55 protein-coding genes, 2 tRNA genes and 1 pseudogene (2 of these 58 running past the window's edge) are annotated in these 56105 nt (G+C 62.5%); 30 read left to right on the forward strand and 28 right to left on the reverse strand.

The genetic code is table 11. The annotated features are described in order from the left end of the window. Positions 1 to 364 carry the 3' portion of a hypothetical protein gene (locus F0Q04_RS19860; RefSeq protein ID WP_182343086.1) on the forward strand. The gene continues 125 nt to the left of window position 1, outside the view, so only the last 364 of its 489 coding nucleotides appear in the window; its start codon lies off the left edge, out of view; it ends in the stop codon at positions 362 to 364. Between the two features lie 84 nt (positions 365 to 448). Next, entirely contained in the window at positions 449 to 1453 is a 1005-nt protein-coding gene (locus F0Q04_RS19865; protein ID WP_182343088.1) for an IPTL-CTERM sorting domain-containing protein, read from the forward strand. Between the two features lie 16 nt (positions 1454 to 1469). Here the strand turns inward: F0Q04_RS19865 and F0Q04_RS19870 are convergent, their stop codons facing one another. Continuing rightward, positions 1470 to 2087: a LysE family translocator gene (locus F0Q04_RS19870; RefSeq protein WP_182343090.1), complete on the reverse strand. Its 618-nt coding sequence runs from the start codon at positions 2085 to 2087 to the stop codon at positions 1470 to 1472. Between the two features lie 65 nt (positions 2088 to 2152). Here F0Q04_RS19870 and F0Q04_RS19875 point away from each other — a divergent pair, with 65 nt between their 5' ends. From F0Q04_RS19875 to F0Q04_RS24360, 8 genes and pseudogenes are all read left to right on the forward strand, one after another. Beyond that, positions 2153 to 3076 (forward strand): LysR family transcriptional regulator, encoded by a 924-nt coding sequence (locus tag F0Q04_RS19875; protein WP_182343092.1) that lies wholly within the window; start codon positions 2153 to 2155, stop codon positions 3074 to 3076. Positions 3077 to 3277: 201 nt separating this feature from the next. Next, on the forward strand, positions 3278 to 4054 hold the full coding sequence (locus F0Q04_RS19880; protein ID WP_116927160.1) for an SDR family oxidoreductase: 777 nt from the start codon (positions 3278 to 3280) through the stop codon (positions 4052 to 4054). A 238-nt stretch (positions 4055 to 4292) separates the two neighbouring features. Continuing rightward, positions 4293 to 4562 carry a hypothetical protein gene (locus tag F0Q04_RS19885; protein ID WP_116927159.1) on the forward strand — a complete coding sequence of 90 codons (270 nt, stop codon included), beginning with the start codon at positions 4293 to 4295 and terminating at the stop codon, positions 4560 to 4562. A 27-nt stretch (positions 4563 to 4589) separates the two neighbouring features. Further along, complete coding sequence (locus F0Q04_RS19890; protein ID WP_182343094.1) at positions 4590 to 5795, forward strand: low temperature requirement protein A; 1206 nt, start codon at positions 4590 to 4592, stop codon at positions 5793 to 5795. Between the two features lie 62 nt (positions 5796 to 5857). Beyond that, positions 5858 to 6022, forward strand: a complete 165-nt coding sequence (locus F0Q04_RS19895) for a hypothetical protein (protein WP_182343096.1) — start codon at positions 5858 to 5860, stop codon at positions 6020 to 6022. Positions 6023 to 6524: 502 nt separating this feature from the next. Continuing rightward, positions 6525 to 7361 (forward strand): response regulator, encoded by an 837-nt coding sequence (locus F0Q04_RS19900; RefSeq protein ID WP_116927157.1) that lies wholly within the window; start codon positions 6525 to 6527, stop codon positions 7359 to 7361. 151 nt (positions 7362 to 7512) lie between these two features. Then, a pseudogene (locus F0Q04_RS24355) lies at positions 7513 to 8820 on the forward strand (histidine kinase dimerization/phospho-acceptor domain-containing protein); the annotation flags it as partial. A 27-nt stretch (positions 8821 to 8847) separates the two neighbouring features. After that, entirely contained in the window at positions 8848 to 9606 is a 759-nt protein-coding gene (locus tag F0Q04_RS24360) for an ATP-binding protein (protein WP_420093989.1), read from the forward strand. 37 nt (positions 9607 to 9643) lie between these two features. Here F0Q04_RS24360 and F0Q04_RS19910 read toward each other — a convergent pair whose 3' ends face one another. The 12 genes from F0Q04_RS19910 to F0Q04_RS19965 all read right to left on the reverse strand — a co-directional run bounded on the left by F0Q04_RS19910 (position 9644) and on the right by F0Q04_RS19965 (position 23742). Then, the gene (locus F0Q04_RS19910; protein WP_232539415.1) at positions 9644 to 10423 is read right to left on the reverse strand and encodes an ABC transporter permease; all 780 of its coding nucleotides are present in this window, start codon (positions 10421 to 10423) and stop codon (positions 9644 to 9646) included. Then, on the reverse strand, positions 10420 to 11640 hold the full coding sequence (locus tag F0Q04_RS19915) for an ABC transporter substrate-binding protein (protein ID WP_182343100.1): 1221 nt from the start codon (positions 11638 to 11640) through the stop codon (positions 10420 to 10422). Before F0Q04_RS19915 ends, F0Q04_RS19910 begins: the two co-directional genes overlap by 4 nt. A gap of 39 nt (positions 11641 to 11679) precedes the next feature. After that, positions 11680 to 12486 carry an ABC transporter ATP-binding protein gene (locus F0Q04_RS19920; protein ID WP_116927154.1) on the reverse strand — a complete coding sequence of 269 codons (807 nt, stop codon included), beginning with the start codon at positions 12484 to 12486 and terminating at the stop codon, positions 11680 to 11682. Continuing rightward, positions 12483 to 13568, reverse strand: coding sequence for an acyl-CoA dehydrogenase family protein (locus F0Q04_RS19925; RefSeq protein ID WP_182343102.1), 1086 nt, complete (start codon positions 13566 to 13568; stop codon positions 12483 to 12485). The genes F0Q04_RS19920 and F0Q04_RS19925 overlap by 4 nt, the downstream gene beginning before the upstream one ends. Positions 13569 to 13773: 205 nt before the next feature. Next, positions 13774 to 15918, reverse strand: coding sequence for a tripartite tricarboxylate transporter substrate-binding protein (locus F0Q04_RS19930; protein ID WP_182343104.1), 2145 nt, complete (start codon positions 15916 to 15918; stop codon positions 13774 to 13776). A gap of 215 nt (positions 15919 to 16133) precedes the next feature. After that, a complete protein-coding gene (locus F0Q04_RS19935; protein ID WP_409935172.1) occupies positions 16134 to 16745 on the reverse strand; it encodes an alkylhydroperoxidase domain protein in 612 nt (203 codons plus the stop codon). Further along, positions 16742 to 17410 carry a CMD domain protein gene (locus F0Q04_RS19940; RefSeq protein WP_182343106.1) on the reverse strand — a complete coding sequence of 223 codons (669 nt, stop codon included), beginning with the start codon at positions 17408 to 17410 and terminating at the stop codon, positions 16742 to 16744. Before F0Q04_RS19940 ends, F0Q04_RS19935 begins: the two co-directional genes overlap by 4 nt. A gap of 20 nt (positions 17411 to 17430) precedes the next feature. Further along, positions 17431 to 18537, reverse strand: coding sequence for a putative FMN-dependent luciferase-like monooxygenase (locus F0Q04_RS19945; protein WP_232539416.1), 1107 nt, complete (start codon positions 18535 to 18537; stop codon positions 17431 to 17433). Continuing rightward, positions 18497 to 20140, reverse strand: coding sequence for a dipeptide ABC transporter ATP-binding protein (locus F0Q04_RS19950; protein ID WP_182343108.1), 1644 nt, complete (start codon positions 20138 to 20140; stop codon positions 18497 to 18499). The genes F0Q04_RS19945 and F0Q04_RS19950 overlap by 41 nt, the downstream gene beginning before the upstream one ends. Further along, a complete protein-coding gene (locus F0Q04_RS19955) occupies positions 20137 to 21096 on the reverse strand; it encodes an ABC transporter permease (RefSeq protein WP_182343110.1) in 960 nt (319 codons plus the stop codon). Before F0Q04_RS19955 ends, F0Q04_RS19950 begins: the two co-directional genes overlap by 4 nt. 2 nt (positions 21097 to 21098) lie before the next feature. After that, positions 21099 to 22043, reverse strand: a complete 945-nt coding sequence (locus F0Q04_RS19960; protein ID WP_182343112.1) for an ABC transporter permease — start codon at positions 22041 to 22043, stop codon at positions 21099 to 21101. Between the two features lie 34 nt (positions 22044 to 22077). Continuing rightward, on the reverse strand, positions 22078 to 23742 hold the full coding sequence (locus tag F0Q04_RS19965) for a TIGR04028 family ABC transporter substrate-binding protein (protein ID WP_198424336.1): 1665 nt from the start codon (positions 23740 to 23742) through the stop codon (positions 22078 to 22080). A 347-nt stretch (positions 23743 to 24089) separates the two neighbouring features. Between F0Q04_RS19965 and F0Q04_RS19970 the strand changes: the two genes are divergently transcribed. Both F0Q04_RS19970 and F0Q04_RS19975 read left to right on the forward strand, forming a co-directional pair. Further along, on the forward strand, positions 24090 to 24656 hold the full coding sequence (locus tag F0Q04_RS19970) for an OsmC family protein (RefSeq protein WP_182343116.1): 567 nt from the start codon (positions 24090 to 24092) through the stop codon (positions 24654 to 24656). Between the two features lie 31 nt (positions 24657 to 24687). Next, positions 24688 to 25479: a VOC family protein gene (locus tag F0Q04_RS19975; protein ID WP_116927145.1), complete on the forward strand. Its 792-nt coding sequence runs from the start codon at positions 24688 to 24690 to the stop codon at positions 25477 to 25479. A gap of 21 nt (positions 25480 to 25500) precedes the next feature. Here F0Q04_RS19975 and F0Q04_RS19980 read toward each other — a convergent pair whose 3' ends face one another. From F0Q04_RS19980 to F0Q04_RS20010, 7 genes are all read right to left on the reverse strand, one after another. Next, a complete protein-coding gene (locus F0Q04_RS19980) occupies positions 25501 to 26889 on the reverse strand; it encodes a sulfite reductase subunit alpha (RefSeq protein WP_116927144.1) in 1389 nt (462 codons plus the stop codon). Continuing rightward, entirely contained in the window at positions 26886 to 27872 is a 987-nt protein-coding gene (locus F0Q04_RS19985; RefSeq protein WP_116927219.1) for an FAD:protein FMN transferase, read from the reverse strand. The genes F0Q04_RS19980 and F0Q04_RS19985 overlap by 4 nt, the downstream gene beginning before the upstream one ends. Before the next feature lie 201 nt (positions 27873 to 28073). After that, complete coding sequence (locus tag F0Q04_RS19990) at positions 28074 to 28874, reverse strand: DUF4198 domain-containing protein (RefSeq protein WP_116927143.1); 801 nt, start codon at positions 28872 to 28874, stop codon at positions 28074 to 28076. A gap of 33 nt (positions 28875 to 28907) precedes the next feature. Further along, positions 28908 to 29429, reverse strand: coding sequence for a DUF2271 domain-containing protein (locus tag F0Q04_RS19995; RefSeq protein ID WP_116927142.1), 522 nt, complete (start codon positions 29427 to 29429; stop codon positions 28908 to 28910). Positions 29430 to 29463: 34 nt separating this feature from the next. Beyond that, a complete protein-coding gene (locus tag F0Q04_RS20000; protein WP_116927141.1) occupies positions 29464 to 30111 on the reverse strand; it encodes a PepSY-associated TM helix domain-containing protein in 648 nt (215 codons plus the stop codon). 131 nt (positions 30112 to 30242) lie between these two features. Then, entirely contained in the window at positions 30243 to 30923 is a 681-nt protein-coding gene (locus F0Q04_RS20005) for a Fe2+-dependent dioxygenase (RefSeq protein WP_182343118.1), read from the reverse strand. Positions 30924 to 30986: 63 nt separating this feature from the next. Continuing rightward, positions 30987 to 33347: a catecholate siderophore receptor Fiu gene (locus tag F0Q04_RS20010; RefSeq protein ID WP_116927139.1), complete on the reverse strand. Its 2361-nt coding sequence runs from the start codon at positions 33345 to 33347 to the stop codon at positions 30987 to 30989. 305 nt (positions 33348 to 33652) lie between these two features. Here F0Q04_RS20010 and F0Q04_RS20015 point away from each other — a divergent pair, with 305 nt between their 5' ends. The 8 genes from F0Q04_RS20015 (at position 33653) to F0Q04_RS20050 (ending at position 41169) form a co-directional block, all read left to right on the forward strand. Beyond that, positions 33653 to 34489, forward strand: a complete 837-nt coding sequence (locus F0Q04_RS20015) for a helix-turn-helix transcriptional regulator (RefSeq protein WP_182343120.1) — start codon at positions 33653 to 33655, stop codon at positions 34487 to 34489. Between the two features lie 92 nt (positions 34490 to 34581). Beyond that, positions 34582 to 35214 (forward strand): LysE family translocator, encoded by a 633-nt coding sequence (locus F0Q04_RS20020; RefSeq protein WP_182343122.1) that lies wholly within the window; start codon positions 34582 to 34584, stop codon positions 35212 to 35214. Between the two features lie 403 nt (positions 35215 to 35617). Further along, positions 35618 to 36463, forward strand: coding sequence for an STAS domain-containing protein (locus tag F0Q04_RS20025; protein WP_182343124.1), 846 nt, complete (start codon positions 35618 to 35620; stop codon positions 36461 to 36463). Positions 36464 to 36465: 2 nt separating this feature from the next. Beyond that, positions 36466 to 36840, forward strand: coding sequence for an STAS domain-containing protein (locus F0Q04_RS20030; RefSeq protein ID WP_116927135.1), 375 nt, complete (start codon positions 36466 to 36468; stop codon positions 36838 to 36840). Continuing rightward, entirely contained in the window at positions 36830 to 37234 is a 405-nt protein-coding gene (locus tag F0Q04_RS20035) for an anti-sigma regulatory factor (RefSeq protein WP_198424337.1), read from the forward strand. The genes F0Q04_RS20030 and F0Q04_RS20035 overlap by 11 nt, the downstream gene beginning before the upstream one ends. Further along, a complete protein-coding gene (locus F0Q04_RS20040; RefSeq protein WP_182343128.1) occupies positions 37225 to 38241 on the forward strand; it encodes an ATP-binding protein in 1017 nt (338 codons plus the stop codon). Before F0Q04_RS20035 ends, F0Q04_RS20040 begins: the two co-directional genes overlap by 10 nt. Before the next feature lie 94 nt (positions 38242 to 38335). Further along, on the forward strand, positions 38336 to 39184 hold the full coding sequence (locus F0Q04_RS20045) for a sensor histidine kinase (protein ID WP_232539699.1): 849 nt from the start codon (positions 38336 to 38338) through the stop codon (positions 39182 to 39184). Positions 39185 to 39189: 5 nt separating this feature from the next. Next, positions 39190 to 41169: a response regulator gene (locus F0Q04_RS20050; RefSeq protein WP_182343132.1), complete on the forward strand. Its 1980-nt coding sequence runs from the start codon at positions 39190 to 39192 to the stop codon at positions 41167 to 41169. Between the two features lie 3 nt (positions 41170 to 41172). On the opposite strand, the gene F0Q04_RS20055 is transcribed toward F0Q04_RS20050, so the two are convergent. The 4 genes from F0Q04_RS20055 to F0Q04_RS20070 all read right to left on the reverse strand — a co-directional run bounded on the left by F0Q04_RS20055 (position 41173) and on the right by F0Q04_RS20070 (position 42265). Further along, the gene (locus F0Q04_RS20055; protein ID WP_182343134.1) at positions 41173 to 41544 is read right to left on the reverse strand and encodes a response regulator; all 372 of its coding nucleotides are present in this window, start codon (positions 41542 to 41544) and stop codon (positions 41173 to 41175) included. A 336-nt stretch (positions 41545 to 41880) separates the two neighbouring features. Next, a tRNA-Arg gene (locus F0Q04_RS20060) sits at positions 41881 to 41957 on the reverse strand. Between the two features lie 16 nt (positions 41958 to 41973). Next, positions 41974 to 42063: transfer RNA gene (locus F0Q04_RS20065), tRNA-Ser, on the reverse strand. Continuing rightward, on the reverse strand, positions 42032 to 42265 hold the full coding sequence (locus tag F0Q04_RS20070) for a hypothetical protein (RefSeq protein WP_182343136.1): 234 nt from the start codon (positions 42263 to 42265) through the stop codon (positions 42032 to 42034). Before F0Q04_RS20070 ends, F0Q04_RS20065 begins: the two co-directional genes overlap by 32 nt. Positions 42266 to 42335: 70 nt before the next feature. Between F0Q04_RS20070 and F0Q04_RS20075 the strand changes: the two genes are divergently transcribed. Next, a complete protein-coding gene (locus F0Q04_RS20075; protein ID WP_182343138.1) occupies positions 42336 to 42938 on the forward strand; it encodes a DUF3300 domain-containing protein in 603 nt (200 codons plus the stop codon). Here the strand turns inward: F0Q04_RS20075 and F0Q04_RS20080 are convergent. Further along, on the reverse strand, positions 42841 to 44301 hold the full coding sequence (locus tag F0Q04_RS20080; RefSeq protein WP_182343140.1) for a hypothetical protein: 1461 nt from the start codon (positions 44299 to 44301) through the stop codon (positions 42841 to 42843). The genes F0Q04_RS20075 and F0Q04_RS20080 overlap by 98 nt on opposite strands. 445 nt (positions 44302 to 44746) lie before the next feature. Next, positions 44747 to 45595 carry a GIY-YIG nuclease family protein gene (locus F0Q04_RS20085; RefSeq protein WP_182343142.1) on the reverse strand — a complete coding sequence of 283 codons (849 nt, stop codon included), beginning with the start codon at positions 45593 to 45595 and terminating at the stop codon, positions 44747 to 44749. A 584-nt stretch (positions 45596 to 46179) separates the two neighbouring features. Between F0Q04_RS20085 and F0Q04_RS20090 the strand changes: the two genes are divergently transcribed. The 5 genes from F0Q04_RS20090 to F0Q04_RS20110 all read left to right on the forward strand — a co-directional run bounded on the left by F0Q04_RS20090 (position 46180) and on the right by F0Q04_RS20110 (position 50118). After that, on the forward strand, positions 46180 to 46989 hold the full coding sequence (locus F0Q04_RS20090; protein WP_182343144.1) for a hypothetical protein: 810 nt from the start codon (positions 46180 to 46182) through the stop codon (positions 46987 to 46989). Between the two features lie 74 nt (positions 46990 to 47063). After that, complete coding sequence (locus tag F0Q04_RS20095; protein WP_182343146.1) at positions 47064 to 47459, forward strand: hypothetical protein; 396 nt, start codon at positions 47064 to 47066, stop codon at positions 47457 to 47459. 91 nt (positions 47460 to 47550) lie between these two features. After that, complete coding sequence (locus tag F0Q04_RS20100; RefSeq protein ID WP_182343148.1) at positions 47551 to 47805, forward strand: hypothetical protein; 255 nt, start codon at positions 47551 to 47553, stop codon at positions 47803 to 47805. Positions 47806 to 48093: 288 nt separating this feature from the next. Beyond that, positions 48094 to 48429 (forward strand): hypothetical protein, encoded by a 336-nt coding sequence (locus F0Q04_RS20105; RefSeq protein WP_182343150.1) that lies wholly within the window; start codon positions 48094 to 48096, stop codon positions 48427 to 48429. A gap of 123 nt (positions 48430 to 48552) precedes the next feature. Beyond that, positions 48553 to 50118, forward strand: coding sequence for an AAA family ATPase (locus F0Q04_RS20110; protein ID WP_182343151.1), 1566 nt, complete (start codon positions 48553 to 48555; stop codon positions 50116 to 50118). Positions 50119 to 50646: 528 nt separating this feature from the next. On the opposite strand, the gene F0Q04_RS20115 is transcribed toward F0Q04_RS20110, so the two are convergent. Continuing rightward, positions 50647 to 50955 (reverse strand): FHA domain-containing protein, encoded by a 309-nt coding sequence (locus F0Q04_RS20115; RefSeq protein WP_182343153.1) that lies wholly within the window; start codon positions 50953 to 50955, stop codon positions 50647 to 50649. A gap of 1560 nt (positions 50956 to 52515) precedes the next feature. Then, on the reverse strand, positions 52516 to 52806 hold the full coding sequence (locus F0Q04_RS20120; RefSeq protein ID WP_182343155.1) for a helix-turn-helix domain-containing protein: 291 nt from the start codon (positions 52804 to 52806) through the stop codon (positions 52516 to 52518). Between the two features lie 87 nt (positions 52807 to 52893). Between F0Q04_RS20120 and F0Q04_RS20125 the strand changes: the two genes are divergently transcribed. From F0Q04_RS20125 to F0Q04_RS20140, 4 genes are all read left to right on the forward strand, one after another. Next, complete coding sequence (locus F0Q04_RS20125) at positions 52894 to 53409, forward strand: DUF1643 domain-containing protein (protein ID WP_182343157.1); 516 nt, start codon at positions 52894 to 52896, stop codon at positions 53407 to 53409. A gap of 267 nt (positions 53410 to 53676) precedes the next feature. Then, positions 53677 to 54972, forward strand: coding sequence for a tyrosine-type recombinase/integrase (locus F0Q04_RS20130; protein WP_182343159.1), 1296 nt, complete (start codon positions 53677 to 53679; stop codon positions 54970 to 54972). Between the two features lie 18 nt (positions 54973 to 54990). After that, the gene (locus F0Q04_RS20135) at positions 54991 to 55509 is read left to right on the forward strand and encodes a hypothetical protein (RefSeq protein WP_182343161.1); all 519 of its coding nucleotides are present in this window, start codon (positions 54991 to 54993) and stop codon (positions 55507 to 55509) included. Between the two features lie 409 nt (positions 55510 to 55918). Further along, a protein-coding gene (locus tag F0Q04_RS20140; RefSeq protein ID WP_182343163.1) for a hypothetical protein crosses the window boundary here: on the forward strand, positions 55919 to 56105 show its 5' portion. 134 nt of this gene lie beyond the right edge of the window; the window shows 187 of its 321 coding nt (coding positions 1-187); the start codon lies at positions 55919 to 55921; its stop codon lies off the right edge, out of view.

A 56105-nucleotide genomic window follows, 5' to 3' on the forward strand; every position in this document is an offset into this window, starting at 1 on the left:
CATCGACAGCGGGGACGCAGGCTGGACGAGCAATCGCCCGCCAGGCACGCTGACCCAGGACTGGTATCCAGGTTCGGCAGAAGGCAGTACGGGCGCCACGCCGGTTTCGGGCCCCACGCATGACAGCACATTCCTGTCGAGCACGGGCCCGCAGCGCTTTGGCGCAGGCTTGAGCGCCAGCCCCGACACCATCTACCCCGATTTTCAGGTCAACTCCGGCCTTGCGAACAATACGGCCGCTGCGGCAATAGCCGCCCAGCAGTACATCGAGTTCCCGTTCACCACCGGCCCGATGCAGTATGCGGATGCGACAGCATCTGCGGCGTTGTTTTATGTCAATACGGTCGTCACGGCCAAGCGCTGAAACCTGAACAACAACGCACATCCGCGCGCCTTTGGCTATGCCGCTTACGTCGTCGACGCTGGCGGCAGTCCGGTCGGCACGCTGGTGCAGCAGATAGACGATGTCAGCACGGTGTCCGGTGGTGATTTCCAACTGGTCCCCCCCCCGGACGGCCCTGGCCCCGGCATCACGCTGCAACCCGGCACCCCCTACGCCTTGCGCTTTTACCTGTACCGCACGTCAGCCAATACCGATGGGCGCGCATCCTGGGACGACACCTTGTTCACGATGAGCCGCCAGACCTTGGCAGAAATCATCGTCAGTGCCAGCGCCGTCGCCGCCGTGCCCGCGGGCGCCCAGAACAACTACGGCTACAGCTTCAACGTCTACAACAACGGCCCCGACGCGACCCGCGCCGTCGTGTCGGACCCCTTGCCAACGACGGCCAATGGCGCAACCGCGAACTGGTCCTGCACATTGCAGCCTTCTGGCGCGCCTTGCACCACTGCTTCAGGCAGTGGTCCCATCAGCGCCGTGGTTCAAGCTTTGAATTCTGGCGACACCGCCGTCTATACCGTGACCTGGACTGGCCCGGGCAGCACGGCAGCCAGCACGCATACCGTGAACGCACAGCCCCAAGCAGGCAGCCCTGCCGATCCGATCAGCACCAACAACACGGCAGATCTCTCGCTGGTCCCCCCTTCCATCACAGCGCAGGACGATGGGGTGACCTTGACCAGCAACACCGCCAGCGCTGCAACGCCGGTGGCCACCAACGACAGCAGCACCGGTGGGGTGGTGGACCCGGCCTCCGTCACCCTCGTCACGCCACCCACGGCGGGCACCGTCAGCTGCACAGCCGGCGTTTGCACCTATGTGCCGCCTGCGGGTGGGCTGACCAGCCCGGTGAGCTACCAGTACAACATCTGCCTGGCAGCGCCCAACCAGGCGGTCTGCGCGACGGCCACCGTGCGCGTGTCCGCGCCGCCCAATGCCGTGGCGGCAACGCCCACACCAGTACCAACGCTGGGCGCATACAGTCTCTCGTTGCTGGCAGTGCTGCTGGGATGGTTCGGAATACGCCAGCGCCGCCACCGCTACACGCGTTGATGGCAAGGTCGCGTGCTCAGCGCGTGCCGCGCGACAGCGCCAGCAACACGCCAAAGCCGACCAGCAATCCACCAAACGCGCGGTCGATCCAGTGGCGCGTCGCCAATAGGCGGCTGCGCACAGCGCCCGCCGAGAAGCACAGCGCCACCAGGCTGAACCAGGCCATGTGCGCGACCGAAATAAAGAGGCCATAGCCCAGCTGCAGCGCCAGTGGCGTCTGGGGCTGCACCACCTGCAAAAACAGGCTAACCATGAAAACGGTGGTCTTGGGATTGAGCGCGTTGGTGAGAAAACCTGTGCGCAGCGCCGCCCTATCGGACAGCGGCGCGAGGGCCTCCTCGGCCGAAGCATTCGCAGGCTGGCTGCGCAGCATCTTTACCCCTAGGTAGACCAGATAGGCCGCGCCAAGCAGCTTGATCGCGTTGAAGAGCCACAGCGACTGCTGGATCAGCAGGCCCAGACCCAGCAAGGTGTAGGCCACATGGACCAGCACGCCCAAGCCAATGCCCACAGCGGTCAGCACGCCGGCGCGGCGCGACAGCAGCAGGCTGTTGCGCGTGACCATCGCAAAATCGGGCCCCGGGCTGATGACAGCGAGCAAGGTGATGGTGATAACAGCTAACAATTCGGTCATCGCGTATCCTGTGCAACAGTAACAACTACACGCATGGTGCCTGCAATACTGCGCCATGAAAAACGATGATTTCTGACAGCCATGGTGAGCCAGACTCACCATTCACTGACAGCCGCCTGCCCTCCTTGCTGGCGCTGCGCTGCTTTGAAGCCGCCGCCCGGCTGGAGAACTTCAGCCGCGCTGCAGACGAGCTGCACCTCACCCATGGCGCCGTCAGCCGCGCCGTGCGGCTGCTCGAAGACGAACTGGGCCTGGCGCTGTTCGAGCGGCGCAGCCGGCGCGTCTTTCTCACGGCGGAGGGCCGGGCACTGGCCCAGGCCGTGAGCCAGGGGCTGGATCTGATGCGCCAGGGCATTGCCGGTCTGCGCGCCCGCGCGCGCCAGCAGCGGCGCTGGGTGCTGTCCTGCGAGCCCACCTTGCTGATGCGCTGGCTGATTCCGCGCTGGCCGGATTTCCAGGCGCGCCATCCCAGGCTGGAGCTGCACCTGGTCGCCGGTGGCGGCCCCTTCTCCTTTGCCAGCGGTATCGACCTCGCTATTCGCCGGGATGACTTTGCCTGGCCCCCAGGCTGCCATGCCGAGCCCCTGTTTGCAGAACGTATCGGCCCGGTTTGCCGCCCGGACAAGCAAGCGGCCTGGTTCCGTACGGGCCCGCGCAGCGCGGCACTCCAAGCCAAGGCCGTGCCCTTGCATACCCGCACACGCCCTGGCGCCTGGCGGGACTGGTGCGCGGCCACGGGCCGGCCGCTGCCCGCAGCCACTGGGCAAAGCTTGGAGCATTTCTACTTCAGCCTGCAAGCGGCCATTGCCGGGCTCGGGGTCGCCATTGGCCCCTGGCATCTGGTGCAGGACGACATTAACCACGGTCTGCTCGTCGCCCCGCTGGGCTTTGTCGAGGACGGCTCGCAGTATTGCCTGCTCTCGCCCCATGCCTTGCTGCCAGGCAGTGTGCAGCACCACCTGCTGGCGTGGCTGCGATCCATGGCCTAGCCCGTTCGGGCCATGGCCATTCAGCGCGCATTGCCGGCAAGCCCCGGATGAACGCCATGGTCCTTGCATACAAAAAATCAATGACCAATCGCTGTTTTAGCAAAAGCTTCATCCGTTTTGCAAATTCAGACGATTGAATAAGGCAATAAAAATCTCCACTGTGATACCCATCGATTCCCATCACTCATTTGGAGATGCAGCATGCGCAAAGCCCACACCGTTAAAGACAAAGTCGTTCTGATTGCAGGGGGAGGCAAAAACCTCGGTGGCCTGATTGCCCGCGATCTGGCCGGCCAAGGCGCCAAAGCTGTAGCCATCCACTACAACAGCGCCGCCAGCCGTGATGAAGCACTGGCCACCGTGGCAGCGGTGGAGAAGCTGGGCGCCAAGGCCATCGCACTGCAAGGCAACCTGAACAGTGCAGCTGCCGTACAAAAGCTGTTTGCAGACACGGTGGCGGCACTGGGCCGCCCCGATATCGCCATCAACACCGTCGGCAAGGTGCTCAAAAAGCCGATGGTCGATATCTCCGAGGCCGAGTTCGACGAGATGTCCAATGCCAACAGCAAGGCGGCGTTTTTCTTTTTGAAGGAAGCGGGCCTGCACCTCAATGACAACGGCAAGATCGTCACGCTGGTGACCTCGCTGCTGGGGGCCTTCACCCCGTTCTACTCGTCCTATGCCGGCACCAAGGCACCTGTCGAGCACTACACCCGTGCAGCGGCCAAGGAGTTTGGCGCACGCGGCATCTCGGTCACTGCCGTCGGCCCCGGCCCCATGGACACCAACTTCTTCTACCCCGCAGAAGGGGCCGATGCGGTGGCCTACCACAAGACAGCCGCTGCGCTGTCGGGCTTCAGCAATACGGGCCTCACGGATATCGAGGATGTCGTGCCCTTCATCCGCCATCTGGTCACCGATGGCTGGTGGATCACCGGCCAGACGATCCTGATCAACGGCGGCTACACCACCAAGTAAAAGACGCTGGCTGGGGGCCTGCCGCGCGCTGCATGGCAGGCGCCCGGGAGCAGCGCTGGCGCCGGCCTGGGTCGCAACGCGGGCTTGGTCTTGCGGGGCTGAGGCTAGGGCTATGGCCCGCCACAAAACGCGGTGTCGCTGATGCCTATCCCTGTCCCTCCACGGGCAATGGGTTTGCAGCGCCAGTCTTGCTGTGCACCAGCGCCGCCATGATTCCTAAATCTTTGAGAGCTTCTATATGCATGTACTGATGGTCACGGGCGGGGGCCTGCTGCTGCTCGCCGTGTTTGTGCTGTTTGGCTGGCTGTGGTCGGCCAGCACGGCAGGCATGGTGGTGGCGGCCAAGCTGTTCATGCCGGTGTGGCTGCTCATTGCCTGCACCAATATGTGGGTCGGCGTCACCCAGGCGGGCTACAGCGTACGCGACGAAGCGCTGATCCTGCTCATCGTGCTGATGGTGCCAGTGCTGCTGGCCGCCTTTGTCACCCGCATCCTCTCGCAGGCCTGAGGGCCTGCCAGCCACTGCAGAACTGCCATGCCGATAACTCCCGCCTTCTCCCATCCCTTGCTGCGCCAGCGTGACGGTCACCACGCCCGCGTGACCTATGAAGAGCTCTTCTTTGACCTGGTCTATGTGTTTGCCGTCACCCAGCTGAGCCATGAGCTGCTGCACCATCTGGGCTTCATGGGCGTGGCACAGACCTTGGTGCTCTGGTTTGCCGTCTGGCTGGGCTGGCAGTACACCTGCTGGGTCACCAACTGGTTCGACCCGCAGACACCCCGTATCCGCGGCATGCTGTTTTCCACCATGCTGCTGGGCTTGCTGATGGCCTCCAGCATTCCCGAAGCCTTCGCCGAGCGCGGGCTGGTCTTTGCGCTGGCCTATGTGGCCATGCAGGTGGGACGCACCGCGTTCATCTGGTCGCAGCTGCCGGCCTGGCACCCGCTGGCACACAACTTCCGCCGCATGCTCGGCTGGGTCTGTATTTCTGCTGTGTTCTGGATTGCGGGAGGGCTGGCGGACCCGCAACTGCGCCTGCTTTTGTGGTTGGTGGCCGTGCTGTGCGAGTATGTGTCACCGATGTTCGGCTTTGCGCTGCCGGGCCTGGGCCGCAGCCAGACGCAGGACTGGACCATCGAGGGCGGCCACATGGCCGAGCGCTGCCAGCTGTTCGTGATCGTGGCACTGGGCGAGACGCTGCTGGCCAGCGGCGCCACGCTGGCCGATACCAAGACCTGGCAGTGGGATGTGCTGATGGCGCTGGGCGCCACCTTTATCGGCACCTTGGCGATGTGGTGGCTGTACTTTGGCACCTCCAGCCAGGATGCCACCGAGGCCATCACCCGCGCCGCTGATCCGGGCCGCATTGGCGCCTACTTCCACTATGTGCACGCCATTTTGATCGCCGGGGTGATTGCCTCTGCGGTGGGCAACGACCTGGTGCTGGCACACCCCCATGCGCTGGCTGCGGCGCCGCAGATCGCCATCTTGCTCGCCGGTCCCGCCATCTACTTGCTGGGCAGTGCGATCTACAAGAAGACGGTCTATGGCGCGCTGCCCGCATCGCACTGGCTGGGCGCATTGATGCTGCTGGTGCTGGTGCCTCTGGGCCAGGTCTGCAATCTGTTAGTGCTGGGCTGGTTGACGACCCTGCTCATCCTGGGTGTGGCGCTGTGGGACACCCATGCGGCCAAGCGTCGCCAGCGCCTTGGTACGGTCACCGAGCATGGCCACCACTAGGCAGTGCCATCTATAAGAAGACGGTCTATAGCGCGCCCCCCGCGTCGCACTGGCGGGGCGCCTTGATGCTGCTGGTGCTGGTGCTGGTGACTCTAGGCCAGGTCTGCAATCTGTTGGTGCTGGGCTGGCTGACGACACTGCTCATCCTGGGCGTGGCGCTGCGGGACACCCATGCGGCCAAGCGTCGCCAGCGCCTTGGTACGGTCGCCGAGCATGGCCACCACTAGGGGCCCTGTGCAAAAGCCCCCGCATTGACCTGGGCACGGGAGCGGGCGACAGTGGCATGCGCCCGATCGTGCAAGCCCTCGCTGGGCCAAGCACACAGGCTCGCCAGCAAAGGATGCGTTGGGGGTGGGATGCCGCCCCCTGCCCAACTGCTCGTCAGCGGTTTTGCAGCGTCTGCCCCGTTGCAAGCAGCCCACCCGCGCCTCGGCCAGCGCTGAGATCGGCACGGCCCCCTCAGGACTGGAAATAGGTAACATTTTTTGTTATCCAATTGCTCTATAAAGCTCAAGAAATTTAAAACATACCAAAGACATTTAAAAAAAACCAGCGAAAAGCGACCAAAACAGGCGTACTTATAGAGCCAAACCCCGTTTTCGCAGGCGTTGTGAAGCTCCTATCATGGATGCTGGAGTTAACATTGATTTAAAACAAACAAGCAAGACACCAGACCCCATGTGTGACAATTGACAACCGTTAAAGGTGTATCAAGGTTCTACAGAAGCTATGAGCAATGCAGATATCCAGTCTCCACATGTGTTGATCGTGGACGATGATCCAGACCAGCTACGTTTGCTGGTCGCCGCATTGCGCAATACCTCCTACCGGGTCAGCGTCGCGCTCAATGGCGACCAAGGCTATGCGCGGGCTGCGGTGCTGCTGCCCGATTTGATCTTGCTCGATGTGCGCATGCCTGGGCGCAACGGCATCACGATCGCGCGCCTGCTCAAGACCAACCCGGCGACCCAGCACATTCCGATCATTTTTCTGTCGGCCCTCATCGAGCAGGACGACCGGCTCTCGGGCCTGCGCGCCGGTGGCGTGGACTACATCACCAAGCCCTTTTTCGTCGAAGAGATCCAGGAGCGCGTGCGCATCCACCTGATGCTGGCCCGGCACAACCTGCCGCCAGGCCAGGATGGGCCGGACGGGCAGGCAGACGGAGCCGCCGCGCCGCCAAGCCAGTCTCCGGCCAACCTCACGCTCAAGCAGGTGGCGACCGAATACATTTTGGGCAATATCCAGAATCCCGAGTTGAAAAGCTCGGACGTCGCCGCCAGCCTGGGCCTGTCCATGCGGCGCCTGAACATGGTGTTCGAGTCCAGCGACGGCCTGTCGGCCTTTGAATTCATCCGCCAGGAACGCATGCGCCGAGCCGCGCTGATGCTGGCCCAAAGCACCTTGAGCATTGCCGATGTGGCGCTGGAAGTGGGCTATCTGAACTCGGCCAACTTCTCCACCGAGTTCAAGAAGTTCTGGCAAAAATCGCCCACCCAATTGCGCAGCGAATGCCAGGCCGATCCCCAGGTGCTGCAAAACCTGGTCGCTTCCAAGTTCCGTTGAGGCCTGGGCCCTACCCACCTCGGCATCGGTGACCTGCACCCGTGGCCTGTGCTACCTGACTCTGCGCATCATCAAAACCATGGACATACCTGCTCCGCCTTCGCCATTCGCTGACCCAAGCAGCGCTACTGCCAGCAATCCACCCGCTGCGATGAAACGCGGCCGGGAGATGCTGCCCCTGGTGCGCCGCGCCACCGTTGCGCTCGTGCTTTTCTGGCTCTGCCTGGTGGCAGGTCTGGGCTGGTGGCTATCGCAGCGCGTGGCCACGCAGTGGACCCAGAGCCAGGCCTCCAGCGCCGCCTACGAAGCCGAGACCACGGCGCGCGTGGTCGACCGGCTTTTTACCCAGATGGTGAGCGTGGCCAATATGGTGGCCAGCCAAAGCCAGGTGATTGAGCTGGCCACGCGCTACCGCGAGGACCCGCCAGGCCTCGAAGCGCTGACCCGCCAGCAGCGCGCGGCCCAGTTCACCACCGACCCGCTGGTGCGCAAGGTAGGCGACTTCATGGACGCGCTGGGGGCCGACCTGCGCTATGCCCGCATCTACCAGAACAACCTGTCCGACGACACGATCACGGCCAGCAACTGGGCTGCACCCGACAGCATCGTCGGCATGATCTACTCGGGCCGCATCTACCTGAACAATGCCTTGCGCGATGGCAGCGGCCATTCCTTTGGTATTGCGCGCATCAACAAGACCCCATCCTACTTTGTCGCCAGCCGCATCGACGATGCCCAGGATGTCGTGCAGGGCTCCGTCACCGTCAAGTTCGATGCGCCCGATATGGCGCACTACCTGACCGGCCGGCATATTGCGCTGATCGTCAACCGCCAGGGGCGCGTGACCACCAGCTCGTCCGAGCCCTTCATGCTGCGCAATGTGGCGGCCATGCTGCCCGCCGGCGTGCTGCACCCCTCGGACGATGAGGACGGCGAAGAACTCGGTGATGCCATGGACATCCAGCCCATCGCGGCCAAAGGCATGGAGGGTCAATGGCTGATCGACGGCACGCCTTATGTGATGAAGCGCCAGCCGCTGAACAACCGGCAATACCAGCTGCTGACCCTGGCGTCGCTGGAGCCCCTGGCGGCCATCCGCGAGCAGCACCTGTGGACCGCCATTTTGGTCGCCGCTGTCGGTACGGTATTGATCCTGCTGTCCTGCCATATCCTGGGCCAGATGGTGGTGCGCCGCCAGGATGAGAAGTACGCGGCCATGGTCACGTCGGCCCTGAATGCCGACCTGAGCACGGCGCTGAGCGATGCCCAAACCAAGGAGCGCCAGAAGGTGGAAGTGCTGGGCTATATCGGCCATGATCTGCGCGCGCCGCTCGCAACGATCAAGGGCTATTCGGATCTGCTACTGACAGAGGCCCCGGACAAGCAGCAGGGCCTGGTCAAGACCATCCAGCGCAGCGTCAAGTACCAGTTGGACCTGATCGACGAGCTGCTGGAATATGCCAAGTCCGAGCTGCAACCGCTGGCGGTGCGCCCCGCGCCCCTCGATCTGCAGGCGCTGTTGGACGACATCTCCGACTACGCCGTCTCACTGTGCTCGCAGCAGAACAACCACTTCCACAGCCATGTCAGCGGCGCCCTGCCCCGGCGCATGGCGATGGACGGCAAGCGCCTGCAGCAGGTGCTGCTGAACCTGGTGTCCAACGCCGCCAAGTTCACCCGCGATGGCGTCGTGACCTTGTCGGTCAACGCCCGCCAGGACGGCGAGTTCTGCGTGCTCCATGTGGCCGTGGCCGACACCGGCATCGGCATCGACCTGGCCCAAAAGCCCGATATCTTTGATGCCTTCCAGCAAATCCAGGCCGAGGGCGGCAGCACGGGCCTGGGCCTGTTCATCTCGCAGCGCATTCTGATGGCGATGGGCGGCAGCCTGGAGGTGAGCAGCGCCGCCGGCCAGGGCACCACATTTTCCTTTGAGCTGTCCGTGCCGATCATCGACGGCGGCGGCACAGCGGCCCCTGCGCTGGCGGGGCAGCCCGCACGCGCAGCGCTGGCGCCCGTCACTGCGATAGCCACCCCCGGCGATGCCGCACTCGATGAGCTCGCCGAGCTGGCCCTGCATGGGCGCCTCACCGATATCGAAGGCTGGATCAACCGCCACACCGAGCACAGCGTCCATGCGCTGTTCACCGCCCAGCTGCTGGACCGGCTCGAGCAATTTGACTTTGCCGGCATCCACCAACTGGCGCTGCGCAGCAAGCGCGGCGCCAGCAGCGCGCCGCACTGATTAGGAGCAGCGGGGCTGGCAGCGGCTGGGCAGGCGCTCAGCCCTGCTGGCCGCGCTGCGTCCAGCGGCTGCTGAGGGCCCGGGCCAGCCAGTCGAGCACAAAGCCGAGGCAGCCGATGACAACGATGCCGGCCATCAGCTCGTCATAGGCCAGGCGGTCGCGCGTGTCCAGCACAAAATAGCCCATGCCGCTGGAGACGCCCAGCATCTCGGCGGGCACCAGCACAATCCAGCCAATGCCCACCGCCAGCCGAAAACCGGTGAGGATATGGCTGATGCAGCCGGGCAGCACCACGCGGGCAATGGTCTCCCAGCGCGTGGCCGACAGGCTGTGCGCCAGCCGCATCCAGGCCGGGTCGAGCGCAGCCACACCAGCGGCGGTGTTGAGCATGATGGGCCAGACGGTGGCAAAGCTGAGCAAGAAAATCACCGGTGCCTCGCCCACGCCCAGCGCCATCACCGCCAGCGGCATCCACGACAGCGGCGAGACCATGCGCAAGAACTGAAAAGTGGGCCCGCTGATGCGCGCAAAGAGCGGCGACAGCCCCAGACACAGCCCCAGCGGCACACCGATGGCCAGCGCCAGGGCCAGCGCAATGGCAATGCGCTCCAGGCTCATGCGGATATGCGGCCACAGCTCGCCACTGCCCAGCAGATGCACCAGCGCCTGGAGCCCGGCCTGCGGCGCAAAGGCGGCGCGGATGGCCTCAACATCGGACAGATGCCGGGCCGCCACCGCCCACAGCGCCAGCGTGATGGCCATGCCCAGCAGCGGCCAGGCCAGGCGCGCCGCCCAGCGTTTGCCAGCCTGCATCATGCGGCGATCACTTCCTTGCGGCTGAAGTCATCGGCATGGCCAAAGGCCTTCAGCCCACCCACCTGGCTGAGCGCCTGCTTCACAAAGCGGTCATCGACCAGGTCCTTGGCAGCAAAGGCCGGGTCCAGCTCGCGGATAAAGTCCACATTGCCTTCCATCAAGGTGCCCTGCATGGCCTTGACCAGCTCCTGCGTATAGCTGGGGAAGGGATAGGGCTGGAAATCGATGCGGCGCTGGTTCCACTCGGGGTGCTGCAGCACGCCCTTGGCGCGGTACTGCTCGAAGTCCTTCAAGTCAAACACCTTTTGCAGCACCGGCAGCGGGTGCGGCGTGTACTTGTTGGCGCCGTCCTTGGACATCAGCTCGGCCGTCTCGCCCATGTGGTCGCGCGTCCACAGCTGCGCCTTGACGATGGCCGTGGTCACGCGCTGGGCCCATTCGGGGCGCTCGGCAATGTCGCGCTCGGACAAGGTCACCAGGCAGCAGGCATGGTCCTTCCAGATATCGCCCAAAAAGCGCGCCACCTTGCCCACGCCCATGGTCTCGGCCACCGCATTGAACGGGTCGGCCACGATAAAGCCGGACACCGATTTGGAGGCCAGCGCAGCGACCATCTCGGCGGGCGGCACGATCACCAGGTTCACCTCCTTGGCGCCCAGCGCCGTGCCCTTGGGCTTGCTGACCGGCGTGAGCCCGTTCTTGCGCAGCACCTGCTGAATGAGGATGTTGTGGATCGAGTACCAGAACGGAATCGCAAACGTGGTGCCCGCCAGATCGGCCACGCTGTTGATGTGGGGGGCCACCGTGATGGCCGAGCCGCTCATATGGTTCCAGGCCACCACCTTGGCACCGAACTTGGAGCCATAGCGCACCGACAAGGTGGTGGGCGAGAGCAGGTGCACCACGTTCACCTGGCCGGCAATAAAGGCCTCGATCAGCTGCGCCCAGCTGCGAAACAGGCGCGGCTTTTCCGCCTGCAGGCCCTCGGCCTCAAACAGCTTGCGGCTGTGCGCCACAAAGAACGGGGTGGCATCGGTAATGGCCAGGTAGCCGATGCGCACCGGCACATCGTCGCCCTTGAACTTTTGTGCGAAGGCATCGCCCGCGCGCAGCCAAGGCGTGGCCGCTGCGCCGCTGATGGCGGCAATGCGCAGCCAGTCGCGCCGGCTGATGCCGCAGTCGCAGTGGCTGGAGGCGCAAATGTGTTGGTAAGTCATGGTTCTCTCTCCTCGTCGTTGGGGGGTGTCTCAGGTCTGTCAGACGGCCGTGGCCTGCCCGCGCAGGCTTTGCAATGCATGCAAGATCTCCAGCCGCATCGCAGCGACGCGCTCGTCGTCCATGCGCCGTGGGTGCGGAATGTCGATGCGCCAGCTCTGCACAATGCGGCCAGCGCCGGCTTGCACATCGGGTGTGCTGCCCATCAGCAGCACCCGGTCTGCCACCAGCAGGGCCTCGTCGATATCGTGGGTGACCAGGAGCGCGGCGGTATGCCAGCGGTGCACGACCTCCACCAAGAGAGCCTGCATGTCGCTGCGGGTGAGCACATCGAGCGCCGAGAAAGGCTCATCGGCCAGCAGCAGGCGCGGCTCGCGCGCCAGCGCCCGGGCCAGCGCCGCCCGCTGGGCCATGCCGCCCGAGAGCTGGGCTGGAAAAAGCTTTTCCTTGCCGCGCAGGCCCACGGCCTCGATGCTGGCCTGCACGCGCTGCGCAATCACCGGTTGCGTGGCCTGGGGCTGGTGCTTGAAGTCCAGGCCAAAGGCCACGTTGTCCTGCACATTCAGCCAGGGCAGCAGGCTGGCCTGCTGGAACACCACGGCCGCGCGCGGGTGCGGCGCCCGCAAAGGCGCATCGAGAAACTGCAGGGTTCCCGCATCGGGCGGCTGCAGCCCCGCCAGCGTGCGCAGCAAGGTCGATTTGCCGCAGCCACTGCCGCCCAGCAGCGCCACAATCTCCTGGCTGTCGATATCGATATCGATACCGGCAAACACCGGCTGACCGGCCCGGTAGCCATAGGCCAGGCCCCGGCCCTGCAAGGCCTGGCGGGGTGCAAGGGCTGCCGTCATGCCGACACCTGCGCGGCATGCTGGGCCAGCTCGCCCTCCAGCTGCGTCAGGCTGGGCGTGACGATCGGGATAAAGGCCGACTCGCGCCAGCGGCGGCCAAAATCGGGCTGCTGGTCCTGCAGATAGGCGCGGCCGCCGGTGGCTTGCAGCTCCAGCTGCAGCGCTTGTTGCACCAGGCCCGCCAGGCGCATGCGCAATGCAAACAAGGGACTGACATCAGCAACCCAGCGGTCACCCAGCACACCGTCCAGCAGCTCGGCCTCGATTTGGCTCAGCAGCGTCTGCGCCTCCACCACCCGTCCGTGCAAGGGGCCACGCGCGCCACCCCCCTGGGCAGCGGCCTGCAGCGCGGCCCGCGCCAGGCCGATCGACAGCGCGCATTGCATGCCCAAGAAACCTGGGCGCGCGGCCTTCAGGTAGGGCGGCCCGGCCTGGGCCAGCAGCGCATGCGCTGGCACCGCCACCTGGTTCAGCTGCAGCGCAGCGGTATTGCTGGCGCGCATGCCCAGCAGGTCCAGATCGGGCGAGCGCACCAGGCCAGGCAGCCCGCTCTCCAGCGCCATCACCATCGGCAGACCGCCGCCTTCGGGCTGCACGGCCGCAGCCACGACAAAACCCTGGCTGCGCACGTTGGAGACCCAAGGCAGCACGCCATCGAGGCTCCAGCCTTGCGCCTGTGGCTTGGCCTGCACCTGCAAGGCCTCGATGCGCGAGAGGAACTTGATCACATTGGAGAGGCCCACTGCGCCCGCGATCTCACCGCGCAGCAAGGCATCCCAACAGCGCTCGCGCGCGGCCTCATTGCCGCTGGCTTGCAGGTAGTGGATAAAGGCGCGCTGGCTCCAGAACACAAAGGCCGTCGTCAGCGACAGGCTGGCGACCTCCGCGATTGCTGCAATCGCATCGCGCACATCACCGCCATGGCCGCCTTGCGCGACCGGCAGGCCAGTGCGCAGCAGGTCATGGTGGGCCAGCATCGGCAGCACGGTGCTGGCCAGCTCGGCCTGGGTATCGAGCACATAGGCGCGCTGTGCGATATCGGTTCTTGCGCTGTCGGTCAGCAAGGGAGAGGAAGTGCTCATCGTGTTGGGAGGCCCGCATGGTCGTCTCAGACACACCGGCTGCCGCAGCCCGCCCAGGAGAGCGGTTGGAGAGCACCCGTCGCATGGTCAGTCGCCGGACCGGCAAAAAGTCATGGTGGGAGCGCGGGCAGGCCCCGCGCGAGGATGCTGCAGTCTAACGCAACTGCCTTATAGGCTTATTTGACCAATCGCAGCTGCATCACACTCACGGCGCCGTCAAGGCCTGGGCGCGCAGCCATTGCTCGCGCATCTGCGCCTCCAGCGCCAGCAGGCTCTCGGGCGAGCCGCCGCCGCCCACGGCCTGGATCTCTTGCAGCTGCTGCTGAACCTCGGGCTTGGCCAGCAGCTGGGCGATGGCCTGCTGCAGTTCGCGGTTGGCGGCGGGATCAGAGTTGGCAGCGGCCCAGAGGATGAAGTGGTCGTAGACCGCCAAACCGGCCAGCAAGGCGTGGGCGCCCAGCGTGGGCCAGGTAATGCCATCGAGGCTTTGCGGATGGGCCGGGTCGGCCGTGGTGCCCAGCACCCGCAGCTGGCCGCGCCGCACTGCGGTGGCTACGCCATTCACAGGCGCCAACACCAGCTCCACCGCATGCGCCTTCGTCACCACATCGGAGTCGGAGTACCTGCCGGGGAAGACCACGCGCTGCAGGTCCACGCCGCTGCGCGCCAGCAGCTGGGCCAACGCCAGCTGCCCGATCCAGCCATCCTCACCCGTGCCCACCCGCAACCGGCCCGGGTGGGCACGGGCGTAGGCCAGCAGATCATCGGTGCTATGGATGCCCAGCGCATCGGCCTGGGTGCTGTCGATGGCCAGCACCATGGGCTGCGACGCGACCAAGGTCACCGGCTGCAGCGATCGCAGCGCCGTATCGATGGGAGGCCCCTGGTGCAGGCCCGGGATGCCGCCGCGCGGAAGGGTCATGGCCGTAAACAGCAGCTGGCGGTTGCCGCCTTGGGCAGCCAGCCGTTCGTAGTCGGCCACGCTGGCATCGGGCAGATGTGTCACCTCGACCTGGCGGCCCAGCAGCGCCGGCAAATGGGCGGCCAGCATCTGGGCATAGTGGCCATTGCGGCCACCGGCGGGCGATGGCACGGTGATCTGCAGCGGCAGTTGCGCCTGCGGCGCGAGCCATTGGCCGGCATCGTTCATCAGGCCATAGCGGATGGCCCACTGCCCGGCAGTCGATGGATTGCGCACCAGTGCCTCAGCCACCCAGTAGCGGCCCATGCGCCAGTACTGCCGGACCATCGGCCACGCGTCTTGCCAGCCGGGCGGCCGCCAGTCATTGGCAAACGGCGCCGCCACCACCGCATAGCCATGGCGAAACCGGCGCGCCTCGTGGAACTGCGGCGCAATCGCCCACTGGCCGCGCGCATTCTGGTAGCCCCAGCGACCGCTCGCAGCATCCAACACGGGGCGCAGCGCCTCGCCGCCCTGGCTGCGCTGCAGGCGCTGCCAGCGGCACACCCGGGGCGTTCGGGCGTCGCGCAGCAGGCGCAGCCCGGCGTTGCTGCACAGTTGGATGCGGCGCTGCGCCGTCGCATCGGGCAGGTCGCCAAAGATGAACGGAATCACCATGCGCCCTTGCGGATCGATCAGGCCTGAGCCGCCCGAGCCGGGCGTGATGATCTGCTTTTTGTAGTCCATCCAATGCGCGGTCGTTATATCGCTGGGCGGCACCGGCGCCAGCCAGCGGCCCCGGGCATCGCGCAGGCCCGGCTGCGCATACACCAGGTCCAGCTGGAGGTCCGAGGGCAAGGGCTGGGCATTGTCCGGCCTCAGATAGGCGAGCGCATCGGCGGAGAACACCACATTGGTGGTGCTGCCGTCGCAGGTGAGCGGCGGCACGGCCCAATGGCCCTGCGCATCCAGGCGCCCATAGGCGGTGGTGGCCTCCAGTGTGCCCCCTGGCTTGTGCTGCACCAGCCAGACCTTGGTAGCGGGCTGCAGCACCTTGTTGACGCTGGAGTTGCTGATGGATTCGACCCGCACCACCTGCCAGCGGCCATCGCACAGGCTGCGCGCGGACGGTGCCAGAAACAGCGTGCGGCCATCCAGGGCATCGAACAAAGCGGGGGCCAGTGCCGTGTCGGGGTCGGGGTTCAGGCTGAGCCAGCGCAGGCGATCGACCAGGCGGGGATCAAAGCGGATCTGGAACATGAAGATCTCTGCCCAGGGTGGCGCAGACGACGACACCGGCTGCATCTGCCAGTGCTGCTGCATCGGCATGGCGCGCTCGGGGTGGGCATACAGATCCTGGTAGTCGGGCGGCGCAGCCTGGGCGCAAGCGAGGCCCAGGCTGAGTGCCAGCAATCCCAACCAGGCACGCAAGACTTGCAAGGCGCTCATACCGAGCCCCTGGCCCGCCGCCTGGGCACGGGTCGCTGCTGCGGTATGCCGCCGCTGGAAGGATGCAGAGGAAAGAGCATGGCAGCCATGGACTAAAAGGGATACAGCGCCAAAGTATCCGCTTTTTCTTCTGCCGCCCGGCGGCAACCGTCCCAAGAAAAAACCCTGGGTGGCGCTGCGCCTCCTCCCAGGGCTTTTCAAGCTGCTTGGCCGCTCTAGGCCGGCGCCGTCTCCAGCGCTGGCTCGCCCAGGCTCAGCATCAGCCGGTTGGCCCAGTTGAAGAAGGCGGCGCCTTGCAAGGCATCGGCAATCGCATAGTCATCCAGCCCGGCCTGGCGCAGGCCATCGATATGCGAAGCATCCAGCGCCAGCGGCGTCTCGGTCAACGCAACCGAGGCGGCAACAATCGCGTTCCAGCGCGGCCCCAGATCGGCCTGTACGCCGTCATCCAGCAGCTTTTGCACATCGTCTTCGCGGCGCGAGAAATGCGAGGCAAAGCGTGCATGCACCGATGCGCAGTAAATGCAGCCGTTGAGGCGAGAGGTGGCGGCAGCGGCCAGCTCGCGCTCGGCGCGGGGCAAGCCTGCCTCGGGGTTGTAGAAGATGTCCTTGTCGGTGCGGGTGCGCGCGCCCAGGGTGTCGGGATCGCGCGCCAGCAGCCGAAAGTACGGCGATTTGGCGCGCGATGCATCGACCAGGCCTTCGATATGGCGTGGGGTCAGCTCGGCTTCGGGCAGCGGCTCGATCCAGGGCAGCCAGTCCAGTTGGGCCTGGGTAAAGACCTGGGGCGCGGTGCTGTTCGGGTAGTTCAATGTGTGCTTGCTCATACCGCGCTCTCCTCGGCGGTGGGTTGTTGGGCAGATGCCGCTGGAGCAGGATGCGCCTGCAACAGGCGCAGGCCCGCCACCACGCGGATCTGAAAGGCCAGGAACGACACCAGCTGCGACAGCACCACGAGGTCGGTCTCGCTCCAGCCGGCATCGAGCAAGGCCTGCAGATGCGCGGGCTGGGCATCACGGGGGTGGAAGACCAGCAGATGTGCATGCGCCAAGCCAGCGGACAGACGCTCGCCCAGCACGGCACGGCTCTGCGCGCCCACGGCGTAGACCGGGCCGGCCTGGTCTTCGGCGCTCAAAGGGCCTTGCGGGTACTGGCCATAGGGCCCCCGGGCCAGGCCTTGCGCCACTTCGGCGTCAATGGCTTTGCCCAGCGCCAGGCTGGCCTGGGCCGCCAGCGCATCGCGGTAAAAGCGCTGCACCTGCGGCTGCTGGTGCAGGCCGGCCACAAAGGCGGCGACGGCCAGGCGCTCTGCCAGCGGCCAATCGCTGCTGAGCGGCGCGCGCGGCGCCAACAGCGCCAGAAAGCTTTGCTGGGCCTGCTCGCGCGCCTGCAGGCGGTGGCGGCGCACGGCATCCAGATGGCTGCCCGGCGCTATGCCGGCGAGCTGGTCAATCACATCATCGCCAGGCGATGGGTTCCATGCAGAAGTCATAACGTCTTCACTCCAAAAAATCAGGCCAGCGCCGGTACTGGCAGGGGATAAGAGGCGGCCGCCGGTGGCACCAGTGCATCCTCGCGCTGCCAGCCCAGCGCCGGCGCCACGTACTGCGCGGTCAGCGCAATCGAGCGCAGGATGTCGGCATGCGGCGGGTCGATCGAATGCACCTGGAAGGAGATATCGGTCGCCCGCGCCAGCGCCGTGTCAGCGCGCAGCGAGGCAATCACCTCATCGGGCTTGCCCACATGTACGTCGTAGGCGGCCAGCAGCTGCGCCAGCGGTGCATCCGGTCCCCACTGGCTGGCCGGGCCGCCCGGGTTGGCAGCGGCTGCACGCGCCAGGCTGCGGCGCAGGCCCAGCTCGGCCAGCTGCAAGGCACGCTGGCGGTCCTCGGCCACAAACAGGGTGCGCGATCCCAGGATGCGCGGCGCAGCACCTGCCGGCAATGCCGCCAGGTAGGTGTCGATCAAGGGGTTCTGGATATCGGCCAGGCTGGCATGCGGTGCCTCGGCGCTGCGCGGCTGGGTGCGTGACAGCATCAGCCCGTCGCCAGCCAGGCCGGCGCGCTCGGCGCCGGCGGCCGAGAACGTGGCCTGCCAGATGCGCGACAACAGCTGCGGCCCTGCTGGGTAGAGACGATCGCCGCCGGGCAGCGGCAGCCCCGCCCAGGCATTGCGCAGCACGGCCAGGTGCTGCGCATAGATGCGGGCGCGGTCGTCGCTGCGCAGGCCAAAGGCGCTAAAGGATTCGGGCGTGCCACCGGTGCCCACGCCAAATTCCAGCCGGCCGCCCGAGAGCAGATCGAGCACCACCGCGTCTTCGGCAACGCGGATCGGGTTTTCCATCGGCAAGGTGACAATGCCGGTGCCCAGGCGGATGCGCTGGGTGCGCGCGGCCACATGGCTCAGAAACACCAGCGGTGCTGGCAGGCCGCCTTCGGCTTCATGAAAGTGGTGCTGCGCGACCCAGGCGGTGTCAAAGCCATGGGCCTCGGCATGCTGGATCTGCGCGGTCACCAGGCGGTAGCGCTCGGCGGCGCTGGCCTGGTCCAGCAGGCGGCTGAAAAAGCCCAGGCGTTTTCTAGGCGGCGAGTGCGGGGAGAGGCTCTGGTTCATAGGCATGCTTTTTTCCGGGGATGGCGGCGATCAACTCGCGCGTATAGGCACTGCCGGGGCGCGAGAACACCTCGTCCACCGGCCCGGCATCGACCTGGCGGCCGCCCTGCAGCACCGAGACGGTGTCGGCAATCTGGCGCACCACGGCCAGGTCGTGCGAGATAAAGAGATAGGTCAGTTGCAGCTCGCGCTGGAGCTGGTCGAGCAAGGCCAGAATCTGCGCCTGCACCGTCACATCGAGGGCGGACACGGCCTCGTCGAGCACCAGCACGCGGGGCTGCAGAATCAGCGCCCGGGCAATGGCCACGCGCTGGCGCTGGCCGCCCGAGAGCGCACGCGGCCGGCGTGTCAGCACCGCTTGCGGCAGGCCTACGCGCGCCAGCATGTCGTGCACGCGGCGCTCGCGCTCGGCAGCCGCCAGGCGCTCAAAGTTCAACAGCGGCTCTTCGATGATCGCGTAGATGCTCTGGCGCGGATCGAGCGAGCTGAACGGGTTCTGGTAGACCAGCTGCACGGTTTTGCGGAACTGGCGCAAGGCCTCTCCGCGCAAGGCCGTCACATCCACGCCCTCCACCATGATGCTGCCCGATGTGGGCTTGCCAAAGCCGACCACGTCGCGGATGGTCGTGGTCTTGCCCGAGCCGGACTCGCCAACGATCGCATGCGTGCTGCCCCGTGGCACGTCAAACGAGATGCCATCGACCGCGCGGAACAGGCCGCGCTGGCCGGCCACCGCAAAGTCATGCACAAGGCCCTGCACCACAATCGCCGGCTCGGCATCCACGATCCGTGGCGCGCGTACCGGCATATGGCCCAGCGATGGCGCATCGGCCAGCAACTGGCGCGTGTAGCCGCTTTGCGGATTGCGCAGCACATCGGCCGTGGGCCCCTGCTCCTGGATGCGGCCGGCCTGCAGAACGACCAGGCGGTTGGCGCGGTCGGCGGCCACACCCAGGTCGTGCGTCACCAGCAGCACGGCGGTGCCAAACTCGCGGCGCAGGTCGTCGATCAGATCGAGAATGCGGCGCTGCACGGTCACATCGAGTGCGCTGGTCGGTTCATCGGCAATGATCAGCGCTGGCTGGAGCGCAATCGCAATGGCGATCAGCACGCGCTGCTTCATGCCGCCCGAGAGCTCATGCGGAAACTGGCGCGCGCGCAGCTCGGGCTGCGACAGCCCTACCTTGTGCAGCAGCTCCAGCACGCGCTGGGCAATCTGCTTTTTGTCGCGCCAGCCATGCAGGCGCAGCATCTCGCCCACCTGGTCGCCCACGGTGCGCACCGGGTTCAGCGAAGTGGTCGGGTCCTGCGGAATCAAGCTAACCACCTTGCCACGCAGCGCCTGCAGCTGGCGCTGCGACCAGCCTGCCACGTCCTGGCCGTTGATGCGGATGCTGCCGGCCTGCAGCCGGCCGTTGTCGGCCAGCAGGCCCATGATGGACTGGGCGGTGGTCGTCTTGCCCGAGCCGGACTCGCCCACCAGGGCCAGCACCTCACCGGCGGCGATGGAGAACGAGACCTCGTGCACGGTGCGCTGCTCGGCCTGGCCATCGTGGTAGGCGATCGACAGGTTCTCCACCTGCAAAACGGGAATGGCAGTGTCCATCATGCGCGCCTCCGGGTCAGATCGGCGCTGATATGGTTGGCCGCCAGCACCACCGCTGCCACCAGCAGGCCGGGCGCTGCCGTCAGCCACCAGGCGGTGGAGATATAGTTGCGGCCTTCGGCAATCAGCAAGCCCCATTCGGGCGTGGGCGGTGGCGCGCCATAGCCGAGAAAGCCCAGGGTGGAGATGGCCAGAATGGCCGAGCCAAACTGCAGCGCCGCCAGCGCGATCACCGAGGTCAGTGAATTGGGCAGCACATGGCGCCAGAGCACAGCCGCAAAGCGCCCGCCACTGCCCAGCGCTGCCTCCACGTAGTCTGAGCGGCGCACCCGCACCACTTCCGAGCGCAGCAGGCGCGCAAAGCTGGCCACCGATACGACCCCCACGGCCAGCGCCGCGTTCACCGTGCCAAAGCCCAGGATGATGATCACCGACAGCGACAACAGCAGCGAGGGCACCGACAGCAGCACATCGACGATGCGCATCACCACATCCTCCACCCAGCCGCCCGTAGCGCCTGCGACCAGGCCCAGCAAGCTGCCCAGCACCAGGCCCACGCTGACGGCCACAAAGGCGCCTCTGAGCGAATGCACCGCGCCATAGACCAGGCGGGCATAGCTGTCGCGCCCCAGCGCATCCGTCCCCAGCCAGTGGGCGGCACTGGGCGCCTGCAGCTGCTGGCCGGCCATGCCCAGCACCGGGTTGTGGCTGGTAAACAGGCCCGGTGCGATGGCCCACAAGGCCACCAGCGCCAGCACGCCCCAGGCCAGCAACAGGCCCAGCGGTGCGGCGCGCAGGCGCTGCAAGGCGGCAGCAAAGATCGCAGCGCGGCGCGGCGCGGCAAGCCGCTGCGGCGGCGCCTGCACCGCCGCACTGGCAGCGCCACGGGCTGCGCCCAACAGGGCCGGCTCGGCGGCCAGGGCCCCCAGGCCGGCGGGTGATGAAGTGCTTGCAGACATGGTCAAACTCCCAAACGGTTGCGCAAACGCGGATCGAACAGCGGGTAGAGCAAGTCCACCACCAGATTGATCAAAACAAAGGCGGTGGCCGAGATGACCACGACCGCCTGCAGCACGGCGCTGTCCTGGTTGCCGACAGCCTGCTGCGTGAGGCTCCCCAGGCCATTGAGCCCAAAGACGGCCTCGGTCACGACGGCGCCGCCCAGCAGCTCGCCAAACAGCACGCCGGCCATCGTCAGCATCGGCAGTGCAGCGTTGCCGGCCACATGGCGCAGCAACACCCACAGGCGCGGCGCGCCCTTGGCGCGGGTCACGGCCACAAAGGGCTGGGTCAGCACCTCGTCCACATTGCGCAGCAGGATCTGCGCCAGCGGCGCGGCAATGGGGATCGCCAAGGTCAAGGTCGGCAGCGCCAGGCCCTGCCATTTACCGGGGTTGATCACGGGGATCCAGCCCAGGCGGAACGAGACCAGCTGGATCAGCACAATGCCCAGCCAGAACACGGGCACCGAGACAAACACCGAAGGCAGCGCATAGAGCGCGCCGCGCAGCCAGCGCCAGGGTGCCAACTGGGCCAGCAGCGCCAGCACCAGGGCCAGCACCAGCGCCAAGGCAAAGCCCAGGCCCGCCAGCCGCAAGGTGGGCGGCAGGCTGGTGGCCAGCCCCTGGCTGACCGGCACGCCCGCCTGCAGCGAGTAGCCAAAGTTGCCGCTGACAAAGCCCGTCAGGCTGTGCCAGTACTGCTGCCACGCGGGCTGGTCCGCGCCATAGGCGGCGCGGATGTCGGCCACCTCCTGCGGGCCCAGGCCCAGCTCGGGGCTCAAGAACTTGATCAGCAGCGCATCGCCCGGCAGCAGCTGCAGCAGCACGAAGGACGCGGTGAACGCCGCCCACAGCACCAAGAGCGCCTGGGCACTGCGCCGGGCCAGGTAGGGATAGAAGGACATCGGGATGCTCCTTGCCGCTCAGCGGGGCTGCGCCTTAGCGCTTGGCCAGCCAGGTGCTGTAAAAGCTCGGGCGCCCCACCGCCTCAAAGCCCACCTCGCGCACCCAGGGGGCTGCGGCAAAGGCCTGCGGCTCTTCAAAAATGGGGATCACATAGGCCTGGTCGATCAGGTAGTTCTGCACCTCGGCCGTCAGCGCCAGGCGCTTTTGCGTATCGGTCTGCGCGGCAATCGCCTCCAGCAAGCCATTGAGCTGCGGATCGACAAAGCCCTTGACCTTCTGGCTCACGCCGCCTTGCTGCAGCAGCACGTTGCGGTTGGTCGGGTAGTAGTTGCTCTTGATCACATCGGGATCGGCGCGGCCCACCATGCCGGGGGCGACCGGGGTTTTTTCCGGGTCCAGGTTGTCGACAACGCGCACGCCGGCATCGCCACTCAGCACCTGCAGTTTGACCCCCACCTTGCCCCACTGCTGGGCCACCAGTTGCAGGGTTTCCTTGTTCTGCGGCTGGGGCAGCGAGTCATAGGCAGCCAGCACCAGCGCGCGGCCGTCCTTTTGGCGGATGCCATCGGGCCCGGGCGTCCAGCCCGCGCTGTCAAGCAGCTGCTGGGCCTTTTGCGGGTCGTAGGCCAGCTTGCCCGCCAGGTTGACATAGCCCTGCGCGCTGGCCGCGATCACCGAGGTGGCCTGCGGGTAGTTGTGCGAGAACAGGGTCTGCACGACCTCCTGGGTATTGGTGGCGTGCAGCAGCGCCTGGCGCACTTTCAGATCTGCCACCAGCGCGTTGTCGGGGCGGAAAACAATGCTGTTGTTCACGCCACGTGTGGACGGCGCGTAGATGACGAACTTCTGCTCCTCCACCCGCTTTTCGTCATAGGCCTGCACCTGGCGGATCACACCGGCCTGGCCCGACAGCAGCGCGCCAATGCGCACGCTGTCCTCCGGTGTCACGATAAAGCGCACTTCATCGAGCCACGCGCGGCCCTGGTGCGCCAGCTGCGCAGGGCCCCAGTTGTAGTCCTTGCGGGCCGACAGCAGCAGCTCCTTGCCCAGCGTTTCGCTCGCCACCACAAAGGGGCCCGAGCCAATGATCTTGGTCGCGTCACCCAGTTCGTCAAACGGGCGCTCCAGCGTCTGCAGTGCCACCAGGCCCGAGCCGATCACCGAGGTGCCCTGCAGGAAGCCCGGCGAGGGCTTGCTGAAGTAGAACTTCACCGTCAGCGGGCCCAGCACCTCGCTGCGTTCGTAGTTGTTGATGACTTCGGACACCGGCAGCTTGAGCGCCTTGTTGCCGCGCCCATAGGTGTCAAAGTTCTTGGCCACCGCTGCTGCATCCAGCGGCGTGCCGTCGGAGAAAGTCACGCTCGGGCGCAGCTCGAAGGTGAACTCGGTGGCCGTGTCGTTGATGGTCCAGCTCTTGGCAATCCAGGGCTGGATCTCCAGCGTCTTGGGGTCCTGGTAGGTGAGCTTGTCGGTTATCTGGTTGAGCACGCCGCCGTTGGGGTAGAAGCCACCGGCTGGCGGGTAGAGGTTGGTATGCGCCTGCTGCTCCAGGTACACCAGCGCGCCACCGCTGGCGGGGCCGTTATCGGCTTTGGCGTCCGCCACACTCTCGGTCTTGGAGCAGGCCGACAGCAGCCCACCCAGCGCCAACCATGCCGCAGTCCATACCGTCAGTTTCTTGAATTTATTTGCTTTCACCACCACACACCACCCTCGCTAACCATCGGGCAACCTTGCCTGCACCGGCGCGCCAACCGCGGCCACCGGCCAGCAGCACCTTTGTTGAAAATGCCGCCATCTGGGTTTGTCATGCTAGGCATTTGGCGCGTGGCGAGAAGGTATTTTTCGGAGCATCGATATGCGCAAACCAAGGAAGCGCGCGGCCACCAGGCCCGCTGCCGCATAGAGGGTTTGCGCATAAGCACATGCGCAGCGGCTGCATATGCACATGCGATCTGCGCAGTTCACGCGCAGGCTCTCAACACCAACAATGGTCTTCGGCATGCATCACCTCCCGCCGATGCAGCACATTTCCAAGAGACTCCATGAGTGCAAGCCCTGCTACCTTGAATGACTACCTGGCTGAAAAGCGCGGCGCCGTGTTGGCCCGCGATGCCCAGATCGATGCCGGCACGGCCCAGGCCACGGCCCTGCGCGCCAGCGTGAGCGCCGAAGGGCGCAGCGGCGTGCGCCGCATCCGTATCCGCGAGCACCAGGTCATCAGCGACAGCCCGCCGAGCTTTGCCGGCTACAACCTGGGGCCCAGTTCGCCCGAGCTGCAGCTGGGTGTGCTGGGCAGCTGCGTCACCCATATCTTTCTGATCCAGGCATCGGCGCAGCAGGTGCCGCTGACCAGCCTGGAGGTGGAGGTGAGCGGCGTGATCGACCCGCGCGCGGGCAAGCCCGGCCACGAGGCCACGCCGGTATGGCCCCACGACATTGCCTACACCGTGCATATCGACTCGCCCGCGCCGCGCGCCGACATCGATGCGCTGTTTGCCGCCGTCGAGCAGACCTGCCCAATCCTGAACCTGCTGCGCCAGCCGCAGACCATCCGCGCCACCGTCGAGCACAGCGATTCGCTGGCCCAGACACACAAGCAAGCGGCCTGATTCCCCTCCTCCCCTTTTACGGATATCTCCCATGGCACTGACACTTGACCACATCGTGATCGCGGTCCACGACCTCGACAAAACCATTGACGACTACGCGGCCCTTGGCTTTACCGTTGTGCGCGGCGGTGAACACCCCGGCCGCCCCACCCACAATGCGCTGGTGGTGTTTGAGGACGGCGCCTATTTCGAGCTGATCGCCTGGCGCAGCCCCGCGCCGCAGGACCGCTGGTGGCAGCTGCTGGACCAGCATGGCGAAGGCATCATCGACTTTGCGCTGCTGCCCACCAGCACCGCCGAGGTGATTATTGCGGCCAAGGCGCGCGGCCTGGAGTTGCAAGGCCCGCTGGATGGCGGCCGCCTGCGCCCCGATGGCGAAAAGCTGCAATGGCAGACCGGCCGCCCGCACACGCATGACCTGCCCTTCCTCTGCGGCGACATCACACCACGCAAGCTGCGCGTGCCCGAAGGTGAAGTGCGCCAGCATGCCAACGGCGCCACCGGTGTGGCGCGCCTGACCGTCGCCGTCAGCGACCTGCTGCAAAGCCTGGAGCGCTACCGCGCCTTGCTGGGCGATGGCGCGCACATCCACGCGGCTGACGGCGGCAGCAGCGCCACGATTGCGCTGGGCAACAGCGTGCTGGAGCTGACGCAGACGGCGCCGCAACTGCAGAGCAAGGGCGAAGGGCCGTTCGTGATTGCGCTCAAGGGTGGCACGGGCAGCTGGGACCAGGCTGCTGCCAAGCTGGCGCATGGGGCAGCCATTGCGTTTGAGAAAACGGAGCCGGCGAGCAAGGCCAACAGCAGCCTGGCCACCGCCTAAGCTGTCAAGCCAGACGAGCTCTCAATACACATCACGCCGGTAGCGCCCGGCCAGCGCCAGCGCATCCACCTCCGCGGCACCCAGAACCTGGCGCAGCACCGCATCCACGCCCTGCGCCATGCCCTGCTGGCTGCCGCAGACATAGATCGCAGCGCCGCACGCGACCCAGTCGCGCAGGCGCTGCGCTTGGCGCTCCAGCAACTGCTGCACATAGCAAGGGTCGGTGGCATCGCGGGACCAGGCGCGGTCCAGGCGCTCCAGCTGGCCAGCGGCCAGCCACTGCTGCAGTTGTGCGTCCAGCAGCGCATCCTCATCAGCACGGCGCTCGCCAAACACCAGCCACTGGTCAGAGCGCCCTTGCACCATGCGCGCGCGGATATGGCTGCACAGCCCTGCCAAGCCGGTGCCATTGCCGATCAGCAGCAAAGGGCGCTCGGCGTTGTCACCCAACCTGAATCCACTGTGCGCACGCAGCCGCATCGGCAGCACATCACCCACGGCCATGCCCTCGCACAACCAGCCCGATGCCAGGCCCGGTGTGCCATCGGCACGCCTGCTTTGGCGCACCAGCAATTGCAGGCAGCCATCTTCGGGCACCGAGGCGATGGAGTAATCGCGGCTGCGCTGCGGATCGGCCGGCACCGCCAGCGATACCAGGTCGCCGGATTCCCAAAGCGGCAACGAGCCCGACTGCGGCTGCCAGTCGAGCAGGTACACCGGGCCGCCCTGGCTGCCGGGGTTGAGCAACTGGCGGCGGCGCAGCACCCAGGGCTGGGCGGCTTCCGGCTGGCTCCAGCCATCGCCGGCCTGGCCGGTCAGCGACTGCAGCAACTCGGCCGTCTGGCCCTGCCAGGCCATCAAGCTGGCCTCATCCCCGTTGTCCATGCACAGCACATCGGCCTTGGCGCCTTGCTGCTGCAGCCACTGCTGCACGCGCAGGCCAAAGGCGCAGAAGGCGGCGTATTCGCTGTCGCCCAGCGCCAGCACATGGGCGTTGTGCCCGGGCAGCGGCAGCGCCTGCTCCAGCACCTGGCGCACAAATGGCAGCGCGTCGTCGGGCGCATCGCCCTCGCCGGTGGTGGACAGCAGCCACAGGCTCTGCGCGCAGGCCTGCAGGTCGGCCAGGCGCAGCGCCTGCACCGGCCGCAGTTGCACCGCGCAGCCGCCGGCATGCAGCACGCGCGCGGTCTCATGCGCCAGGGCCTCGGCCCGGCCGGTCTGGCTGGCATAGGCCACCAGCACCGGCGCGCCCTGCTGCGTACCCGCTTGCAGCGCGAGCTGCTCCTGGCGCTCGGCCCGGCGCTGGCGCCACAAGCGCCCGGCCACAGCGGCGCACAAGAGCGTATATCCAGCCACCAAGGCGGCGGCACCTGCCACCCGCGCAGGGCTTGCTATCCAATCGATCATCACTGCATGCTGCCTGCAAAACGCTGCTGCCAGGCCGGCGTCATCCGGCGCAGGCCTTGCGGCTGCCCGGCATCGGGATGGCTGTGAAAGACGGCCGCCAGCTGCTGCTGCAGCGCAAACTGCCAGCCGTCCTCGGGCCCCAGCACCGTGAGCACGGTGGCCAGCGCATCGGCATGCATGCATTCGTCGTGGTAGACGGTCACGCTGGTCAGTGCATGGGCCACTGCTTGGCCGGTGCGCGGATCCAAGCTGTGCGAAAAGCGCCGGCCCCCATGCATGAACACATGCCAGTGGTCGCCCGAGCTGGCCAGCGCGCCATCGACCAGCGGCACCGCCAGCGGCTCATCGCCGGCCACACCCGCCACGGCCACGCGCCAAGGCTGTCCGCCGGGCTTGTGCCCCCAGGTCCGAATCTCTCCGCCAATCTCCAGCAGCGCATGCTGCCAGCCCGCGGCGCGCAAGCGCTCGGCGACCCAGTCGACGGCATAGCCCTTGGCGATGCCGCTCAGGTCCAGCTGCAGGCCACCGGGCTGCAGCAATCGCCGCAGCTGCGGCTGCCACTGCAGGCGCTGGTGGCCGCAGACCTGCAGCGCGCGGTCAATAGCGGCCTGCGCAGGTGGCTGGCCGCTGTGCGGCGCGTGCGGGTCTGCACGCGGGCCAAAGCCCCAGAGCGACACCAGCGCGCCGACGGTCGGGTCATAGGCGCCATCGCAGGCGCGGGCCCAGTAAAGGGCCGCATCCAGCACCTGTGCCAACTCGAGGGGCAGCGCGTGCCAGGTATCTGCAGCGGCGCCATTGAAGCGCGAGAGGCAGGAGTCCGCCTCCCAGTTGCTCATCTGCGCGATGACGGCCTCCAGCGTTTGCTGCACAAGCGCCTGTACCGGCGCCAGCGGGGCGTAGTCGGGGTTGGCCAGGCGCAGCGACCAGGTGGTGCCCATCGTCGCGCCCTGCAGGCGGTGCAGGCTGGCATCCTGCGCATGGTGCATCGCAGGCGCCCTCCAGGCGGGGGATGCAAAGGAGTGGCCGGCCAGCGCAGGGCTTGCCGGGGCCAGCTGGCCTTCCCCCCTGGCCTGGGCCTGGGGGATCTGCCAGATGCCGGCGCCATAGTGGATGCGCGGTGCCGTGCTCACAGCGGCTCCGCGTTCAGCCTGGCGCATGTCCGTTGTGCAGTCACCGGCCACTGCGCCTTAAGGCAGCACTTCCAAGGTCGCGACATAGGCCAGGCGGCGTTCCTTGGCGATGGGGGTCGAGGTCTTGTCGTCCTTGACGTCGGCGTCCAGCCAGTACATGCCGGCCGTCGGGAACTTGACCTTGACCTGGCCCTGGGCATCGGTCTTGAGCTTGATCTCGTTGACGGCATCGCGATAGCGCTTGCCATCGGGCACCAGCACCACTTCGACATCGGCAGCCGGCTTGCCATCGACGTGGAAGGCAAAGGTGGCTTCCTCACCGGTGACCAGATCGTTGGGGTGGGTCACAGGCACCAGCTCCAGGCCCTTGCCGCTCAAACGCAGCGGGCTGGGCTTGCCCATGGTCACAAAGGTCTCGATGCGGCTGATGCTTTCTGCGACGCGCACTTCCTTGGCATCGGCGGGGATCTGCTTGGCGATCTCGTCGGCGCTGCCGCGCAGCCGCTTCATCTGGCCGGCCGAATCCTTGTAGGAACCCATGACGCCGCTGTTGACGATGGCCAGCTGGTAGGTTCCCGCTTGCTCGGGTTTGAGGTCAAACACGCTGCGCAGCTCGCCCTTGTGCGCATTCTTGGGCTCCACCGTGCTGCCATCGGGCGCCGTGATCACCAGTTTGTCCAGGCCCAGCGGGCGGTGGTTGAAGAAGAACATGTCATTGGACACGGCGGCATCGACCGTGACCCAGTCCGCCTTGGACAGCACGGTGCTCGAAGGCTTCATCCAGACGCTGTGGGCCTGGGCGCCGATGGCGGCGCAGCCGAGCGCCAGCGCGGCGGCAATACGGGTGGCAGAAAACATGGGGACTCTCCTCAAAAATGTAGGTGTGGTGGATCAGGGCTTGAGTTCGAGCTTGATCTCGCCCAGCTCCGTCTTGCCCTGGGCCGACAGGCTGGTGGCCTGCTTGGCGGGCCACTCAAAAGGAATGCTCAGCAGCTCGCGGCCACCGACTTCGCGTGCGGCCTCGATCTGCAGCTTGTACTGGCCCGGCTCCAGCTTGGGCAGCGGGTTGCTGCCTTCGGAGAACGACAGCGCATGCTTGCCTGCCGGCTTGGTCGGCTGGGTCACGCCATCGATGGGCACGCTCAGCTCGCGGCCTGTGCGGCGCCACCACTGGCGCATGTCCTTGAGCCATTTGGCGCCTTCGGCATCGCGCTTTTTCACTTCGTACCAGACCGACAGGTTGGCCGCCACTGTTCCATCGGCGCGCTCCAGCCAGACGGCCACATAGGGGCGGTGGTATTCGGCCACCTCCAGGCGTGGCAGCTCCACCCCCAGATTCAGCCCACCGGCAACGGCCGGCAGCCCAGCCACCGCCGTCAAGGCCACGGTGAAACGCGAAACAGTGCTTGTCATGTGCTCTCCTCAGAAAAAGTCGGTGTGGGTGGGGTCAGTGCACCAACAGCAGCGCCAGCAGCGCCGGGACCAGCAGCCCCAGGCCCACCATGGGCCAGGTCATCGGGCGGCGGCCGGCATGCATCTGCAAGATGAACAAACCCGTGATGCAGAACACCAGGCAGGCGCCCGCAAAAATGTCGATGAACCAGGTCCAGGCCAGGCCGGCATGGCGGCCCTTGTGCAAATCGTTGAAGTAGGAGATCCAGCCCCGGTCGGTGGATTCATGCTCGGCCTGCCCATCGCCCAGCGCAATGCGCACCCAGGCATCACCGCCTGGCCGGGGCAAGGCCACATAGACCTCATCCTCATTCCACTCCACCGCACGCTGGCGGGTGTCGGCGCCCAGCTCGGCGCGCAGCCAGCCTTGCACGTCGGCGGGCAGCGCCTGGGCTGCGTCTGCGCCCTCTTTGTGGCGCGTTGCAGCCTGCTGCAGGCCCTGCAGCAGCGGCGCGGGCAAGCTGCCCTCGCGCAATACCACGGTCGGCTTGGCCTCTATCTGCCCGGCATGGTTGAGCGTAAAGCCCGTCACCGCAAACAGCAGCATGCCCACCAGGCAGATGGCGGAGCTGACCCAGTGCCATTCATGCAAGGTCTTGAGCCAGTAGGCCCGCTGCGAGGAGGAAGACGCGTTGGCTTTCATGCGGAGAGAGGCAGGTTTCGGACCCGGCAGAGGGGAATGCCTGCGCCGGGCAAAAGCAGGGATTTTAAGGAAAATAAATGCTAATGACTCTCATTTTCAAATACTTTACCCAGTGGAGACATGGGCAGAGCTCAGGTCTCTGCCCACATGCGCAGCAGGTTGTGGTAGTGGCCCGTCAGGGCGACGGTGTCTTCCGTCTCGCCCAGCTGGTTGCGCAGCCGCTGGATGCTCTGGTCCAGTTCGAACAGCATCGTGCGCCGCGCATCATCGCGCACGAGGCTCTGGGTCCAGAAGAACGAGCTGACCCGCTCACCTCGCGTGACCGGCTCGACCCGGTGCAGGCTGGATGAGGGGTAGAGGATCAGGTCGCCGGCAGGCAGCTTGACTTCGTGCGTGCCGTAGGTATCGACCACCACCAGCTCGCCGCCGTCGTAGTCCTCGGGGTCCGACAGGAACAAGGTCGAGGACACATCGGTGCGCAGCCACTGCGCCTGTCCGGCCTCCCGGCGCGCAGCGCCGTCCACATGCAGGCCATAGGTTTCGCTTTCGGCATAGCGGTTGAACAGCGGCGCCATCGTGCGCGCCGGCAACGCGGCCTGAAAGAACAGCGTATTGGCCGCCATCGCGCGTTCGATGATGCGCCCCTGCTCCAGCGCCACCGGTGAGGTCTCGGGCAGTTGCCGGTTGCGCTTGACCTGCGCGCCCTGGCTGCCAACGGTGGCTCGGCCGTCTATCCAGTCGGCCGCATCGATGGCAGCGCGCATGGCGGCCACCTCGTCGCGCGTGAGTACATGGGGAATGTGCAGCATCATGGTTAGAGCTCCTCCATGAAAAAAAGCCCCGGCAGACGCGGGGCTGGTACCCAAAAAGACGAATTAGAAACTAAAGTTCGCCGTCACGCGCGCCGAGCGTGGAATACCGGGGAAGTAGCGGTAGCCGCTCTTGTTGATGGCTGCCACATAGCGCTTGTCAAACAGGTTGTAGACGTTCAGCTGGATGTCCACGTTCTTGTTGATGCGGTAGCTGGCAAGTGCGTCAAACACCCAGTAGGACTCGGTGAAGTTGGGCGTGCCCACGGCGCCATCGGTGCCGCGCTTGAGGCCGCTGGAATAGCGTGCACCACCGCCGATGGTCAGGCCCGAGGAGAACTGGTAGCTGCTCCACAGCGACAGCGCATTCTTGGGCGTGTAGGTCAGGCCGCTGGAACCGTCCTGCGCCACGTTGGCGCCCGTGGCCACCTTGGTGTTCTGGATGGTGTAGCCCGCAGTCACGCCCCAGGCGGGGGTGATCTGGCCGGTGGCGCCCAGCTCCAGGCCTTGTACCGTCTTCTTGCCGGTCTGGTTCACCGAGCCGTCCGAGTCGGTCACGATCTCGTTGGTGATCTCGGTACGGAACAGTGCGCCGGTCAGCAGCACCCGCTTGTCAAGCAGCTCCCACTTGGTGCCCACTTCCGCCGTCTTGGCCTTTTGTGGGGCCAGGTTGGGATTGCCGGCATTGTTGCCCACCGCAGACAGCGTGAAGTTGCTGCCGCCCGGTGGTTGCTGGGACAGCGCATAGTTCACATACACGCTGCCATTGGGTGCGGGCTTGTACAGCAGGCCGGCCTTCCAGCTCAGCAGATTGCCCGAAGCCTGCAGGCCATCCGACGTGGTGGGCACCACGGTGCCAGCCGGGTTCGCGCCGCAAGGCTGGGTGGTGGAGGTCGCCGTGCACACGGCCATTGCGTTGTACTTGGTCTTGTAGTGGTCCCAGCGCAGGCCCATGTTGGCTTGCCACTGGTCATTGAACTGCAAGGTGTCAAAGGCATACAGCGCGACGGTGTCGGTCGTGCCCTTGCTGTCCGCACCGTTGCGCGTATAGGACGGCAGCGACACGCTGGAATCCGGGTGGTAGATGCTGACGGTGGGCACCACGCCCGTCGTCGCCAGGCCGTAATTGGTTTGCTCCTCGCGCGTCAGCTCCAGGCCGGTGCTCAGGCTGTGCTTGACCGAGCCGGTCGCAAAAGCCGTGGTCAGGTTGGTCTGGTTGGTCAGGATGCGGTTGACCTGGTCCTTGGTATTGATGTTGCGCGACATCGTCCAGGTGGAGGGATCCGCAGGATTGGGCGTCAGCAAGGATCCCGGCGTCCAGGCGCCGGTGGTGGCGTTCTGCGAATAGCCGGTCGCCATGAAGGCCGACAGCAGGTAATCCTGCTTGGTCTGCCCCCAGCGCGTGGTGTTGCGCAAGGTGCTGCCCGGTGCAATGTCATGCTCCAGGCGCAAGGTGACCATGTCGGCGGTCACATCGTCGTGGTCCGAGGCCGTGCCGTAGAAATTGCTCGAATCCACGCGCGATGCGCTGTTCAGGAAGCTGCGATAGCCGGGATAGTTGCTGCGGTCGGGCGCACTGTAGCCGGGCAGGCCCATGGTCAGTACACCGCCGTCGGGCACATTGCTTTGCTTGACGTGCAGCAGGTTCAGGAAGACGCGCGTATCGGTGTTCAGACCAAAGGCGAACGATGGCGCCAGGCCCCAGCGGTCGTTCTTGACCTGGTCGCGGCCGGCGACCCCGGCATCCTGCACCATCGCATTGAGGCGGAATGCCGTGCCATTCTCGTGGCTCAGGCTGCGGTTCAGATCGATGGTGCTGCGCTTGTAGCTGCCGCTGCCAAAGCCCAGCGAGCCGCCAAAGCTGTCGGTCATGTTGGGCTGTTTGGTGACCATATTGATCGCGCCAGTGGGCGCGCTGCGGCCGTAATCGGTGCCGGCGGGGCCCTTGGTCACTTCGACCTGGTCGGTGTTGAACACATCGCGCGACAGCGCGCCGACGTCGCGCACACCGTCCACATAGATGCTGCTCGAGGTGTCAAAGCCGCGCATGTAGATGGCATCACCCGTGCTGGTGTTGCCGTTCTCGCCCGCGTAGAAAGTGCCAACACCCGGCACATTGCGCAGCGCTTCGGTCAGGGTGGTGGCGCCCTGCTCCTTCATGACCTGTTCCTTGACCACCGAGATCGTCTGCGTGGTGTTCACCAGCGGCTGGGTGAACTTGGGCGAGGACAGCTGGCTGGGCTCATAGCCGGTCTCCCGCGGTGCCTCCACGGTCACTTCTTTCAGCGTCACGGTCGGTGCGGGTGCGTTCTGCGCCAAAGCCGGCATGCCCAGTACCGCGATGGCAGTCGCTGCCACCAGACCGGCCTTGGGGGCAGGAACGGGAGCACCATGTTTGCGACTTTTGATATAGGTTTGTGTTGTCATAAACGAGGAAAGCAAAGTAAACAAAACGCTTGCAGATCCATCGGCTTGGATCGGAAATACCCGTCCACACCGCAGAAGATGAGCAAGCGCTAACTCGCAATGATAACGATTCTCGTTACTAATTTCACTTTGCTTTCGGCAAACCCCGTCTTCTGTCGCGAAGTGGCAACAGGCCGCTGACCCGACATCGCTGCTGACGACGTCAGTCGTTCCATCGCACGGGGGCGGCAGGCGCTGCGGTGGGGCTGGGCGCGGCCATGCGAGAATCCCGGCTGACTGCCCCCTGACCCTGTCAAAGCCCTTGCATGTCCTCCACAACGCCAGTCAGCAATGCACCCCAGGCGTTCTGGCGCGACCCGGCCCTGCCCTTTGTGGAAAGCCGCCGCGCCAGCCAGAGCCGGGCCTGCTACAAGCCGCACCACCACCCGAGCTTTTCCATTGGCGCGGTCGATGGCGGCCACAGCGTCTTTACCGGGGCCGAGGCCGGCCCCGTCCGGCTATCACCTGGCGCGCTGGTCTTTGTGCCGGCCGAGCGCGTGCATGCCTGCAACCCTGCGCCCGATGCCGCCTGGAGCTACCAGATGCTGCACCTCGATGCCAGCTGGCTGCAGGCGCTGCGCGAGGAATACGCCGACCCGGCCAGCATGGCCAACGAGCCAGTGCGCATCGTCAATGACCCGGCCCGCTACGCGCGCTTTTGCCAGCTCAATGCCCTGCTGTTTTCACAGGCAGAAGCGGCCGACAAGGAGGCCAGCTTGATCGCGTTCATCGGCGACCTCGACAGCCAGCAAGGCCTGCACATCTGCGCCCCAGCGGTGCCAACGCAATTGGCGCGGCAGATCCGCCCGGCGCTAGACTGCCTGCGTACCAGTCCCTGCGCCAGCATCCCGCTGGACCAGCTGGCCGATCTGGCAGGCATGGGCCGCTACCAGACCATCCGCGCCTTTCGCAAAGTAACAGGCATGGCGCCCCATGCCTGGCAGCTCAACCACCGCATCAATCTGGCCAAGCAGCAGCTGCGCGGGCCGGACGGTATCGCCGCGGTGGCGCAGCAACTGGGCTTTGCCGACCAGGCGCATTTTCAGCGGGTGTTCAAGGCGCATACGGGCGTCACGCCGGGCTGCTTTCGTAAGGCTCATTAGTCGTAGCCCATAGCAACCGCTGCAATTTCGTTCAATACAAGGCAGTCGGCAGCCGCCACCATGCAAGGCCATCACCCGCCTGGCCCCTTTGCATGCAACAGTTTTTCCTGATCGCCGCCGTCCATTTTCTGGCGCTGCTCTCCCCCGGTCCTGATTTCTTTTTGATCGCCCGCACCTCGCTGGCCAGCGGTTGGCGCAGCGCTGGCGCCGCTTGCCTCGGTATCGCCTTGGCCAATGGCGTGTTTATCGCCACCGCCTTTGCCGGTGTCGCCGTGCTCCAGCCGGGCAGCCGGCTGTTCACCCTGCTGCAGCTGGCCGGCTGCGGCTATCTGCTCTACCTGGGCCTGCTGTTTATCCGCCATGCGGGCAAAAGTGCGCTGGGCGTCGTGGCCAGCCCGGGCCGGGCGGCCTCAGCTGCCACCACCTGGCGCCGCGCTGCCTGCATGGGGTTTCTCTCAGGCATCCTCAACCCCAAGAACGCGCTGTTCTACGCCAGTCTGGCGGCCATGCTGACGGGCCCGCATGCCAGCGTGGGCTGGAAGCTGGCGTATGGCAGCTGGATGTTCAGCATCGTGCTGCTCTGGGATCTGCTGATAGCCGCGCTGATTGGCAACCCGGCGGTGCTGCGGGGCTTTGCGCGGGCGCTGCCGTGGTTGGAGCGCATCTCGGGTGGGGTGCTGATCGTGTTGGCCCTGGGGGTGATCGCGGCGCTGTGGCTGCGTTGATGGCCACTCGGCCATCCAAGCGCTGACATGGGTCCGGCCACCGAACAATGAATTCGCGCATACGGCGTTGATCGCGCAATGCGGCATTCCTAGAGCGGCTACACCGGCGGGAATCGCCGCCGAACGGAACTTGGGCTTGCCAGGCAGGCCGCGCACGCAGGGCTGCGCTGATGGCCTTCGCGCGATGACCGGTGGCTGGCCCGTGTCCGTCCACCGGGAATATGCGCGCTGTAAGCACTCCCCGGAATGTTTCTTGTGGGCCCCGCGCTGTTGGGCACCCCTAGCGCTTGTAAGCCAAAGCGCCGACATGCATCCGCGTGCGCCGCGCAGGCTTTGCAGGCGGGCCCAGTCCCTCATAATTGTTACAGATATAAACGCACTTCACATACGCTAGGGGGTTTCCGTGAGTACAAATCAGCAGTTTTTGGTTGGGTTGTTGGAGCGGGAGAAATCCTCCATTCTTGACAACTGGGTTCTGGCAACCAACGGGCCCCAGGCCTCGGCCAAGGTGCGAGCCGAGGCGACCGAGATTTTCACCGCCTTCTTGCCCGCCCTCCAATCCAACGACGCACAAAACTCGGGCTCCAGTGCTTGGCAGGCACTCAAGAACGTGTTGGAGAACCTGTCTGCCTCTCGCGCTGCCCAAGGCAGCACGGCAGGAAATACCAGTGCCTTTGTGCTGGGGCTCAAGCAGCCGGTGTTCGACGCCCTGCAGCGCGCACTGTCTGCCGACTCACAAGGCTTGCTCGATGCCATCTCCAGCGTGTCGCTCCATGTCGATGGCATGGCGCAGTGGACCGTGGATGCCTACCAGCGCACGCGCGAGCAGTTGATCTCGCGCCAGCAGGCAGACCTGTTGGAGCTGTCGACGCCGGTCATCAAGCTCTGGGAGGGCGTGCTGGCGGTGCCCATGATTGGCACGCTCGATTCAAGCAGAACCCAGCTGGTGATGGAATCGCTGCTGGAGCGCATCGTCGAGACCGAATCGTCGCTGGCCATCATCGACATCACCGGCGTGCCCACCGTGGACACGCTGGTGGCACAGCACCTGCTCAAAACGGTGTCGGCCATTCGCCTGATGGGCGCCGACTGCATCATCTGCGGCATCCGTCCGCAAATCGCGCAAACCATCGTTCACCTGGGCATTGATCTGCAATCGGTCACCACCAAGGCCACCTTGGCTGACGCCTTGTCGCTGGCGCTCAAGCGCAATGGCTATACCGTTGCCAAGACCAAGATAGGCGTTTGACCATGTATCGCATTCCTATTTTGCGCATGGGGCGGACCCTGCTGGTCACCATCCAGATCGACATGGAAGACCAGACCGCCATGGCGCTGCAGGATGACCTGGCCGAGCAGATCTCCAAGACGGGCGCCAATGGCGTGCTGATCGATATCTCGGCGCTGGAGATCGTGGATTCGTTTGTCGGGCGCATGCTGGCCGCCATCTCGGGCATTGGCCAGATCCTGGATGCCACCACCGTGGTCGTCGGCATGAAGCCGGCCGTCGCGATCACACTGGTGGAGCTGGGCATGTCGCTGGACGGCGTCAGAACCGCGCTCAACGTCAGCCGGGGCATGGCGCTGCTGGAAGCGGCCTCCGATGGAGACCACCGTGTCGAATGAAACACAGGGCTCAGTGCCTTTGCGTGTAGAAGCCGACATCGTCGCCAGCCGCCAAGTGGTGCGCAAATTGGCCGTACAGCTGAAGTTCTCGCTGGTGGACCAGACCAAGATGATCACCGCAGCCAGTGAGCTGTCACGCAACACCGTGGTCTATGGCGGCGGCGGCGAGATGGAATGGGAGTTGCTGACCGATGGCATCAAACAAGGGCTGCGCCTGCGCTTCCGCGACCAGGGCCCGGGCATTGCCGACCTGGATCTGGCGCTCAAAGACGGCTGGACCTCGGGCAACGGCATGGGCCTGGGCCTGTCGGGCAGCAGAAGACTGGTGCATGAGTTCGAGTTGGAATCGGCCGTCGGTGTTGGCACCTGTGTGAGCGTGACCCGATGGAAATAATCAGAGGCACCAGCCACCGGTCGTTTCCGATCGACGACCCCAGCTGCGTGGGTGAAGCCAGACGCCATGCAGCCGCCTTGTGCCAGGATCTGGGTTTTGACGAGGTTCTGGCGGGCCAGGCTGCGATTGTGGTCAACGAGCTGGGCAGCAATCTTTGCAAGCACGCACGCCAGGGCCAGTTATGGATTGCCACGCACAAGGGCGCGCAGCCGGAGCTGGAGATCGTGTCGGTAGACAGCGGGCCGGGCATCGGCAACCTGCCTTTGGCGATGAGCGACGGCTATTCGACCGGAGGCACGCCCGGCACAGGCCTGGGCGCCGTGCAGCGGCTGGCCACGGACTTTGACATCCATTCAGACATGGACAAGGGCACGGTGGTGCTGGCGCGCTTTCGGCCGCCTTCGAGCCAGCCCCCGAGCGCGCGCGCGTTCCGGGTGGCAGCGATGGCGCTGCCGGCGCCGGGCGAGGTGGTCTGCGGCGATGCCTGGGCGATAGCCCTGGATGGACAGCGTGCCGCCTTGTTGGTGGCTGATGGCCTGGGGCACGGCGTGCTCGCTGCAGAGGCCTCTGAGGCTGCCGTTGATTTGTTTGCCAGGCAACCCTTTGCCGAGATGAAGGCTGGCCTGGAACAAGCCCACCAGGTTCTGCGCATGACGCGCGGCGCAGCGATCAGCTGTCTGCAGCTGGATGCGGCTGCCAACAGCTTGTTGGCGGCTGGGGCGGGCAATGTCGCCATTCGGGTGATGAGCGGCATTTACAACCGCTCGGTGCTGGTACAGAACGGGACTGTGGGCGTGCAGATGCGGCAGGTGGAGGTGACGACGATGGCCTGGCCCGAACACGCGATCGTGGTGTGTCACAGCGATGGCTTGCAGTCCCGCTGGTCCCCGGATGCCATCACCGCCTTGCTCGGGCGTGACCCGGCTTTGGCAGCGGCGGTGCTGCTGCGTGACTATGGCCGTGGCCGGGACGATGTGACCGTGCTGATCGTGCGCCGTGCAGACTGAGAGGGCACGAATGAATGACATAAGCCGACAAGACAGCGCACCGCATGGCGCCACCTCCGCTGCGCCGGCGCCTGAGAGCGAGCTTGCACACGCGATGGCAGCCACCCAGGCCGAGGTGGAAGCGTTGCGCGCCGAGCTCGATGAGACCAACCGGGGGGTGCTGGCGCTGTATGCCGAACTCGATGCCCAGGCCGACAATCTGCGCCAGGCGACCGAGCTGAAAAGCCGCTTCCTGGCCTATATGAGCCACGAGTTCCGCACCCCCATCGGGGCGATCCAGAGCATTGCACGCATTTTGCAAGACCAGGTCGACGGGCCCCTGACGGAAGAGCAGCAAAAACAGGTCCGCTTCATCCAGACGACCTCGGCCGAGTTTGCCGATATGGTCAACGACCTGCTGGACCTGGCCAAGGTCGAGGCCGGTCGCATTGATGTATCGCCCGCCTGGTTCGAAATGGTGGATCTGTTTTCGGCGCTGCGCGGCATGTTCAAGCCGGTGATCACCAACCCGGATGTGATGCTGATCTTTGAAGAGCCGCAGAACGTGCCCAAGCTGTTCTCCGACGACCGCAAGCTGGCGCAGATTCTGCGCAACTTCATCAGCAATGCCTTGAAGTTCACCCAGCACGGAGAGATCCGGGTGAGCGCCAGGCGCATCTCGGACACGGCCGTGCAGTTTGCCGTGGCCGACACGGGCATCGGCATTGCACCAGAGTTCCACCACGCCATCTTTCAGGACTATTCGCAAATCGACTCTCCCGTCCAGAAACGTCTGCGGGGCACCGGTCTGGGCTTGTCGCTCAGCAAGCGCCTGGCAGAGATTCTGGGAGGCGACGTGGCCATGGAGAGTGAGCCGCAAAAAGGCTCCACGTTCTTCGTCACCATTCCGATCAGTGTGGTGGCCGCCCCCAGCCCAGCGGCCGCTGAGCGTTCATCCCGGTAAACACCATGCCCTCCGTCACTGCCAGACTCAATGTCAGCATCGACCGATCCCAGCACACGGTCCTGGTGGTCGATGACAACCCTGCCACCTGCTATGCCACGGCCCGTGCGCTGCGCGCCGCTGGCTTCAAAACCGTGGAAGCGGGCACCGGGCAGGATGCCCTGGACCTGTCGCTGGGCGATATCTCCGCGGTCGTGCTGGATGTGCATTTGCCCGACATTGGTGGCTTCGAGGTGTGCCGCATGATCCGCGAGCGCACGCTGACCACCTCACTGCCGATTGTGCATTTGTCGGCGGCGTTTGTAGCCGACACCGACAAGGTCGCGGGCCTCAACGCGGGCGCCGATGCCTACCTGACGCACCCAGCCGAGCCGGCGATGCTGGTGGCGACCATCCAGGCGCTGGTGCGCGCGCGTCTGGCAGAAGTGCGTGTACACCAGAGCGAGGCGAAGTTCCGCTCGATCTATGAGCAGGCCCAAAGCGGTATTGCGCTGATCGACGACCAGGGCCGCTTTGTGGATGCCAACCCCGCCATGCTGGAAATGCTGGGCCGCCCCGCCTCCGAGGTGCTGGGGCAGGCGGTATCGGCATTCGCCGCAACAGGCCACGAAGAGCGCATCGGGTCCCTGTGCTCGCCGCACAGCAAGGATGCTGTCTGGCGCGAAGAAGTGGCCTTGCTGGACGCCCATGGCCAGCTGCTGCATGTGGAATGGAGCATGGCCGCCAGCGTCAAGGGCGAGCTGCGCGTGGCCGCAGTGGCCAACGTCTCCAACCGCATCCAGCTGGAGCTCGAACGCAAACAGCTGCTGGAGCGGGAGCAGGCCGCACGCGCAACCGCAGAGCGCTACAGCCGCTCCAAGGACGACTTTGTCGCGGTGCTCTCCCATGAGCTGCGCAATCCCCTGAGCGCCATCATGATGAACGTGCACCAAGTGCTGCGCAAATCCCCGCCGCCCGAGTTTGCCAAGAACCTGGACGCGATCAAACGCAATGCCAGCACGCAAGCGCGCATCATCAGCGACATCCTCGATGTCTCACGCATCAATTCCGGCAAGCTCACCTTGGAGCGCGAATGGGTGGACCCGGCTACGCTGATCACCTCCTCGCTGGATTCACTCAAGTCGGCTATCGACGCCAAGCACCTGGTGCTGGAGGTGCAGTTGCAGACGCAGGGCCGCAAAGCGCTGGTCGATCCCGCGCGGTTCCAACAGATCTTCTGGAACATTCTGAGCAATGCGGTGAAGTTTTCACACGACGCGGGCCTGCTGCAAGTGCATCTGGCGGTGGAGGGCACCAATCTGATAATGCAGGTGCGCGACCATGGCAAGGGCATCGAGGCCAGCTTTCTGGAGCGCATTTTCGAAAAATTCACCCAGGCAGCCAGCCCAGGCAGCCGCTCTTCCGGTGGCCTGGGCTTGGGGATGTCGATTGTCAAACACCTGGTTGACCTGCACGCCGGCGATATCGACGTGGCCAGTGAAGGCTTGGGTAAGGGCACGACGGTCACCGTTCGCCTGCCTTTGGGCAGTGGCGCACCCGAAGACGCGTCCAAAGGTGAGCAAGCAGGGCTGAGCCAGGATGCCGGCCACGATGAGCTGCGTGGAATCCGGATCTTGGTGGTGGAAGACGACGAAGAAGTCGCCCATCTACTGGTGCTGATTCTCCAGGAGCGCGGCGCCACGGTAGCCAGAGCGGCGGATGTGGACAGCGCGATGGCGTCGCTGCATTCGCTAGGCGCAGACCTGTTGGTCAGTGACATTGGCCTGCCTGGCAAGGATGGCTATGCGCTGATGCGCCAGGTGCGCGCAGCACCCGCCTATTTTTGCCAAGTGCCAGCCATCGCACTCACCGCCTTTGGACGCGAGGCAGACCGCCAAGCCGCTCTCGCTGCCGGATTTAACTTCCACCTGGCCAAACCGCTGCAGCCGCAAAAACTGCTGGACTTGATCAAGACCCTGATCAGCCCGCGCGGAAAAGACGCTTGACCTTCAGGAGGGGCGCGCCAGCAGCTGCGCCTCGATGCTCTCAAGCATCGCCTCCAGCTCTTCGGGCTCGCAGCTTTTGAGCAGCGCACGCACGTTGGGACCGATGCTGGCCAGGCCATGGTTGAACGCATAGCCTGATATCAGCAGCACATGGCGCTGTTGGTCCTGAGCGAGCCACTGCCTTGCCAGATCCGTACCGGACATGCCCGGCAAACTCACATCCGTCACCAAGACATCAAAGCGCCCTTGGTTGCCGAGGTCCAGCGCCGCTTCTGCGCTCTCGGCGCCAACAATCTGGCGATGCGGTGCGTCCATCACCGCCATAAAGCCCTCGCGGATGTCCTCGTCATCCTCGACGTACAGATATGCAATCATTTATGAAGAATATGAAGGAGATACACTCGGCGCCCGCAGCGCTGGAGAGGCCTTGTTGATTATTGGCGCTCCTGTGCCTATATGCGTGTGGGACAGAAGCGATACCCATGCCCTGGTGTTGTGAGTTGAACGTTCAAAGCACTGGTGACCTGGACAAAGGTCGGTGAGGAACGCCCCTGCATCACGGGAGCTGATGGAATGCAAAGCGCCGGCCCCTGCCCTGCCCGCGCCAGACGACGGCGAACTCGGCCAGCCATGGGCCGCAACGGCATTCAGGCAACGCGAATATCTCAACGAAAAAGCCTCAGAGCATTGCTACTCTGAGGCTTGACGTTTTGGTGCGGCTGGCAGGAATCGAACCCACGACCCCTTGGTTCGTAGCCAAGTACTCTATCCAGCTGAGCTACAGCCGCTAATTTTCGATGCCTATGGCGGAGAGGGAGGGATTCGAACCCTCGGTACGTTTGCACGTACGCCTGATTTCGAGTCAGGTACATTCGACCACTCTGCCACCTCTCCGCAGCGCCGAAGCTGCAATTGTAGCAGGCAATTTGAGGGTGTCGGGAAGAATTGCAGATTTCTGAAAAAAGGATGGCGGGGTGATCGCCATTGCTTCACCGAAACTGAGGCCAAACTTAAAGGAAGGCATGGCTTGGCTGAAAAAGGGCCTGGCGGACGCCCGGCCGTCAACGGTGCCCGCACCATTGCGTTGTGCAGACATGCGGTGGGTGGTGCAGCGACTGGTATGCACAGTGCCCCTTGGAACCACCGCCGCCCTTCAGGAGAGCACCATGTTCCATGCCGTTGACCGCCTCGACCCCGTTCATTCATCCGTGTTGCCGCCGCGTTTGCTGGCCGCAGGCTTCCGGACGGGGCTGGTGGCGCTGGCCGCAGCACTGGCCTTGGCGGGATGCAACGATGATGGCGATGCCCACAAGGCTGCTAGTGCCTCTGCCGAGAACGCTGCTGCCAACCCAGCGCCGGCCGCGCAGCCCGCCGAGGTGCAAGCTGCCTACACGCCGCCATCGGCAGACATCCTCTACCAGATGGTGGCCCCCATCGCGCTGTACCCGGACAAGCTGGTCGCGCAAATCCTGGCAGGCTCCACCTATCCCGATCAGGTCAGCGCGGCGGAAGCCTGGCTGGCACAGAACCCCGGCCTCAAGGCGGGTGCGCTGAGCAATGCAGCCCATACCCAGCCTTGGGATCCATCGATCAAATCGCTCACGCTTTTTCCTAACGTGCTGGGGCAAATGGCATCGAACCTGCCCTGGACGACCGCGCTCGGCATGCGCCTCAATGGCCCATCTTGCGGTTGCGGCCCACGCCCAAAGCCAACATCACGGCACTCAACAATCCCAGACCCAACGCGCCCAGGCCGGGGACCGGAGTAGCAGTTGCTACCGGCACGGTAGTGGGATTGATGGGCACCGCAGCACTTGCAGGAGTGCTTCTGCCATCCACCAAATTCGCAATAACCGTGCAACTGTATGACGAACCATTTGTCAGGCCCGTGATCACCAATGGCAGATTGCTAACTGGGTTCACGATGGCATTCGCTGGATCCGGGGTGCATGAAACTGTATAGTCCTTTACATCACTGGGCTGCACATTTGGTGGCAGGCTAGCCACGCCCACAGTGCCTTCCTGGTCGCCAGACGTGCTGTTGGCAACCGGTGGCGCAAGCGGACTCGCAACTGGCGTGGCAGAAGCGGGGTCGCTGGTGCTTGTACTCAAGTCGGGGCCACCATTTGGATCTTTCACGGTCACCACTACTGTGCATGTGTACTCAGATCCGTTCACTGCGGGCAAAGGACCGGTGGGAATCGTTGTGACCGTATACGGCGTGCTGCCACCTAGTTGAGGATTGCAGGTGAACGAATAGCCCGTCACCACTGATGTGTCGGGAATCGAAGCTGGCAAGGTAGCATTCAATGTGACTGTGCCGTCACCGGCCTGCACCACAGCGATGGCTTTGTCCATAACCGGCATGATCGTAACGCTGCCGTCCGCGCCTGGCGCTGCCACTGGAGGGACCGCCATACCATTGGAAGTCAATGAGGGGCTACTGGAACCCGCCGCGCCGCCCGCAATGGCAAAACTCACAGGGGTCATGCCCGGCGAGTGGCAAGACCCACCAGTTTCGCCATTGTGAGCGCCATCAATGGGCGCTCCTGCTCCGTCCCAACCGCGAGCTCCACCGTTGCCAGCCGGGCTGGGTTGATTGAAGTAACCGCCGCCGCCGCCGCCACCACCGCCGCCGCCGCGTTCATTCCCTGAATCAGCGCCCGGCACGCCCGGTTGCCCCTGAAGCGGGGCGAAACAGTCGTTCGTGGATGCGGCCGCCGTTGGCTGGAACAGGTAGTTCGTGTACGCGTCGCGTGCCCAACTTCCTCCTCCGCCGCCGCCGCCGCCGCCGGCGCGAGCGAACATTGTACCGTCATAACCCAAATAGCTCGCACCCCCACCGCCACCGCCACCGCCGCTACCGCTGTTGACATCAGATGGTTTGGATATTGGCGCAGCGCCGCCGTCTCCACCATTTCCAGTACCTATGCCGCCAACTCCGCCCGCACTTCCGAATCCGTGGGTATAGGAGACGCCACTGGCTCCGCCGAGGCCGAAGTCATAAACAGCAGTTTTCCCTGGCTGAACGGGCAACTCCACAACAAGTTGTGAGCCACTGGCTCCGACACCACCAGCGCCGTCTTGGTCTGCGCCACCTGCCCCGCCTCCTGCGCCATTCAGCACAATCATCAGTTTGGAGGCTCCTGGAGGAACCGTGTAGGTACTAGGGGCAGCATGTGCCACAGTAACCAAGGTGACTATGGTAGCCGCCAGAAAAACATGACCTAAGCTTGACACATGCATTCTCCAATCTCCTAGTACTCGAACAAAATCTAAACAGACAGTCTATAAACGATAGAGCCCAGGATAAAGCTTTTTTGCTAGACGCAAGCCAATATTGCTGAATAAATACTATTGTTTGCAATTTACCGCAAGCCTGTTGGAGGCCTGGTTCGCCAGTTGTAACCACCGCCCTTGCACGACTGGCGTAAATATAGTCGTCGGCAACTACTCTCGATCTGACACAGGCAACGAGCCTGTATCCTGCTAGATAACTGGCAATGAAGTGGGCTGCGGACGGCAACGTCCGCCCCACCCGCACCCAGACATCAGTGCATGCGAGAGCGAGCCCTCATCAATTGCGATTGAGGCCGAACCTTCTGCTGCCCAGCGCAACCTTCCAATAATTCTCCCGAGCGATCACTTCGCGGCGAGGCATGGTCGTTGGCAGTGTCTCCAAGAGCGTAAACCTGAACTCGTTCTCACGGCCTGGATAGCTATTGAGCAACTCGATCAATTCAGCGTTCCCTCCATGGCCTGTACCAGCGTATGCACACCAACGTTGCCAAATTCCACTCATCCCGTAAGCTGACCCAACGTAGTGCCTCCCGCTGTGCTCATCCGTAATAAGATATACACCGGCAATAGAGCCTAAGCCTTGTTGCCATGTAACCTCCTTCATTGCTAGACGCAACTCTGCCATTACGAGTGACACATCCGAAGCATTTGTAAATGGGACAGCGGGTTCGACACGAACACGGACAGGATAGTCATTGTCCTTTTCAAGAATTCTGCGCCATACGATGTCCCTACCAGTCCATGTAATCTCCAGCTGCATGCGCAGGTCGTCTAACAAATCGAGTTCTTCTAACTCATGATAGTAGCCATCTGTCCGTTCCTCCAATGGCTCCAAACTCTCTTTCAATAACCCTCGGTCAAAAGCCTCCTGCCCCGGCATCACGTCGGTGATTCGCCACAATCCCAACAATACCCCCCGGCCAGGCTGATGCCCATAAAAGCCAATGATGAGGCCGCCTTGCTTGTGCGGCCTTTTTTGCATGGCTTGGTACAAGGTCAAAGCCCGTGTGCCAAGATATTTTTGCAATGGATATTGCCCAGTCTTATGCCTCATCAATGTGACTGACTGAGCGGATGGATCAATCCCTCGTTCTTGGAGTAATCCATATAGTTGAGTCGAAATCATAGTTTTTGTGTCGAGTGATCTACAGGGGAAGCCCCATCCGCTTTGGAATGTTCCCCGCATCTGAGGACAGGAACCCTAACGCAATTTAACGGATGGCAACGGCATTTCGGCGGAATTGGCGTGGCGAGTGATACCGCAAGGCGGCGTTGTTGCATAAATCAAACTGTAGGCTGAGGTAGTCTGGGGGAACGAGCTGCGGTCGGGGTACATACGCACAATGAATTGGAAGACATTCAACGCAGCGTTGAGGGCGCGAGTCGGGCCAACCATCTGCCCGGATCAGGAACTTCGGGCCCAGGTCGTAAGCGATCGCTTGGCAGAATTCAAGGACCCAACAGAAACAATCCACTCGTAGCCCAAGGCCAGCACAGCGACATCCTTCAACCTAGAGTCCGCCTGCGGTAGCACTGTCGCGAGTTAGTCAAGCAGCCAATCACGCCGCTAAGTGGCCAAGCCCGACATAGGCTAGGGCTTTCCGATCTATCCCTACCCATCCCCTTACTCGCTGCAGATTCGACCAAGAGCGCGATACACCGAAACCATCAGGCATATATAATTAATTATTTCAACCAACAAAAGACACCATGGAAATCAGCGAGCAACCAAATCCCCATCAAGAAACTGACGAAGACGAAAAGCATAGAGATGATATTCAAGATTTCGCCGATATTCGATTTCAGAAACTTGAAAAACAGATTTTGGAACGTGGAAGAAATTCTGATAAAACGCCTTTATCCATAGAAGCAGCGAGAGATTTAGCATTAAATCTCCACAGATGGATAGAAGGAACTGTTATTGAAAGAACATTTGACAGCAAGCTAACCAAGAGCTTTATAACGTATCTTTACGGCCAGGATGTAAAACGTGAAACACTGGATCTTCAAAAAAAAGCCGTGCAAGACATAATTAATGCAAGTAAACTTCTTCAAAAGCGCATAAATGCCGCTCTGCAGTTCACAGATTTAGGAAACGCTCTAGAGCAAGCATATCATCAGGTCAAAGAATCAGCAATTGATAATCCGGACGATTTATCCTTTGCAAAAACTAAGTATTTAATGAATAGAACAAAATATCCTAGCTGGTTAATTATGCGAGATGTTGCAACTGCGATAACTGGTGCATGGGAGGAGATCGCAAACAAAGCGAGTGATAATCTCACCAGTAAAAAAGCACCCATGGGTCAGCCTCGAAAGTTGGATCGCGACAGATCATTTCATAAATGGCATAACTTATTGGCTGCCGATCTAAATATACCACGCGATGAATCAACACACTTAGCTTGCACAACCTGGGAAATATATTTCCCAGAGGAACCAATAAATGAGGAGTCCGCGATCAAGATACTAATAAATCAGCGCAAGAAGAGCAAGGAAAGTAGTGCGTCCAATTCTTAGGACTAAGTTCCCTTAACCAAAATTGATGGACGCGGTTCAATACGGTTTCTGATCAACCACAAATCGGAATCGCTATGAACCAACAATCTGTGAGTCGCGGATCAAGCATCAATGCTCTTTCCGCTTCGCCTCCTCTTAAAAACTCGAAGAGCCACGCCGCCCCATGGCAGGGCGGTGCAATCTGGAACCGTCGCCGCAGCTATCAACTCAATGGAGACACGACAAGTCGCCCCATCGACCCGCCTCCACTGCATGAGTCGAATAGGCGCTTGAAGCCTGCACCCCAAGAGGGGCTGAAAGGCTACATGCAACCGTCTCCCATCGATGCTGCCGCTATTCGTCTTGCATCAGTAGATTTCCTTTACGGAACCGTCAGCGATCCCGACTCTGAGATCCGGAGTCACATGCGAGCAATCTTGCAGCCGCTCTTGAGCACCACGCCAAGCGAAGCAGAGCTGTTCGCATTGTGAATGCCGCCTGCCGGCTGCACTTGCAGCCGACTGGTTCCGCACGACTACCGCAAACCTAGTGCTGCGGTATTGAACTCCCAAAGGAAACATGATGACTACTGAACAGATCTCCCTCGCGCTGCTGGCCAACCACATCGCAGCCCAACACCAGACTATTGAACGCATGGACTCGATGCTGCGCGAGCTCATGCATCGCACCGACGTGATCGGCGAGACCATGTGGCAGATGGATCGCCGCCGCAATGCAGTTGCGCAATCCCACCAGATCGCCTCAATCGGACATGCGAAGGGCCGCGGAAATGCTCGCAAGAAGGCGGCAGCGCGCCGCGCTGGCATGCGGGCCTGACCCATCGGAGATTCACCCTCCTCGTAATTTGCAGGACATAGGACGCTGGCCCCAGTTGTTCAAGCCACTGGGGCTCAGCGTGCCCGAGACGATTGATCACATCTAATCAAGAAAGCGAACTATGACTCACCACTCCCTATTCGTTGCCTCTCAGACTGCATCCATACCTACGTACGCGAAGCTACCGCCATAACGGTGCAGTAGCTGTACGTAGCGATCCTTCCCCTGACTCAATCACATTCGCGCATGAGCAGCGGAGGGTTTATCACGCACTTGAGAAAGTATCACATGATCAAAGTTATCAACGACCACTATGTAATTTTCACCTCAAGCTATGACGAGGACCATTCAAGCACTGATGCTCAAGAATTGGAATATGAAACTGAAGATTGGGATTCTCCAGAACAAATTGCGCTGGAATTGCTAGCAGGCGATATCGCGAGGCAAGCAGAAGCCTTGCACCGCTTAGAAAAGAAGCTTGACCATCTCATTGACAACATGGACATGGTAGCCGATCGCGCACTGGGGACTAGGCACATTATTCCGAAGGCAATCACGCTTAAGCACACTGCGGCGAGCGCACCGCCAGTAGTTACGCAGGCAAACGACACGGATCTGAATTGATAGAGCAACATCTCCATCATTACCAGTGAAATAGGACACCTGCACCTAGCAGTTTATGACCATGGACTGGCCAGACAAGGTCAGGTGTCCTGCAATTATCAGGATTCGTTTGGAAAGCTAGTTATGACGAATACACACAACAACATCCGCAAAGATCCGGAAATTGATCGCCTCCAAGCCGCAGCCTTAAAGATCCTTGCCATGCGCCAAGAAGAAGAGGCAAATGAGCGTGCACCCGCTCACAGACCCCCTACCCACCCAGGCGATCGGAGCACGCCCTCAACGGCTGCTGAAATGCTCGACCACACTGAGGCCGAGCCAGGCGAAACCAGGATCACTGCTAACTGCGACATCTCTACCAGCTCCGGAGGAGCGCAGGTCCAAACCGCGCATGTTCATTGGCAGCGCCTTGGCAAAGAGCAAGAGGTTACCCCATTTCCAGTGATCCATATGGCCTACCAGGGGCCGACACATGGCTGGCTGGCAGATGTTGCGGCAGACACCATCCGTATGGAGCCTGAAGTCCTCGCGTCGTCCACTGACAGCCCGGATGACGTAGGTCTCGCCGCCACGCAAGAGCCGCGCCTGCCCGAGCCCACGCTTCCACCTCCGTTCGACGTATCGCGAACGCTGCCAACGCATACCTCTGAAGACTTTGAGCACATGCCGCGTCTCGGATGGCTGGTGCGTGACGTCTTCCACGGCGGGGAGGTCATTATCTTGTGGGGTGAGTCTCAAGCAGGCAAGACTGCATTGCTGCTGGACATGGCAGCTGCGGTAGCCAGCGGCTCTGACTGGGCTGGCCACCCGGTTACCCAGACCCATGTGATCTATGTTGCATTGGAGGGGCAACTGGGGTTGCGCACACGCGTCCAAGCTCTTGAGCATGACCGTGGTGGTGTTCATCAAAAGGGCATTCGCTACATCTTTGATGCCTGCAATGTTGGGAGTACGGCTGACGTCAACGCATTGGCAGTGACGGCCTTGAAGCACCAGGCCAAGTTCATTGTGATTGATACCCTGTCAGCCTCACTTGCCGGGACCGCGGAGGAGAACAGCAACTCAGCAATGGCAGGCATGATCGCTAACATCCAGCGCCTGACGAGGATGACTGGTGCCGCGGTATTGCTCGTTCATCATTCGGGAAATGATCCTCGTCGTGGTGCGCGAGGAGCATATGCTCTGCATGCGAACCCTGATGTGTCTATCGAGGTTGGCCGCAATGGCAACGAGCGCTACTGGCGCCTCGATAAGGGCCGCGACGGCAACCATACGAAGGGCTTGTTTCGGATTGAACCCATCGAATTTCAACCGGCGCATGAGACGGAGCCCCTCAAATCCATCGTCATCCGGCATGTGCAAGACTCCGACGACACGCAGGCGAGCGATGCCATGGTATTCGCAGGCCCCAAGCCCAAGACCCAGGAGCGGACAGATGTAGCACTGCAGGCAATTCGTCAGCATCTGAGCCAACTCGATCTGAATGGCAATGAGCAGCGGAATCCGGGCGAGGCGACCGAGGAGACTATTAGCAAGGTTGTTTCACAAGCGTTCAAGGAGATGCACGATAGCGGGGCAGAGGGCTATGGCAGTAACCATCGCGCAAAGAACGTCCGCGAGGCAATTCAATCCCTCATCTCAACTGGACTGCTACTCCGGGAAGGAGGCAAGGTACGCATGTCGCTGTGACGGCAACTCACTCGTAGGCGGTGGAATGGACTCCATCCAAGAACCTATGAGAGGCAGCCTCGCTCAATTGCTCCCCACTCCCCAGTCCCCCTCCCCTAAAGGGGGAGAGGGGGACGGGGAGCCGGGGGAGTCAAGTGTCAGCCTAGGCAAATGCATCTCTCGCGGATCAGATCTGGAGGCTAGGCATTCTAAGGACCGACCCGGCCTGCAAGATCGAAGCCGAAATGGCGATCAATCAGGCCGCGATAAACCCGAAGTGGTACGGAGAGGTACCAAAGCACAGCACGAGAGGCCTAGCCGCTACCCCCATAGTCCAAACATCTACGATGCTCTACTCGGTAATACCTCCCATAGCCGCATGCCGCAGCGCACGGAGACAATCCATCCGGAATGTCGGAGATCCACATCCCCAACACTATTCCGCTAGGTCAGTAGATGATCAAATACCAGCCATTACCAAAGATTTACTGGAGACACATCATATACACCTTGATAGGTATCGCACACAACAACTCAGATATGACAGAGTTATTGATTTGGAAAGGTACCATGTATGACCTTGACTTCAAAGGATCCTATAGTGAGTACGTCACCGCTATACAATACACAGCGCTTAATCAAAACCCCAGACTTATATACACCTTGCGGGCTACCGCTAGCATCAATCATGAAAATCCCACGCCTGAAGGAGAAAAAGCCATTATCCACATCAACACTTGGATCATCTAGACAAATTTCACTATTTGGCAAGCGACCAAATGTTGTATAACCTTCATTCAATATAAATGAACGATATACACATCCATTATTATCAAAAATAATAATTTCAGGAGACATAGAAAGTGCGCAATAATATTTCGAAAAATGAAATATTGTTAGTGACAAAAAATTTCATCACCAATTATCAAATTCCACCTTAGTCTCAATCGGTAATTCAAGAAGGTGTTAATCTCATTAATTTATCAATCTTACAGCCCCTAAACTAGCAATATCGCGCTTATGCTTGATATCGTAAATATAAATTACATGCAATACATAATCGACTCGAACGTGTTCAAATTTGAAAATTATTACCCCATTAATAACAAGACTAATAGGATCAATTAAATAAATATGAGAATAGGAAGTAGGAGTAAGCAGCAATTTTAAAGATGGCTTTAACAATATCGCGCATAAGGGATGATTCATAGCCTATTATATTCGCAATAAATCCACCTATTAAGTCAAGCAGAAGAACTTAACTGTGAAGCAGGTCTCTTAATCATTAAAAAATTTGTGGCTAATTTCACTCTCGGGAATCTCCGAAAACGTGAAGATAACGAGCGAAATTTGTAGAAATTTTATAGAAAGCGACGTAGATTAAGGATCACCATCAACGCCGTTTGCAATTGTTTGCAATCTCTTGAGAGAAGCCCCCGTGGGTGGGCGATAGACCCCCAGGATCTGGGTGTAAGCGAATGCTATTAAATAGTTGAGAATAATTGGTAGAGACAATATCTTCGTCTGAGAAGCCACGAAATATGCACGGAAGAGATCAAAATAAACTTCTCGACAGAGCACATTTTTGCTTAAGAAGAGCTCTGTATTCAGCACCATTCACAGTCAAGCGATAGTAGATTGAAGTTCTGATCCAGCAGATGAGCAGCCACCCCGGTCCAAACAGGCAGCTTACTCGAACCTCCTACCGCCCGATATCTCGCCCGCTCTCCACCCCTAAAAAGGGTGGGCGGGGGCATCGTGTGGGGTCTACCACGATAGCGCGCAAGCACCCCGGGATGCGAACCAGCTGCAGGACGCGACTCATAGCTAGGACGCATGCGCCAGTGCAGACCTGGAGTTCAAGCGAGCGAGCCATCAAACTGCGATCGTCCCGAAGTTGCACGGAGAGGTACCGAAGCGCTGCACAGAAAAACTAGCCGCTACCCCCATAGTCCTAGCACATAAGAAAATTGCCTAGGTATCACGTCGCATGCGGTAGCACTACAGCGATCGGCCAGCATCGGCAAGCCAATCCCACATCCCGGAGAAGCAACTCCAATCCCATGCCCAATACCCGCGCCCCGCCCGACAGCCCCCTACGGGGGCGTCGTGGCGGGCGGGGCGCAGGGGTATCGAGCGCAGAACCATGATGGTCTCGGCAATGACAGGCACTCAAATACAGCCCAACGGCGCGTGCATGGGATCCATCGACCCTCGATAGTGCCGAAGTGGCACAGAGTGGCACCGAAGCGCTGCACAGAAAAACTAGCCGCTCCTCCCATAGTCCGAGCGCCCATGAAACTCAACGAAGCGCCACCTCGTATACAGAGACGAATGCCTCCATAAGGCCGAGCAGCGAACGAACAATCAAGAAAATTCATCTCATAGCAGCTGCTGAATGGCACCAAAAGATAATGGTCACTCAGCTCCTGCTATCCGCTGCACAGCCTGATCTACAAGAAGACCAGGAGAAATCGAGAGGCCTTCTGCCAACTTCAAAATCACCCATAGGGTTGGCTGATTCTCCCCACGCTCAATTCTGCCGACATGGGCACGCTCTAAATTGGATCGAAGCGCCAGATCTTCCTGGGAAACACCCAGAGCCACCCGTGTCTCACGCACCACTTGACCAAATGCCGCAGCCGACACTGGCTCGAAGCTCTTCGAGCCAAATGGTCGTCCTTTACTGATCTTGCCAACACCTGTCATAGGCGCAGAGGATCAGTTGTTGCGTTATAAAAAGCGACGCATAATTATGCGCAGAACCCAACCAATCGGTATGGATGTCTATGAGACTTGATTGCGAAGCAACCGATGTACAACCTCTACCACGCAGACCAAAACGACCAATGGCGCTTCACCCTGGGCACATCAGGCAAACGTCCATTGATCGCTATCGGCCTCAACCCGAGCACAGCAACACAAGAGAAATCTGACCCCACCGTAGCCAGGGTGCAGAAGGTCGCCGCGCTCAATGGATACGATGGATTCGTGATGCTCAACCTCTACCCCGAGCGAGCCACGGACTGGAGCGCTCTGCCCACCCGAGCTGATGCCCAAGCCTATGCGCGCAATCTCGATGAGATGGAAAAATTGATCGCGCAGTACGAGACCCCAACGCTATGGGCCGCGTGGGGTGAGACTGTGGTGCAGCGCTCGTACTTCCTGCGAGCCCGCGACGAGCTGTATGCGCGGGTCGCAAAGCTCTCACCCCAATGGCGCATGTTCGGCGAGCCCACCGCCAGCGGCCATCCAAGACACCCCAGCCGCCTCAACTACGACTGGAAGTTCCAACCCTACACGCTGGACTAGGCCCCTACACCGCAGTCTCGGCCTCGCACTGCAGCCACTTGAAGCGGTTGCATGCCTCGCATGGCTCTAGATCAATCCACTCGTCTCTCGCAAGAAAACTCGCGCAGTGTCATCGTCCGCATAGGGCTCGGCACGCCCGCGGCTACCCCCTTCCGACCTCTGCCAACGCTGCTGAAAATTTTGTCCATCTACCCATCACAGCACACGAGAAGGACAAGAAGGTCATGCCCATTGAGATTGCAAACACCCTATCCGGAGGTGGTACCTATGGCCGCTAAGGAACTAGGAGCCCAGCAGATTGCCAATATCTGGCGGCGCGGATCGACACATGTCGGAGGCGTGCGCGGCCTGGTGCTGAACGTCACGATGTACGGATCGCGTAGCTGGCTGCTGCGCTACCAGGTGGGCGGCCGCCGCCGCGACCTGGGTCTGGGGTCCTATCCCTCGGTCACCCTCGCGCAAGCCAGGGACCTGGCACGTGAAGCTCGCCTCAAACTGGCACGCGGTATCGATCCAGTAGCCGACGCACAGCGCCTGCGTACCCAACTGGCCCAGGAGATGCAGCGAGCCATCACGTTCGCAGACGCTGCTACCAAGTACATCGACGCGCATGAAAAAGGCTGGAAGAACGTCAAGCATGTCGCGCAGTGGCGTTCATCCCTGGCTACCTACGCCAATCCCGTGCTGGGCAAGGTGCCAGTGGCAGCAGTAGATGTAGAGATGGTGCTGCGGGTGATCGAGCCCATGTGGACCACCAAGACGGAAACAGCCAATCGCGTGCGGGGCCGGATCGAATCGGTACTGGACTGGGCAGTGGCCCGCGGCTATCGCAAGGATGCCAACCCGGCGCGCTGGAAGGGACTTCTGGACAAGCTACTACCGGCACCAGCAAAGGTCACCAAGACCGTGCACCACCGTGCCATGCCCTATGCCGATCTACCGGCGTTCATGGTGCAGCTGCGAAGCCAAGAAGGCAATGGAGCGCTGGCGTTGCAGTTCCTGATCCTGACGGCAACCCGGTCAGGAGAAGTACGGGGAGCAAGGTGGGAGGAAATCGATATTGCCAACCGCGTATGGACGATCCCAGCCGAGCGGATGAAAGCCCATAAGGAGCACCGAGTACCCCTGTCGGATGCAGCAATTGAGATCCTCAAGAACCAACGCGAGGTCGTACCTGCATCGTGCCTCTATGTGTTCCCAGGCTACCGGGCAAGTGCCGATCCAGAGACGGGAGCGCCGCTATCGAACATGACGCTAACTGCAGTCCTCCGCCGCCTGAATGTGGACGCCGTGCCGCATGGATTCCGCTCTACGTTCCGCGACTGGTGTGCCGAGAAAACGCAGTACGCCAATGAGGTCGCGGAGATGGCCCTCGCACACACCGTCGCGAGCAAGGTGGAAGCCGCGTATCGACGCGGAGACATGCTGGAAAAGCGCCACGCACTCATGCAGGACTGGGGCAGCTACGCCATGACCGACGGTCATACCCGCGGGCAACCTGCGGCAATAAAGCCTGCCGCCGCGACTGACAACTCAAACCCAAAAATCAACCAATCCAATTAACCAATTAGGAGTTACATCATGGACCAACAACCACTCAGCAAGCTCGCAAGGTTCAAGGCATGGCATACACGAACCTGGAGCGCAGGATGGATCGGAAAAGCTAAGATCATCGTACTGTGGTACATGGTCATCATGCTCTGCGCAGCCATCTTGCTAGGCGAGAAAAGAATGCCTACGGATGGAACGCTCGTATCCTCAGATACGGAGGTGGTGACGCGCCAGGTATTGACCACGTCCAATGGAGCCAGAGCTATTGCACAGCGGACACTGCACGACGTGTATGACCTCGCTCAGCAAAAGCCACAGCTGCAATCGGTGCGCATGGAGTTCGTCATGTCTAGCGCAGGGGTAAAAGACCAGTACGGCAATCCCATCAAAGAGGATAAGCCTATGGGTAAGTTCGAATGGAGCGCGGGTGAACTGGCTGAAGCGCGCAAATACAGGGCCTTCCACCTGTGGGCTGATGACCGGACTATTACGCTATACGGAGCAATGCTCAAACAGATGCCAAGCGGACACCTGCTGCGGGACTATTGACAGGGGTATGGGCATGACTATCCAAAATATAGCGAGAAGTGCCTTCCTGGCCCTCCCGTGTGCCGCCGCGATACTAGCCATGGGAGAGGTCGTGGCTGCATCCTCAGATTGCTACGCGATCAAAGATGGAGACAAACGGGCGTACTGCCTGGCGGTGGTCAAAAGGGACTATGGGTACTGCCATCGCATCAAGAATGGCGACAAGCGCAATCAGTGCATGGCAGAGGTCAAGGGGATGCGCAGTAACTGCTACGCGATCAAATCGCAAGACAATCGCTCAACCTGCAAGTCCCACATAGAAAATGTTAATTAATTAAAAATACAACTGGCGATATCAAGTAGGTGAGCAAAAAACCTATAATTAGGAAAAGGCGCTTCAGATTAATTTTACTTCACCGTCAGATAAACCATGATACACAAGCTATTAACTAGAGAACAAATTGAGAAAGGATATATTCGATTCTTAGAAAAAAATCCATTAGCCTTAATGAAAGTTAATAATCGAAGTCAGCAGATTGAAATTATTCTAGGCAAAAAACTATCGAATATCCAATACATCGAAACCGCCAATATCCTGGTCGAATATGCCGAAACGA

Source organism: Comamonas koreensis (assembly GCF_014076495.1).
In the GTDB taxonomy this organism is placed as follows: domain Bacteria; phylum Pseudomonadota; class Gammaproteobacteria; order Burkholderiales; family Burkholderiaceae_C; genus Comamonas; species Comamonas squillarum.

Excerpts from the sequence above, each read along its gene's own strand:
- F0Q04_RS19870 (WP_182343090.1), bottom strand. The coding sequence starts at position 2,087 with ATGACCGAATTGTTAGCTGTTATCACCATCACCTTGCTCGCTGTCATC.
- F0Q04_RS19875 (WP_182343092.1), top strand. The coding sequence starts at position 2,153 with ATGATTTCTGACAGCCATGGTGAGCCAGACTCACCATTCACTGACAGC.
- F0Q04_RS19880 (WP_116927160.1), top strand. The coding sequence starts at position 3,278 with ATGCGCAAAGCCCACACCGTTAAAGACAAAGTCGTTCTGATTGCAGGG.
- F0Q04_RS19885 (WP_116927159.1), top strand. The coding sequence starts at position 4,293 with ATGCATGTACTGATGGTCACGGGCGGGGGCCTGCTGCTGCTCGCCGTG.
- F0Q04_RS19890 (WP_182343094.1), top strand. The coding sequence starts at position 4,590 with ATGCCGATAACTCCCGCCTTCTCCCATCCCTTGCTGCGCCAGCGTGAC.
- F0Q04_RS19900 (WP_116927157.1), top strand. The coding sequence starts at position 6,525 with ATGAGCAATGCAGATATCCAGTCTCCACATGTGTTGATCGTGGACGAT.
- F0Q04_RS19910 (WP_232539415.1), bottom strand. The coding sequence starts at position 10,423 with ATGATGCAGGCTGGCAAACGCTGGGCGGCGCGCCTGGCCTGGCCGCTG.
- F0Q04_RS19915 (WP_182343100.1), bottom strand. The coding sequence starts at position 11,640 with ATGACTTACCAACACATTTGCGCCTCCAGCCACTGCGACTGCGGCATC.
- F0Q04_RS19920 (WP_116927154.1), bottom strand. The coding sequence starts at position 12,486 with ATGACGGCAGCCCTTGCACCCCGCCAGGCCTTGCAGGGCCGGGGCCTG.
- F0Q04_RS19925 (WP_182343102.1), bottom strand. The coding sequence starts at position 13,568 with ATGAGCACTTCCTCTCCCTTGCTGACCGACAGCGCAAGAACCGATATC.
- F0Q04_RS19930 (WP_182343104.1), bottom strand. The coding sequence starts at position 15,918 with ATGAGCGCCTTGCAAGTCTTGCGTGCCTGGTTGGGATTGCTGGCACTC.
- F0Q04_RS19935 (WP_409935172.1), bottom strand. The coding sequence starts at position 16,745 with ATGAGCAAGCACACATTGAACTACCCGAACAGCACCGCGCCCCAGGTC.
- F0Q04_RS19940 (WP_182343106.1), bottom strand. The coding sequence starts at position 17,410 with ATGACTTCTGCATGGAACCCATCGCCTGGCGATGATGTGATTGACCAG.
- F0Q04_RS19945 (WP_232539416.1), bottom strand. The coding sequence starts at position 18,537 with ATGCCTATGAACCAGAGCCTCTCCCCGCACTCGCCGCCTAGAAAACGC.
- F0Q04_RS19950 (WP_182343108.1), bottom strand. The coding sequence starts at position 20,140 with ATGATGGACACTGCCATTCCCGTTTTGCAGGTGGAGAACCTGTCGATC.
- F0Q04_RS19955 (WP_182343110.1), bottom strand. The coding sequence starts at position 21,096 with ATGTCTGCAAGCACTTCATCACCCGCCGGCCTGGGGGCCCTGGCCGCC.
- F0Q04_RS19960 (WP_182343112.1), bottom strand. The coding sequence starts at position 22,043 with ATGTCCTTCTATCCCTACCTGGCCCGGCGCAGTGCCCAGGCGCTCTTG.
- F0Q04_RS19970 (WP_182343116.1), top strand. The coding sequence starts at position 24,090 with ATGAGTGCAAGCCCTGCTACCTTGAATGACTACCTGGCTGAAAAGCGC.
- F0Q04_RS19975 (WP_116927145.1), top strand. The coding sequence starts at position 24,688 with ATGGCACTGACACTTGACCACATCGTGATCGCGGTCCACGACCTCGAC.
- F0Q04_RS19985 (WP_116927219.1), bottom strand. The coding sequence starts at position 27,872 with ATGCACCATGCGCAGGATGCCAGCCTGCACCGCCTGCAGGGCGCGACG.
- F0Q04_RS19990 (WP_116927143.1), bottom strand. The coding sequence starts at position 28,874 with ATGTTTTCTGCCACCCGTATTGCCGCCGCGCTGGCGCTCGGCTGCGCC.
- F0Q04_RS19995 (WP_116927142.1), bottom strand. The coding sequence starts at position 29,429 with ATGACAAGCACTGTTTCGCGTTTCACCGTGGCCTTGACGGCGGTGGCT.
- F0Q04_RS20000 (WP_116927141.1), bottom strand. The coding sequence starts at position 30,111 with ATGAAAGCCAACGCGTCTTCCTCCTCGCAGCGGGCCTACTGGCTCAAG.
- F0Q04_RS20005 (WP_182343118.1), bottom strand. The coding sequence starts at position 30,923 with ATGATGCTGCACATTCCCCATGTACTCACGCGCGACGAGGTGGCCGCC.
- F0Q04_RS20010 (WP_116927139.1), bottom strand. The coding sequence starts at position 33,347 with ATGACAACACAAACCTATATCAAAAGTCGCAAACATGGTGCTCCCGTT.
- F0Q04_RS20015 (WP_182343120.1), top strand. The coding sequence starts at position 33,653 with ATGTCCTCCACAACGCCAGTCAGCAATGCACCCCAGGCGTTCTGGCGC.
- F0Q04_RS20020 (WP_182343122.1), top strand. The coding sequence starts at position 34,582 with ATGCAACAGTTTTTCCTGATCGCCGCCGTCCATTTTCTGGCGCTGCTC.
- F0Q04_RS20030 (WP_116927135.1), top strand. The coding sequence starts at position 36,466 with ATGTATCGCATTCCTATTTTGCGCATGGGGCGGACCCTGCTGGTCACC.
- F0Q04_RS20040 (WP_182343128.1), top strand. The coding sequence starts at position 37,225 with ATGGAAATAATCAGAGGCACCAGCCACCGGTCGTTTCCGATCGACGAC.
- F0Q04_RS20045 (WP_232539699.1), top strand. The coding sequence starts at position 38,336 with ATGGCAGCCACCCAGGCCGAGGTGGAAGCGTTGCGCGCCGAGCTCGAT.
- F0Q04_RS20050 (WP_182343132.1), top strand. The coding sequence starts at position 39,190 with ATGCCCTCCGTCACTGCCAGACTCAATGTCAGCATCGACCGATCCCAG.
- F0Q04_RS20055 (WP_182343134.1), bottom strand. The coding sequence starts at position 41,544 with ATGATTGCATATCTGTACGTCGAGGATGACGAGGACATCCGCGAGGGC.
- F0Q04_RS20070 (WP_182343136.1), bottom strand. The coding sequence starts at position 42,265 with ATGTCTGCACAACGCAATGGTGCGGGCACCGTTGACGGCCGGGCGTCC.
- F0Q04_RS20075 (WP_182343138.1), top strand. The coding sequence starts at position 42,336 with ATGTTCCATGCCGTTGACCGCCTCGACCCCGTTCATTCATCCGTGTTG.
- F0Q04_RS20080 (WP_182343140.1), bottom strand. The coding sequence starts at position 44,301 with ATGATTGTGCTGAATGGCGCAGGAGGCGGGGCAGGTGGCGCAGACCAA.
- F0Q04_RS20085 (WP_182343142.1), bottom strand. The coding sequence starts at position 45,595 with ATGATTTCGACTCAACTATATGGATTACTCCAAGAACGAGGGATTGAT.
- F0Q04_RS20090 (WP_182343144.1), top strand. The coding sequence starts at position 46,180 with ATGGAAATCAGCGAGCAACCAAATCCCCATCAAGAAACTGACGAAGAC.
- F0Q04_RS20095 (WP_182343146.1), top strand. The coding sequence starts at position 47,064 with ATGAACCAACAATCTGTGAGTCGCGGATCAAGCATCAATGCTCTTTCC.
- F0Q04_RS20100 (WP_182343148.1), top strand. The coding sequence starts at position 47,551 with ATGACTACTGAACAGATCTCCCTCGCGCTGCTGGCCAACCACATCGCA.
- F0Q04_RS20105 (WP_182343150.1), top strand. The coding sequence starts at position 48,094 with ATGATCAAAGTTATCAACGACCACTATGTAATTTTCACCTCAAGCTAT.
- F0Q04_RS20110 (WP_182343151.1), top strand. The coding sequence starts at position 48,553 with ATGACGAATACACACAACAACATCCGCAAAGATCCGGAAATTGATCGC.
- F0Q04_RS20115 (WP_182343153.1), bottom strand. The coding sequence starts at position 50,955 with ATGTCTCCTGAAATTATTATTTTTGATAATAATGGATGTGTATATCGT.
- F0Q04_RS20120 (WP_182343155.1), bottom strand. The coding sequence starts at position 52,806 with ATGACAGGTGTTGGCAAGATCAGTAAAGGACGACCATTTGGCTCGAAG.
- F0Q04_RS20130 (WP_182343159.1), top strand. The coding sequence starts at position 53,677 with ATGGCCGCTAAGGAACTAGGAGCCCAGCAGATTGCCAATATCTGGCGG.
- F0Q04_RS20135 (WP_182343161.1), top strand. The coding sequence starts at position 54,991 with ATGGACCAACAACCACTCAGCAAGCTCGCAAGGTTCAAGGCATGGCAT.